Below are 54946 nucleotides of genomic sequence, written 5' to 3' on the forward strand. Positions count from 1 at the left end.
AATTGGTGCTGGTCATCAGGGGTGGAACTCCTACTCGGGCCCTCTCAGGCTAACCCGACAAAGCGGGATGTCTCACCCAAGGCTGGCAGAGAGGGGGCGGGGTGAGGAGGGTGAGGAGGGCGAGGTCGTCGCGTCCATCGGCGAGGCGGGCGTCGGCCAGGTTCCGGCACAGGTCTTCGAGGGGCAGGCCGGGGTCGGCGTACAGGTAGCGGGCGGTGCCGTCGGGGCCGACCAGGAGCGGCGGCGGGTGTCCGGCGTTGCTCCAGTGAAGTGTCCGTCGGCGAACGGGACGATCAGGCGCAGCCCCGGGTCGCGCGCTCCGGTGATCCGGCCGAACCGGAAGACGACCCCCTTCTCGTACTGGCGGACGATGCGGATCGACATCGCGAGCCCGATCAGGACCAGGATGACCAGCACCACCAGGACTGCGATCACGGCGGTCATGTCGGCTCCCTTCGATTGCGGACCTGCGTCGACAGCCAGGTCCGGGAACGCGTCGCCACGAGCAGAGCGACCGGGAGGCGCGGGACCGGTACTCGGTCCTACCGTGAGCCTGCCCCGCATCCGGTGCCGGCGACAGGGCCGAACGGGCCCGCTCCCGTCGTGACCGGCCCGCCCCACGTGCAGGACTTCCGGCTTGGCGGGTCACCGATGGCGTCCCCGAGGAGGTATCCGTCGCCCGAACGCCGACACCGGAGCGGGGAGGGCCGGTAAGCGCACGTACCCGGCCACCCTGCGCTTCGCCCGCAACCACACCCGGGGGTGACCGTCCGCAGGCAATGCGTCGCACCTGAGAGAGGAGTGCACAGCGTCCCCCACCCACTTCGGCCCTGGCGCCGGGCGGGGGCGAGCGTATTGTGGGAATCGGCCTGCAGGGCGAGCGAGGGAGTTCGACCGGATGGCCCTGAGCGATGGGCGGAGGCTCCGCGCGGGGCGTTTGTCGACGGTCGGGCTGAGAGGCTGGATGGTCTGTGAGACCGGAAGGCGACCTCCACCACCTGATCCGGACAATGCCGGCGAAGGGAGCCCACCTTGCAGGTTTTCGCCTGCCCGCACGGCACTGCGGCGAGGTGCGTTCGCCTTGGCCGGCGTGCACCCGGCCGAGACCGCTGAAGGCGGTCCGGTGCAGAGCGGCAGGCCCCCGGTTGCGGGGCGCTCGGCCGCCGGACCGGGGCCGTTCGACCCATGCGCCGACCTTCCTGTTCCCTGGCTGGGATACCGTGCACCGTCATCGACGGGCGATACAGGGGTTGGCCATGGGACGACCGGCCGGGAGCGCCGAGCCGCAGCTGCGCCGTCAGCTGGGGGTGCTCGACGCCGTGGTCATCGGGCTGGGGTCGGTGATCGGTGCGGGGATCTTCGCCGCACCGGCCCCCGCCGCCGGCGTGGCCGGGTCCGGTCTGCTGCTCGGGCTGGTCCTCGCGGCGGTGGTGGCGTACTGCAATGCCGCGTCGTCGGCCGGCTGGCCGCGCGCTATCCGCAGTCCGGCGGGACGTACGTCCACGGGCGGGAGCGGCTGGGCGCGTTCTGGGGCTACCTGGCCGGGTGGGGTTTCGTGGTCGGGAAGACCGCGTCCTGCGCGGCGATGGCGCTGACGGTGGGCGGCTACGTCTGGCCGGGCCAGGCGCACGTGGTGGCGGTGGCCGCCGTCGTGGCGCTCACGGCCGTGAACTACGCCGGTGTGCAGAAGTCCGCGTGGCTCACCCGGCTGATCGTCGCGGTGGTGCTCGCGGCCGTGGTGGTGGCCGCGCTGACCTCGGGCGGCGCGGACGCGGCCCGGCTGGGCATCGGTGCGGATGCCACACCGGGCGGCGTGCTCCAGGCGGCGGGCCTGCTGTTCTTCGCCTTCGCCGGCTACGCCCGGATCGCCACCCTGGGGGAGGAGGTCCGCGACCCGGCCCGCACCATCCCGAGGGCCATCCCGATCGCGCTGGGCATCACGCTCGTCGTCTACGCCGTGGTTGCCGTTGCCGTCCTGATGGTGCTCGGGCCCGAGCGGCTGGCAGCCGCCCCCGCGCCGCTGTCCGAGGCGGTGCGGGCGGCGGGCACCGACCGGCTGGTGCCGGTGGTGCGGGCCGGGGCGGCAGTGGCCGCGCTCGGCTCGCTGCTCGCGCTGATCCTCGGGGTGTCCCGGACGGCGCTCGCGATGGCCCGCGACCGTCATCTGCCGCACGTCCTGGCGGCGGTTCATCCTCGGTTCCAGGTGCCGCACCGCGCCGAGCTGGCGGTCGGCGCGGCCGTCGCGGTGGTGGCGGCGACCGCGGACGTGCGTGGGGCGATCGGGTTCCCGTCCTTCGGGGTGCTGGCGTACTACGCCGTCGCGAACGCCTCGGCGTGGACGCTGACCGAGGCTGAGGGCCGCCCGCCACGGATGGTTCCGGTACTCGGCCTGGTCGGCTGCCTGGTGCTGGCGCGTTCGCGCTGCCGCTGTTCTCGGTGATCTCAGGCGCGGCCGTCCTGGCGGCCGGTGCCGTCGCCTACACGGTTCGCCGACGCTGGTCCTCGTGAGCGGAGCCGGCCGAACCGAATCCGCCCCCGCCGGGGGTCCGGATCTCCAGGGCGTCGCCGGCCGTGACGTCCGCGGTGCCGCAGCCGGGCAGGTCGTCAGCGGTGCCGTCGGCGTGCAGGACCCGGTTGGCGCCGAGGGCGCCGGGGGAGCCGCCGGCCAGGCCGTACGGGGGGACGCGCCGGTGGCCGGAGAGCAGGCTGACGGTCATCGATTCGCGGAAGCGCAGCCGGCGCAGCGCGCCGTTGCCGCCGTGCCAGCGGCCGTCGCCACCGCTGCCGGGGCGGACGGCGAACTCCTCGACCAGGACGGGCAGGCGCCACTCCAGGACCTCGGGGTCGGTGAGGCGGGAGTTGGTCATGTGGGTCTGGACGACGTCGGCGCCGTGGAAGCCGGGGCCGGCGCCGGAACCGGAGGCGATCGTCTCGTAGTACTGGTGGTGCTCGTTGCCGAAGCTGAGGTTGTTCATCGTGCCGGAGCCCTCGGCCTGGACGCCGAGGGCGGCGTAGAGCGCTCCGGTGATGGCCTGGGAGGTCTCGACGTTGCCGGCGGCGACGGCGGCGGGGTACACGGGGGCGAGCATCGAGCCGGGCGGGACGACGATCCGCAGTGGGCGCAGGCAGCCGTCGTTGAGCGGGATGTCGTCGTCGACGAGGGTGCGGAAGACGTACAGGACGGCGGCGGTGACGACGGCGGACGGCGCGTTGAGGTTGCTCTTCTGCTGGGGCGCGGTGCCAGTGAAGTCGATGGTGGCGGTGCGGTGTTCGTGGTCGACCCGGACCTGGACGGCGATGACGGCGCCGGAGTCGGTCTCGTAGCGGTAGGCGCCGTCGGCGAGGCCGTCGATGGCCCGGCGCACCGCCTGTTCGGCGTTGTCCTGGACGTGCCGCATGTAGGCCTGGACGACGTCGAGGCCGAACTGGTCGATCATCGCGTTGACTTCCTCGACGCCCTTGCGGTTGGCGGCGACCTGGGCCCGTAGGTCGGCGAGGTTGGTGGCCGGGTCGCGGGACGGGTAGGGCGCCTCGGTGAGCAGCCGCAGGGTCTCGGCCTCGCGGAGGCGCCCGTCCGTCACCAGCGGCCAGTTGTCGAACAGCACGCCCTCCTCGTGGATCTCGCGGCTGGCGGCGGGCATCGAGCCGGGGGTGATGCCGCCGATCTCGGCGTGGTGGCCGCGGGAGGCGACGAAGAACAGCGGCTCTCGGCCGGTCGGGTCGAAGACCGGGGTCACCACGGTGACGTCGGGCAGGTGGGTGCCGCCGTGGTACGGGTCGTTGACGGCGTAGGTGTCGCCGGGGCGCACGGCGGGGCCGCGGCGGCGGATCACCTCCTTGACGGTGGTGCCCATCGAGCCGAGGTGGACGGGGATGTGCGGGGCGTTGGCGACGAGGTTGCCGTCCGCGTCGAAGAGGGCGCAGGAGAAGTCGAGCCGCTCCTTGATGTTGACGGACTGGGCGGTGGACTCCAGCCGGGCGCCCATCTGTTGGGCGATCGCCATGAAGAGGTTGTTGAAGACCTCCAGCAGGACGGGGTCGGCAGCGGTCGGGGCGGCCGGCTCGGCGCGGGCCCGGATCTGCTCGACCAGCAGGTGACCGGCCGGTGTCACGGTGGCCCGCCAGCCGTCGTCCACCACGGTGGTCGCATTGGCCTCGGCGATGACGGCCGGGCCGGTGAGGGTGCCGCCCGGTCGCATGGACTGACGTTCCAGCAGGGGGACTTGGCGCCAGGCGCCGTCGGCGTACAGCGGCACGTCGACGGGTTCGGAGGGTTGGGCGGGGGAGCGGGTGTCGAGTTCCGGCTGCTCGGAGAGCCCGGTGCCCTCGACGGCGAGGGCCTCGATGACCAGCGGCCGGTCCATCAGGAAGGAGTAGGTGGCGCGGTGCCGTTCCTCGAACTCGGCCGCCATGTCGGCGGGTTCGCCCAGCGGGACGCCGAGGGTGGTGTCGGTGCCCTGGTAGCGCAGCCGAGCCCGGAAGGCCAGCCGGATCTGCTCCGGCGGGGTGCCTTGGTCGAGCAGTTCGGCGGTGGCGGCCTCCGCCAGTCCGTCGGCCAGGGCGCGTACGTCCGCCATCTCCTCGGCCGCCAGCGGGCGTTCGACGGCGTGCTCGCGCAGGACGGTGGTGTCGGCCAGGCCGATGCCGAGGGCGGAGAGCACGCCGGCCATCGGCGGGACCAGCACGGTGCGGATGCCCAGTGCCTCGGCGACCGCGCAGGCGTGCTGGCCGCCGGCGCCGCCGAAGGTGGTCAGCGCGTAGCGGGTGACGTCATGGCCCTGCTGGACGGAGATCCGCTTGATCGCGTTGGCGATGTTGCCCACCGCGATCCGCAGGAAGCCCTCGGCGGCCTTCTCCGGTGATCTGTCCCCTACGTCGGCCGCCAGTTCCGTGAACCGGCGTCGCGTCAGTTCGGCGTCGAGCGGCTGGTCGCCGTCGGGGCCGAAGACGCGGGGGAAGTGCCCGGCCTGGATCCGGCCGAGCAGCAGGTTGGCGTCGGTGACGGTCAGCGGGCCGCCGCGCCGGTAGCAGGCGGGGCCGGGGTCGGCGCCCGCCGAATCCGGCCCGACCCGCAGCCGTCCGCCGTCGAAGCGCAGCACCGAGCCGCCGCCGGCCGCGACGGTGTGGATCGCCAGCATGGGCGCGCGCAGCCGCACCCCGGCGACCTGGGTCGTCACCACCCGCTCGTACTCGCCCGCGAAGTGCGAGACGTCCGTGGAGGTGCCTCCCATGTCGAATCCGATCACCCGCTCGCAGCCGGCCAGTCGGGACATCCGCACCATGCCGACGATGCCGCCCGCCGGGCCGGAGAGGATCGCGTCCTTGCCGCGGAAGTGCCCGGCCTCGGCCAGGCCGCCGTTGGACTGCATGAACATCAGCCGGACGCCGGCCAGTTCGTCGGCCACCTGTCGGACGTAGCGGCGCAGCCCGGGGGAGAGGTAGGCGTCGACCACGGCGGTGTCGCCGCGCGGGACCAGCTTCATCAGCGGGCTCGCCTCGCTGGACAACGACACCTGGGTGAAGCCGAGTTGCTCGGCGATCCGGCCGATTGACCGCTCGTGAGCGGGGTGCAGGTAGCTGTGCAGGCAGACCACGGCCACGGAACGGATGCCGTCGCGCAGGCACCCGCGCAGGTCCTCGGTGAGCCGGTCGAGATCGGGAGGGCGCAGCACCGTGCCGTCGGCGGCGATCCGCTCGTCCACCTCGACCACCCGGGCGTACAGCGGCTCGGGCAGCGCGATCTCGCGGGCGAAGATCTGCGGCCGGTTCTGGTAGCCGATCCGCAGCGCGTCCGCGAAGCCGCGGGTGATGACCAGCGCGGTCGGCTCGCCGGTTCGCTCCAGCAGGGCGTTGGTGGCCACGGTGGTGCCCATCCGGACGGCTTCGATGCCGGCTCCGGACGGCAGCAGGGCCCGGATCCCGGCCACGGCGGGGTCGCGGTAGCGGGCGGGGTCGTGTGAGAGCAGCTTGTGGGTCAACAGCCGGCCGTCCGGGGCCAGCGCGACGACATCGGTGAAGGTCCCGCCCCGGTCCACCCAGAACTGCCAGCCCTTGGATGCCGCCATGACCGGCTCCCTCCGCCGTGCCGAGTGGCGCCCCGTGCACGAGTATCCGTCCGGGTGAACCGGGCGGGCAATCGGAACACACTGGGCATGCGGGCCGACCAGAGAGGCAGCGATGACGACCACGACGGTAGGAGTGCTCCGGGAGACCGTACCGGGCGAGTGCCGGGTGGCTCTCGTCCCCGACCTGGTGCCGGCCGTCGGCCGGCTCGGGCTGACCGCGGTGGTCGAGCCCGGTGCCGGAGCCCTCGCCGGGTACCACGACGCCGACTACCGTGCCGCGGGAGCGACCGTCGTCGGGCGGACCGACCTGCTGCGTCGCGCGGACGTCCTGCTCGGCGTCCACCCGCCGACCGTCGACCCGGTGCACGGCCTGCGCCCCGGCCAGGTGCTGGTCGCGATGCTGCGCCCGCACCGGATCCCCTACCGGGTCCGGCAGTGGGCGGATCGGGGGGTCACCGCGATCGGCCTCGACCTGGTGCCACCCGCGCTGCCCGCCGGTTATCCGCTGGACGCCGAGGCCTCCCAGGCGAGGGTGACCGGCTACCAGGCGGTGCTGCTCGCGGCCGCCCGGCTGGGCCGTTGCCTGCCGCCCTGGGGCTCGGCGGACGGGCTGTTCGACCCGGTCCGGCTCCTCGTGGTCGGTGCCGGACACGCGGGCCTGCAGGCGATCGACACGGCCCGTCGTCTGGGCGCGCAGGTCCACGCGGTCGAACTGCGCCGCCGCGAGCGTGCGGCGGTCGCCGCCCTGGGGGCCGACCTGCTGGACCTGCCCTTGCTCCACCCGGTGGCGGACGATCGGGAGCTCCGGGAGACGCTCGACCTCAAGCGCTCCGCCTGGACGGCGGGGCTCGCCGAGGCCGTCACGCGCCACGACCTCGTGGTGACCGCCCTCGGGCTCCCCGGTCGCGTCCCCCCGGTGCTGCTCAGTACGGCCGCAGCGGCTGCGATGAGGCCCGGTTCGGTGCTGGTGGACCTGGCGGTCTGCCCAGAGGGCGGCAACATCGAGGGCGTCCTGCCGGACACCACCACGCTGGTCGGCGACGGGGTGGTGGTGATCGGTGCCGGGGAGTTGGCCGCGCAGGTGCCCGTCACCGCCTCGTGCGCGTACGCCCACAACGCGCTGGCGTTGCTCGCTCGCCTCCTGCGGGCCGCCGCGCCGGCGGACGACCCCGTCCTGGGGCCGATGCTGGTGACCCACCAGGGCATGGTGCTGCACGAACCCACCAGGCGGTTGCTGCTGGAGGCGACCGCCGTGGCGGGCCTGCCGTAGCCTCGGAAGCCCCGGGCCTCAGAGCCCGGCGTGCGAGAACAGCACCGCGTGGCGGGCGATCGACCCCGCGTGGGCCGCGCACTGCTGGTAGCAGCAGGACAGCAGCACGAGGTCGGCGATGTCGACCAGGTCCGCCGACTCCTCGTGGATCAGCAGTTCGTACAGCAGCCGCTGCCGTTGTCCGACCTCGTGCAGCTCCCCGAGGATGTCCGCGACGCCCTCGGGCGCACCGGATTCCAGGACGTCGGCCGCCCGTGCGGCCAGGTCCAGGGCGGCGTCGGCGATCCCGCGCAGCGGGGCCTGGAGCCGCTCGTCGACCGGCTCCCGTTCCTGACGCGCCCAGGCCGCCTCCAGCAGCCGCTGGGCGAGCTGCCCCAGGGCCTCCACCTCGGTGCCCACATGGACACCCGTGACGACCCCGGCCCGCCCGCCGAGCGTTCCGGCAGCGTCCTCCTCGATCCGGTCCCGCAGCTCGGCCAGTGCCTTCTCCGCCGCCGGGACCCCGTCGTCGGCCGGATCCGTCAGCGCGGCGGTCGCGCCGCACAAGGCGGCGTGCGCGAGCCGCACCAGTCCGGCCAACTCGGCGATCAGGGTGCGGTACTCCCGGTTCCGCTCTCCGCCATCAGACATCCGTTCGCTCCTGTCCTCCGCGGAGCGCCCGAGCGGCCTGTCCGGCCCGCTCCGCCTCCCCCTCGACCAGTGTTGCTCCGCCCGGTGCGGGGCGTACCCGGCGTCGGGCGGTGGCGCGGCTTCCAGGCGTACTTCGGTACTGCCGTCCGGGGCCGCGGCCATCGCGAAGGAGAGCCGGTCCGGCCTCTGCCCGACGACCGCACGGGGCCGGACCCCTGGGGTTCGGTCCGGCCCCGCACGCTTGCGTCCGGGGCGCCGCCGGGGCAGTCAGATCAGGCGGGCGCCCCAGGCGCGGGCGCGGTCGAGTTCGCCGCTGCGCAGCGGGCCGTCGACGCCCTCGACGATGAAGCCTTGGGGCTCGGCGACCACGTCGTAGTGGTGGCGGGAGAGCCGCTGGGCGATGCCCTCGGCGGCGCCGCCGCTACCGGGTGTGGCGCCGCGGGTGTCGAACGCGGCGGCGTAGGTGCCGGGTTCGGTCTTCGGGAGGTCGTGGAACCAGGAGCGCAGGCCCGGCCCCTCGGCGGTCTCCCGGGCTTCGGCGGCGGCGTCCTCGTGGCCTTCCTTGTGGCCCTCGGCGGTGGCCGCCATCCGGCGGCTGAGCCCGGAGGACATGCCGCGCATGTGGGTCGGGCCGCCGACCACCAGCAGGTCCGCGGTGCGGGTCACGTCCGCGCCGGCCTCGGTCACCGGGAGGCAGTCGACGGCTGCCGAGGGGTCGGCCTGGTGGACACCTTCGGCGATGGCCTCGGCGATCTCGCGGGTGTTTCCGTACATGCTCTCGTACACGATCACGGTGTGCATGGTCTCCACCTTTCCTCACCATCAGGTTCGCGCCGCGCGGACGGTCCGGACGCGGGCCGTTCGGCCCGGATCGGGTCGCCGGACGGTCCGTGTCAGTCGTGCGGGACGACGGCGATCGGGCAGTGGGCGTGGTGGAGCAGTCCGTGCGGGACGGAGCCGAGCCGCATGCCGGTGAAGCCGCCGTGCCCCCGGCGGCCGACGACCACGGCGAGCGCGTGCTCGGAGGCCCGGGCCAGTTCCTCGACCGGGTGGCCGTGCACCAGTTCGTGGGTCACTGCGACGTCGGGATGGAGCTCCTGCCGCCCGGCGGTGCTCTCGAACAGCAGACTCCGCAGGGTCTGCTCGGTGGCGTGCTCGTCGAGGTTGCCGATCGGCGGACGCTGCCACACCCAGAGGACGCGCAGGGCGGCACGTCGTTCGGAGGCGAGGTCGAAGGCGAAGTCGACGGCGGCCGCCGAGGACAGGCTGCCGTCCACGCCGACCACGACGTAGGGCGGCTCCTGGGTGACGTGCTCGGGGTCGCGGACGACGATCACCGGGCAGTGGGCCTGGGCGCTCACCGGGACGGCCACCGAGTAGGCGCTGAGCGCCTCCGCCGTCCGCCCCAGCCGACGGGAGCCCAGCACGACGAGCGCGGCGTGCGCGGACTCCCGGCACAGCGCCGGTGCCGGAACGTCCTCCGAGACGGCGGTGGTCACCGTCAGCCCGGGGTGCCGCTCCCGGGCCACGGCGGAGGCCCGGTCGAGCGCCTGGTCGGCCCGCTCGCGCAGGGCCTTGTGGTACCGGCCCTCGTCGAGGACCCGGTACTCGCGGTACAGCGACGGGATGGCGTGCACCAGGCGTAGCGGCAGGCCCCGGCGGTCGGCCTCGTCGGCGGCCCAGGTGGCGGTCATCCGGCCGGTGTCGAGCGCGTCGACGCCGAGGACGACGGGACGGCGCGTGCCGTCGGAACTGACGGATGTCATGGCTCCTCCTCGGGCCCGTCGAACGGACCCTTGCTCCCACGCTAGGCAGCTCCGACGCCCGGCACGAGAGCCGACCGGCCCCAGCCGCCGGAGCCCGGCAGCCCCACCCGCGAGCCGGAACCGACGCCTTGCCGCGCAGGAGGCTGGTGGTCCCCGCGAACCTCCTCCTTCCCCTGGCCCTCCCCGCCCCGCCGAACTCGCGGCCGGAGACGGCCACGGCGGCGGCCCTTCAGTCGGCGAAGAGGTGGGGGTCGGGCGGTGCGGGCACGGCGGCGTCCTCGTCCTCGCGCTCGTGAGGGGAGTGGTGGAAGTGGTGGATCCGGGCGTCCGGGCCGGGACAGTACTCGGTGACCCGCTCGCTGTCGGACCAGCGCACGTCGTACGGCGGGCTGCCGTCCGGGTGGTGCAGGCCGACGATCTCGCCGTCCCTCCTGGTGGCGCCCGGCCGGGTGCCCTGGACGATGATGCGGTCTCCGACGGCGGCTTCCATGCCGTCCTCCTGGGGTCGATACGAGGACGGGTCCAGCCGTCCGTACCTCCATGGCACCACCGGAGGCCGGGTACGGAAGGGGCCGGAAGGGCCCGGGCCGGTGGCCCACCCGGCCCTGGAACCGCCGTTCCGGGCCGGCGAACACTGGCGGTACGACCAGCAGAGCCATCCCGGCACGGAGGAGGCGCGTCATGTCCGTCGCAGCCACCACGCACAGGCCACCGGCCTCGCGGACCTCCCTGCGGCAGCACGCCCGCCGGGCCGCCGGCCGGGACCGCAACCCGCTCTGCCGCCCGCTGGACCGGGCGTACAGCCGCCTGGTGGCCGGGTTCGCGCTGACGGTCCTGGCCGCGCTCGTCGTGGCGTCGGTCGCGGCGCTGGTCGTGTTCCGTGCGGAGGCGCATACTGCGGCCCAGGTCGCCCGGCACCGGCACGTCGTCAGCGCCGTCACCACGGGTCCGGCGCTGTCGGACGGCCTGCGGGCGGGCGGCGCGCGGGCGTATGCCCCGGCCCGCTGGACGTACCCGGCCGGGCCCGATGCCGGGACCATCCCGGTCCCGGACGGCACGCTCGTCGGGACGGCCGTCGTGATCGGGCTCGACGACGCCGGGCACCCGGTCGGCGCGCCCAAGGGAGCCACGCAGATCCTCTCGGATGCCGCCCTGCTGGGCCTGGGCACGGTCTCCGTGCTCGGGCTCGCCGCGGAGGGCGGCTTCGCGCTGCGCCGCCACACGCTGGACCGGCGGGCGGAGCAGAGCTGGGAGTCCGACTGGGAGCAGGTGGAACCGCGCTGGTCCGGGCGGCGATGAGCGGGCCGGCTGTCGGCCTCACAGACGGAAACGGCGGGTCTCGCCCGGTCGGATCGTCGCCTGCGTGCCGCGCAGCCGGATCACGACCGGGTCCTGCCGGTCCTCACGCAGGCTCACCGTGACCGCGCCCCGGTCGACGGCGATCGCGACGCCCCAGTGGCCGCGGTAGCGCAAGTCCAGCTCCAGCCGGCCGAGGGCGGACGGCAGGTGCGGGTCGAGCCAGAGGGCGTCCTCGCGGACCTCCAGCCCTGTGTAGCAGCGCTGCAGCAGGTCGACCGCGCCCGCCATGGCGCCCAGGTGAACACCCTCCGCCGTGGTGCCGCGCTGGCTGTCCTGCAGGTCGGCCACCAGGGCGTCGCGGAAGTACCGCCAGGAGGCGCGGCGGTCGGAGCGGGTGAGCACCCAGGCGTGCACCACGGAGCTGAGCGTCGAGCCGTGGACGGTGCGCCGCAGGTAGTAGTCGGTGGTGCGGCGGAGCAGTTCGTGGTGCGCGGGGTAGCCCAGGCGCCGCAACAGGTCGCGCACCTCGCGGGCGGAGAACAGGTACCAGAGCATCAGCGCGTCGGCCTGCTTGGACGCCTTGTAGCGGTTCACCGTGTCGTCCTCGGCCTCCAGGATCCGGTCGAGCCGGCGCAGGTCCGGGTAGCGGCGCCGGTAGGCGGCCCAGTTGAGCTCGGCGAGCTGCTCGTAGCCGTCGAACTGGCTCAACACGCCGTCGTGGAAGGGCACGTGGAGGTGGCGGCCGACCTCCTGCCAGCGGTCCAGCTCCGGATCGTCGAGGGCGAGGCGCTCGCGCAGCTCGTCGCGGCGGTAGGCGGGCAGGACGTCCAGGGCGTCCTGGGCGCGGGCCAGCACCCAGGACGCCAGCACGTTGGTGTAGGCGTTGTCGTCCAGACCGGGCCGGTCCGCCCCTGGATAGGCGTCGTGGTACTCGTCGGGGCCGAGCACCCCGCGGATCGACCAGCGTCCGCGGCTCTGGTCGTGGGTGGCGGCGGAGGACCAGAAGCGGGCGATCTCCAGCAGCGTCTCGGCTCCGGCCGAGGCGAGGAAGTCGCGGTCCCCGGTGGCCTGGTAGTACTGCCAGACGTTGTAGGCGACCGCCGAGCCGACGTGCCGCTGGAGGTGGCTGTGGTCGGGCAGCCAGCGGCCGGACAGCGGGTTGAGGTGCAGCTGCTGGGACTCTTCCCGGCCGTCGCTGGCGCTCTGCCACGGGTACATCGCCCCGCGCAGCCCGACCTCGTGGGCCTGCCGGCGGGCGGCGTCGAGGCGGCGGTGGCGGTAGCGGAGCACGGCGCGGGCGAGTTCGGGGAAGCGGAGGTTGAGCAGCCGGAGGACGAACAGCTCGTCCCAGAAGACGTGGCCCCGGTACGCCTCGCCGTGCAGGCCGCGGGCCGGGATGCCGACGTCAAGGTCGATCGAGTGCTCGGAGTAGGTCTGGAGCAGGTGGAACAGGTTCAGGTGCAGCGGGCCGGCGCCGTCGAAGTCCGCCTCGATCCGGCAGCGGCGCCACAACTCCGCCCAGCGCAGCGCGTGTTCGGCCAGTAGTTCCTCGAAGACCCCGGCCTCGGCGGCGAGCAGCCGGGAGGCGCGCAGCGGGGTCTCGATCGCCCGATCGCGGGAGGTGTGCAGCGCCACGGTCTTCTCGACCGTGACCGGTCGGCCACGGTCGGCCCGCACGGTGAGGACGTGGGCCGCCCAGCTGTCACGGGACTCGGTCGACACCGTGGCCCCGTTCGCCCTGGTGCGGGCGGAAAGCGCGATGCGCAACGGCGAGTCGGCCGCCGAGGCCTCCAGCCAGAGCAGTCCGTTCGCGTCCACGCCCTGGCTGGACGAGGCGAAGTGGCGCTCCGTCAATCCGCGGTAGCGGGCGACGCCGGTGTTGGCGACGTCACCGTCCAGCGCCGAGCGGACCTCCAGTCCACCCGACCAGTTCTCCGGAGTGATGGCGCTCTCCAGGGCGAGCAGATGAGGGCGGGCCTGGCTGGCGAGGCGGCGCTGCACCAGCCGGGTCCGCCGTCCCCGGTCGTCGACGACCAGGGCGGTGCGGGTCAGAACGCCCCGGAGCAGGTCCAGCTCCACGGTCTGTTCGGCAGGCGGGCCGGAGAACCAGACACCGCCCGACGGGCGGAATGTCAGCGGAAGCCAGTTCGGCCAGTTGACGAGGTCCTCGTTGGTCACGACCCGCCCCGCGACCGTCGAGTCCGCGCGGTCGTAGCAGCCCGCCAGGTACGTCCCCGGATAGTGGACACCGTCGGCGACGGATTCGGGCGCGGCACCCCGACTGACCACGTAGCCGTTGCCGACCGCGCACAACGCCTCCCGCAGCCCCTCCTCGGCGGGGTCGAAGCCCTGGTAGCGGAGGGTCCACGGGTCCGGCATGTCGGGTTGTCCCGCTGCTGCGTCCGCTGCCACCTCGCGACCTCCGCGCCGACGGGTCTGCCTCCAGTGTGCGCAGCGCGCCGCCGAGCCGCTCGCCGCTCTGCTCGGACAGCGGCATGTGCGGGTGGTGAGCGGACCGGCACCGGCGAGGAACGCCTGACTGGGGGGCCAGCGCGGTGAGTGCCCGGTGGACGGCGCGGGCGAGGATTCGGCAGGACCGACGGGCCATCCGGCGACCCTCCGTGGGCGACGGCGCCGTTCGGCGGCGCGGGCGGGGCCGGTCGGCCCTGCCGGGGCCAGGGGCGGACGTGGAGGCTGGAGGGGTAGAACGGCGACGGCCGAGGAGATGCGCCATGTCCACCGTCCACCCGCTGCGCAGCACCGCCGAGGCACTGCTGGCCGACGGCACCACCGTCCGGATCCGTCCGCTCGGCCCGCAGGACCACCAGGCGGTGCTCGACCTGCACACCGCCGGGATGTCCGAGGAGAGCCGCCGGATGCGGTTCTTCGGCGTCAGCCGCAACGCGCCGCGGCAGGCCGCCGACCGGTTGTGCGGGCCGCCGCGCCCCGGCTTGCTGGTACTGGGGGCCTGGGCGGGGGAGGAGCTGGTGGGCGAGGCGGACTGTGAGCTGCTGGACGATTCGCCGCAGACGGCGGAGCTGGCGCTCGCGGTGGCCGACCGTTGGCACCGTCGCGGCGTCGCGACCCTGCTGCTGGAGCACCTCGTGCACGCCGCCCGGGCCGTGGGCGTCCGCTGTTTCGAGGCCGACACCCTGGCCGGCAACCGCGGGGTGCACAAGGTGTTCGCGGACCTCGGCCTGCCGGTGCATCGCCGGCTCGCGCAAGGGGAGGTCAGGGTGCGGGTGCCGCTGGACGAGACGGACGAGCGCTACCGTGCGGCGGTCGACGAACGAGGCCGCCGGGCCGACGTGGCGAGCCTGGCCGCGCTGCTGCGCCCGGCCTCGGTCGCGGTGGTCGGGGTGTCCCGTCGGGAGGGGTCCGTCGGGCGGACCGTCCTCGCGAGGATCCGGCAGGGCGGCTTCGCCGGGCCGGTCTGGGCGGTCAACCCGCACGCCGCCGAGGTCGACGGCGAGCCCACGTACCCGTCCGTCGGCGCGCTACCGGCCGTGCCGGATCTCGCGGTGCTTGCCGTCCCGGCTGCCGCGGTGGGGGAGGTTGCCGAGGAGTGCGGCCGGGCAGGCGTCCGGGCGCTGGTGGTGCTCACCTCCGGGCTCGGCCCGGACGGCGCCCGGCGGCTGATGCGCGCCTGCCGCCGGTACAGCGTGCGGCTGGTCGGCCCGAACAGCCTCGGCATCGCGCAGGCCGATCCCGCCGTCCGGCTGGACGCCGAGTTCGGCGGGGCGTTCCCGAGGCCCGGAACCGCCGGGGTGGCCGTGCAGAGCGGCGGCGTCGGGATCGCCCTGCTGGAGCGGCTGGCCTGGTTGGGGGTCGGGGTGTCGAGCTTCGTCTCGCTCGGCGACAAGTACGACGTGAGCGGCAACGACCTGCTCCAGTGGTGGGAGGTGGACGGCCGCACCGACCTGGCCCTGCTCCACCTGGAGTCCTTCGGCAGCCCGCGGGCCTTCGCCCGCACGGCCCGCCGCGTCACCCGGAAGCTGCCGGTGCTGACCGTGGATGCCGGCCGCTCGGACGCCGGGCGCCGGGGAGCCGCCTCGCACACTGCGGCGGCTGCCACCCCGACCGTCACCCGGCAGACGCTGTTCCGGCAGGCCGGCATCACGGCCACCCGCAGCATCGAGGAACTCGTCGAGGCCGCCGCCCTGTTGCACGCCCAGCCGCTGCCCGCCCCGCGCGGCGCGGTCGCCGTGGTCTCCAACGCGGGCGGCATCGGGATCCTGGCTGCGGACGCCTGCGTCGACGTCGGGCTGACTCTGCCCGAACTCCCGCAGGAGCTGAGCGAGTTGCTGCCGCCCGGTGCTTCCGTTCGCAACCCGGTGGACACCACGGCGGCGATCGGTCCGACCGAACTGGCCTGCTTCCTCAGGGCGTTGGAGCACGAGGCGGCTGTGGACGCGATCCTGGTGTGCCTGGTGCCGACGGCGCTGGGCACCACCCCCGGCCGCGACCCGGTGCGTGCCCTGCTGGAGGGCCCGGCCCGGCGCCGCGTCCCGATCGCCGCCGTCCTGCTCGACCAGCAGGTGCCCGTCCGGTACCGCGGCTGCGCGGACAGCGGAGCACTGCCGGTGTACTCGGACACCGCAGCGGCGGCCCGCGCCCTCGCCCATGCTCGGGACCGCGCTCAGTGGCTCGCCGAACCGGCCTCCGCCGAGGTGGACCCGCCCGACTGTGACCAGCGCACCGCGCGCAGTCTGGTCGACGGCTACCTCACAGCCCACCGCGAGGGCGGCTGGCTCGATCCGCTGACCACCGCCGACCTGCTGGAGAGCTACGGCCTGCCGCTCGTCACCTCGGTCTGGGCGCGCGACGAACACCTCGCCGTGCTCACCGCCGCCGGGCTGCGACGCCTGGGGTACGAGGGCAAGGTCGCGCTGAAGGCGTACTGGCCGGGCCAGGTGCACAAGAGCGCCGCGGGCGCCGTCCGTACGGGCCTCGCCGACGACGGTGAAGTCCGCGCCGCCTACCGGGAGTTCGCCCGCAGATTCGGGGCGGACCTGGCCGGGGCGGTGGTTCAGCCGATGGCGGTGCCAGGGGTCGAGCTGCTGGCCGGCGTCGTCCAGGACCGCGTCTTCGGGCCGCTGGTCATCCTGGGCATGGGAGGCACCGCCACCGAAGTCCTCGCCGACCGGGTGGCCCGGCTCGCTCCGCTGAGCGAACGTGACCTCGCCACCATGGTCGCCGAACTGCGCGGCGCGCCCCTGCTGTCAGGGCATGCCGGATCACCTCCGGTCGACCTCTCGGCCGTGCGGTCCGTGCTCGCCCGGCTGTCCCGGCTGGCCGACGACTTCCCGGAAGTCGTCGAGGTCGACCTCAACCCCGTCATCGCCCGCCCCGACGGAGCCGTCTGCGTGGACGCCCGGGTCCGGCTCGAACCCCGGCCTTCCTTCGACCCCTACCTGCGGCGGCTCCGGCGGCCCACGGTCGTCGAGGGGGAGTGAACACCGTGAAGCACAGCATCCTCGACGGCACACCGAGCGACACCTTCCCGTCTCCCGATCCCGCCCGGCCGCCCGGCCGGACCCGCGTCGGCGACTGCATGAGCCGACCCGGCGTCGCCGTCACCCCGGGCACCGACTTCGCCACCGTCGCCGCCGTGCTGAGCGCCTCGCGGCGCGGCATCGTGCCGGTGGTGACGGCGGACAGCACGGTCACCGGCGTGGTCGCCGCGTCCGACCTGCTCGCCGCCTACGCCGACGAGGACCTCCAGGACGAGCTCCGTGCCCGCGACCTCATGGCTGCCCCCGCGATCACCGTCACGGACGACACGAGCGCCGTCGCGGCGGTGGCCCTGCTGGCCGGGCACTCCCTGCACCACCTGCCCGTCGTGGACGGTGACGGCCGGCTGGTCGGCCTGCTGTCCTCGCACGACCTGCTTGACGCCCTGCGCCGCGACGACGAGGCGATCCGGGCCGAGGCCCTCGACCTCGCCCTCACCCCGGGCAGCGGCGTCGTCGGGAACTCGCTGCACATCCGCTGCGAGCGGGGCCGCGTCTCGGTGGCCGGACGCACCCGCACCCGCAGCGATGCCGCAGCGCTCTGCCTCCAGATCGCCCGGATCGACGGCATCAACGGCCTCGCCGACCACCTCACGTGGGACACGGACGACAGCCGGCCGTCGGCCGGTTGCTGACCTCACCCCGACTCATACCGCGTGGATCAGCCGCAGGTCCACCTGCTGCGGTAGCTGCGCCACCACGAGGAGAGTGCGACCGATGTCGCGCTCGCCCAACTCACGCCCCGGGAACGGGAGATCCTCGCCCTGGTGGGGGAGGGGAAGACGAACCGACAGATCGGTCAGGAGCTCTACCTCGCCGAGAAGACGGTGAAGAACCACGTCTCGCGCCTGCTCGCCAAGCTCGGCGTCGAGCGCCGCCTCCAGGCCGCTGTCCTCGCCGCCCACGCCGAGCCCGAACAGCACCACCAGCGCCCGCACTGAGCCACAGTGCCCGGGTGGACCCCCGGAGGGAGCCGAACGGCCCAAGCGCCGCGCCGGGCCCCGGCTGCAAGGTGGAGGTGATCGACCGCCCACCACGGCTGAGGAGACGGCGATGATGTACTGGAACGATCACGGCATGAACGGCTGGGGAATCGGCCTGATGACCGTGAGCATGCTGCTCCTCCTCGCGCTCGTGGCCTTCGGCGTGATCGCCCTGGTCCGGTACGTGGGGCGGACCGCCCCGCACGGCCCGGCGGCGTCGACGCCCACCGCGCCACCGCCACAGCGGCCCACGCCGGAACAGCTGCTCGCCGAACGCCTCGCCCGTGGCGAGATCGACCCCGACGAGTACCGCAGCCGCCTGGAAACCCTGCGCGGCGGCGACCCGCCCGGCTCAGGCTGACACCGCACCCCTGGAGGCGGTCATGCCCACCCTCGCCCTCGACGCCGCCGCACTGGAGAAGCTCGTCTCCGCGGCGGTCGCCGCACCCTCGATCCACAACAGCCAGCCCTGGCGCTTCCGGTTCGAGCCCGACACCTCGACCCTGGAGGTCCGGGCCGACCGGAGCCGGGCCGTCCCGGCGGCCGACCCGCAGGGCCGGGCCCTGCACATCTCCGTCGGCGCGGCCGTCCTCAACCTGCGGGTCGCCGCCCGTCATCTCGGCTGGGCGCCCGACGTGCGCCTGCTGCCCGACCCGGCCGAGCCGGACCTGCTCGCCGCCGTCCGGCTCGACATCGTGGCCACAGCGCCGGTCCCGGTTACCGAGAAGCTGTACGAGGCGATCTGGCACCGCCATTCCATCCGCACACCGTTCACCGGCGAGCCCGTGCCGCCGGCCGTCCTCGACGAACTGGCCACGGCCGCGCGGGCTGAGGATGCGGCGCTTCATCTGCCCGACCACGCGGAGACCGCCCGACTGCTGCACCTCACCGCCGAGGCCGAACGGCGCAACACCACCGCCCCGGCCCAGCGGGACGAGAGCCGCAGCTGGATCCGCACGGGCGAGGTGCCGCCCTACGGCATCCCGGTCGCCGCGCTCGGCCCCCAGGACCGGGGCGGCCACCTGCCGATGCGCGACTTCTCCGCCATCCACGCCGCCGAGCACCGGGCGCCCGCCTCCTTCGAAGCCGAGCCCCGCATCGCCGTCCTCACCACCGAGCACGACACGCCGACGGACTGGCTGCGCGCCGGCCTCGCCCTGGAACACGTCCTGCTCGCCGCCACCGTCCACGGCGTCCGCGCCTCCCTGCTGCACCAGGCCATGGAGTGGCCCTACCTGCGCTGGGAGACCCGCGACCCGCACCACCGCCCCGGCTACGTCCAGATGCTGATCCGCCTCGGCTACGGGCCCGAAGGCGCCCCCACGCCCCGCCTGGCCGCCGATGACGTGCTGGACCCGTTGTGACGGCGAGCCAGGTGCGGGCCCTCGCGCATGGCGCGAAGGCCTGCCCGGTCCTCGGGCGAGAGGTTGATGACGATCGCGTGCCCCCGCCGGCTCCCGTAGTCGTGGCCGGACACACCCGCACACCCCGCCGGTGTCCCGTGTGGCAGCTCGGGACGGGCCCTAATCATCGGGCAGCGGTACCCGCCAGACCAGTTCGGTGCCGCCCTCGGCGCGGGTGCGGACGGTGAAGGTGCCACCGAGGGCGTCGGCGCGGTCGGCCAGGTTGGCGAGCCCGCTGCGCCGCCCGCCGTCGGACAGGCCGATCCCGTTGTCGGTCACGGTGAGGGTGAGGTCCGTACCGGCGGCGACCGATGCCTCGACGGCGTCGGACTTCGCATGGCGGGCCACGTTGGACAGGGCTTCCTCCAGGACCGCAACGGCGGCGTCCGCGATCTCGGCGGGCACGGTGGCGTCGAGCAGGCCGGTCATCCGCAGGGCCGGGGTGAAGCCGAGGGCGCGCGTAGCGTGTTCGACGATATCGACGAGCCGCGTGCGAAGGCCGACTGCAGCTGGGCCGGACTCGCGCAGGCGCAGGCCGAAGATGGTGGCGCGGATCGTCTTCGCCGTCTCGTCCAGGTCGTCGATGGCCCGCAGGACGCGGTTGGTGGCCTCCGGATGGTCGATGAAGCGGGTGGCACCCTGGAGCGTCATCCCGGTGGCGAAGAGCCGTTGGATCGCCAGGTCGTGGAGGTCGCGGGCGATCCGGTCGCGTTCCCGCAGCAGCGCGACCTGCTCGGAGTCCCGGCGGCGCTCGGCGAGTTCCATCGCCACCGCCGCCTGGCCGGCGAAACCCAGCAGCGGCACGGACTCGCTCTCCTCGAACAGCGGGGCGCCGGCTGCCCGGGCAAGCATCAGCACACCGCGTACGCCCTGTTCGGCGGTGCCGATGGGGACGGCGACGGCCGGGCCGAGGCCCTCCCAGCGTGGCGGACCGGCGGTGATCCTACGGTCCTTCTGGACGTCCGGGCTCACCACGATCCCGTCGGTGCGGACGGCCGCGCCCATGAACGAGCCCTCGACTGGCAGCACCAGACCCCGGTGGTCCTCCTCGCCCATACCGACGGCGATCCGGACCTCCAGTCCGCCGGTGTCCGGCAGCGGTACGGCGACGACGGCGAGGTCCGCCTCGGCGAGTTCTGTGGCGCGGGCGATCAGCAGGTCCAGCACCTCCTGCTCCGCGCTGCCCCTGAGCAGGCTGTTGGTGACCTCGGCGCTCGCCTCCAGCCAGCGCTGCCGCTGCCGGGCCCGGGCGTACAGCCGGGCGTTGTCGATCGCGACCCCGGCCGCGACGGCGAGGGTGGCGAGCACCGCCTCGTCGTCGGCGTCGAACGCGCCGCCGCCGCGCTTCTCGGTCAGGTAGAGGTTGCCGAACACCTTGCCCCGGATCCGGATCGGCACTCCCAGGAAGCTGCTCATCGGCGGGTGGTTGGTGGGAAAGCCGTAGGACGCCGGGTGGTCGGAGATCCGCGCCAGCCGCAACGGTTCGGGGTGGCGGATCAGCTCGCCCAGCACACCGTGCCCGGACGGCAGCGCGCCGATCAGCTTGACCTGCTCGTCCGTGACGCCGACCGGGATGAACTGCGACAGCCGCTGGTCCTCGCCGATCACGCCGAGCGCGCCGTACTCGGCGTCCACCAGGGTGACCGCCGCCTCCACGATGTGCCGCAGGGCCTCGGACAGCTCCAGGTCGCGGCCGACCGCCAGCACCGCCTCCAGCAGGCTGTGCACCCGGTCACGGGTACCCCGGGCTGTGTCCAGCCGGGCCTGGAGCTCGTCCAGAAGGTCGTCCAGGCGCAGCTTCGCCACGGGGGCGGAACTCTCCGACGCGCTGCCCAAGGCATCCTCCACGGCTCACCCGACGCCACTGACCAGCGTAGGTGCGCCCGGCTTGCCGCGCCGGACACGAAGGGGGCCCATCGGTCCAGCGCCAGGACCCCACCGGGCCCCTGGCGGCGGTCACGGATGCGCGGAAACCTGGAAGGGCGAGTGGAACCGGCCCGGCTCCGCCGCCCGAGAGGAGTAGTCAGGGCATGAAGGCACTCACCTACCACGGAAGCGGCCGTCGTACCTGGGGCGACGTCCCTGATCCCGTCGTCCGCGACCCCGAGGACGCCGTCGTCCGGGTGGACGCGGTGACCATCTGCGGCACCGACCTGCACATCCTCAAGGGCGATGTCCCCGAGGTCACCGAGGGCCGCGTCCTCGGCCACGAGGCCGTCGGCACCGTCAGCGAGACCGGCCCCGGGGTCCGTACCGTGCAGGCCGGTGACCGGGTCCTGGTCTCCTGCATCTCCGCCTGCGGCCGCTGCGCCTACTGCCGTGCCGCGAGCTACGGCCAGTGCACCGGCGGTGGCGGCTGGATCCTCGGCCACCTGATCGACGGCTGCCAGGCCGAGTACGTCCGCACCCCCTTCGCCGACACCTCGCTGCACCCGCTGCCCGACGGCGTCCGGGACGAGGACGCCCTGCTGCTCGCCGACATCCTGCCCACCTCCTACGAGGTCGGCGTCCGCAACGGCCGGGTCGGCCCGGGCGACACCGTCGCGATCGTCGGCGCCGGGCCCATCGGACTCGCTGCGGTCCTCACTGCCCGGCTCTACAGCCCGGCCCGCATCATCGCCGTCGACCTCGCGCAGAGTCGTCTCGACGCGGCCGAGCGCTTCGGCGCCGACACTGTGCTCACCGTCACCGAGGCCACCCCGGAGGCCGTCCGGGAACTGAGCCGGGGCGGTCTCGGCGTCGACGTCGCGATCGAGGCGGTCGGCGTCCCCGACACGTTCGAACTGTGCACCCGCCTGGTGCGCCCCGGCGGCCGGGTTGCCAACATCGGCGTCCACGGCAAGCCAGCGGTGCTCCACCTGGAGGACCTCTGGATCCGCGACGTCACCATCACGACCGGCCTCGTCGACACGCACAGCACCCCCATGCTGCTCGACATGCTGGCCGTCGGCCGACTGGACGTCGCCGGGCTGGTCACCCACCGCTTCGGCCTCGACGAGATGCAGGACGCGTACGACGTCTTCGCTGACGCTGCCGACACCGGGGCCCTGAAGGTCGCGCTCTTCCGGACGTGACCGCTGTCGCACGGAGGAGCTGACACCATGACCGACCGGCCCGACCCCGCCGACCTCGCCCGCCGGATCATCCGGCGCCGCGACCAACTCGGCCTGAGCGAAGAGAGGTTGGCTTACCAGGCCGCCATGGCGCCGACCTACCTGCGGCATCTGCTGGAGGCCGGGCCGGAGTTCGACCCGCCCGGGTTCGTCCGGATCGCCGCCGTGCTCGGGATGACCTGGCCGGAGCTCATGGAGGGCCATCGCCCCGACGCCCCGCCCGGACAGACGGAGCCCGCTTCGCGCCCCCTGTTGCTGCATCTCACCGAGCCCCAGTGCTGGGAGCTGATCGGCACCCACGGCATCGGCCGGATTGTCCTGCCCGTCCAGCCGGGACCGGCCGTCTTTCCGGTCAACTACGCGGTGGATGCCGCGACGATCGTCTACCGCACGGCCCCCGCAGGCGCCGCCGCCCCGCCCGACGGCTCCCCGGTCTCCTTCCAGGTGGACCACATCGACGACCGCCGGAGTCGGGGTTGGAGCGTCCTCGTCGTCGGCCACGCCCAGCACGTCGACGATCCCGAGGAGCAATTGCGGCTGTCGGCCCTGCCAGGCGCAACGCCGTGGGCCGGCGGCTCCCGGCCGCTGTGGGTGCGCATCGGGGCGGACCAGATCACCGGCCGCCGAATCGGCACCGGGTGAACGTTTCTCCAGGACACGGGGCCGCGTGGCTCGCCGTGCCGGCCGACGACCAGTCGCTGCTCCGGTGACCTGGCGATCGGGTCGGCCTCAAACGCCCGCGGCGGTGATAACGGCATCGGTGGCGAAGCCGAGCAGCAGGCCCAGCAGGATCATCCTGGTGGTGAGTTCCTTCATCGCGGCGCGTCGGGCTACCGCGAGCAACTCGATGACCACGTAGAGGACGGAGCCGGCGGCCAGCCCCAGGAACGCGATGTTGACGGTTGCGTCGGCCACCTGTCGGCCGACGAGGGTGCCCACGAAGGTGGGGCCGCCCCCGATGAGGCCGAGCAGCGCGAGGGTGCCCCAGGACGGGCGTTCACCGGCGGCGGCCAGTGGGGCGACGATCCCGAAGCCCTCGGTCGCGTTGTGCAGACCGAAGCCGATGACGAGCAGGAGGGCGAGGGAGAGTTCGCCCTTGGCGGCGGAGTTGCCGATGGCCAGGCCCTCCGCGAAGTTGTGCAGACCGATGCCGACGGCGATCACCAGGGCCAGATCGGCGGCCCGGGAGCGGCTGGGGGTAGCGGGTTGTCCGGTCGCTGCCGACGCGCCCGGTCCGCTGGACGTCGGTGCGTTCGGTGCCCGGCGGCGGGTGATCCATCGGTCGTAGCGCACGAGGCCCAGCAGCCCGACGGCCAGGCCGGTCGCGAGCAGCGGGCCATCGGTGGCGACGGTGCTCCATCGGTGCGCGGTCAGGGCCGCGTCGATCGGCTTCCAGGCGGCGGTGAGGATGTCCCAGAGCAGGAAGAGCAGGATGCCGACGGCCAGAGCGTTCGGTGCGGCTCGCGGCCGTGGAGCGGGGTTGCGCACGCGCCCGATCGGTAGGCCGAGGTAGATGGTGAGGCCGGCGAGGGCGCCGAGCAGGGCGATCTGCGGACCTGACATGGGAGGCTCCGGGGAGCACGGGTTCCGGGCGGGGCATGCCCTATGAGGTAAGCCTAACCTAACTATCTGACCCTGGTGGTCTCCCGGAGCGTCCGGACGCCAGGGGCGGACGCCGCCGGGCCGGGGAGGGCGAGCCTCCGAGCAGCGCGATGTCGTCCGCGATCCGCCCGGCGAGGGATTCCACGACGGCTGCGACGGGTGCCGACAGGCCGGTGCCCAGACTCGCGTCGGCGCCCTCCACGGCGTACACGACGAGGTGTCCGGGGAGCCTGTCGAGCGCTCGGGCGAGCTCGACGGCCTCGCCGAGGCCGAGCCCGTGGGAGCTCGTCGCGCCGCCCGCCGGTGTCAGCCGTTCACTCTCCAGTGCCAGGCGGTGGACCCGTCCGGGGCGTCCGGGGTGGGCATGGGCGGCATCCACCACGATGGCGAGTTCGGCGCCATCCCACAGCGTGATGAGCCGGGCCGGGTCGCCGTCGCACACCCGCAGCACGGTCCCGCCCGGTAGGGGCTGCCGCTCGGCCCGCTCTGCCAGCCGCGCCACGACGGCCCAGCCCACACCGTCATCGTGCCGGTACTCGTTCCCGACACCGATGACGGCGATCCTCGTGGCGACGTTCATGCGGTTCGCCTTCCCGTTCGTCGTGGCCGCCAGTCGCACCGAGGCCGTCCCGGGACCGTACGGGGAGTGGACGCCGCCACCTGGACCACGCCGAGACGCCTGGTCACGGGTCCGCGCAGATACTGGCCGGGACAGCTCCTGGCCGGGCTGCGTGATCGGTGCGCGGAGGTTGACGTGGCGGACGGCGCGGTGGTGATCGAGAAGGACGGGCTGAGCGTGCTCATCGCCGTCCTCGCCGGGCGTGGTCGTACGGTCGTCGGGCCGACGGTCCGCGACGGGGCGATCGTCCTGGCCGAACTCTCCGGCGGCGAGGACCTGCCCTACGGCTGGGGAGTCGAACTGGAGGCCGGGACGTACCGGCTACGGGCCCGCGAGGACGGCGCCGGGTTCGCCCACAGCGCGGGCCCGCAGTCATGGAAGACGTTCCTGCACCCGCCACGAGAGCGGCAGTGGACGGCCGACCGGGGCGCCGACGGGGAGCTGGTGGTGACGGAGGACCGGACGCCGCCGCCCTCCTATGCGTTCCTCGGCGTCCGCCCCTGCGACCTGCGGGCCATTGCGATCCAGGACCGGGTGCTGACCGGCGGGACGCACGCCGACCCGGCGTACCGGGGGCGCCGCGAACGGGCGTTCCTGGTGGCGGTGGAGTGCACCGAACCGGGCGCGACCTGCTTCTGCGTGTCCATGGGCGCCGGGCCGGCCGTCGGACCCGGCTACGACCTGGCGCTCACCGAGGTGCTCGACGCCGACGGCCACCGCTTCCTGCTGCGGGCCGGGAGCCAGGAGGGGGAGTCGGTCCTGGCCGAACTGCCGAGCCGCACCGCCGATGCCGCGACCCGGTCGGCCGCCCGCGAGCGGGTCGCCGGGGCGGCCGACCGGATGGGCCGCAGCATGCCGCCGGTGGACCTGCGGGCGCTGATGCGCGAGACCCTCACGGCCGAGCGCTGGGACGACGTCGCGGCCCGCTGCCTGACCTGCGGCAACTGCACGATGGTCTGCCCGACCTGCTTCTGCACCACCGCCGAGGACGTCACCGACCTGACCGGCGACCACGCCGAGCGGTGGCGGCGCTGGGAGTCCTGCTTCGATCTGGACTTCTCCCACCTCCAGGCGGGCCCGGTCCGGGAGACCCCGCGCAGCCGCTACCGGCAGTGGGCCACCCACAAACTCGGCACCTGGTACGACCAGTTCGGCAGCTCGGGCTGCGTCGGCTGCGGGCGTTGCATCGTGTGGTGCCCGGTCGGCATCGACATCACGGAGGAGGCCCACGCGCTGCACCTCGAGCGGGAGGGCGCGGCTCGGCCGACGGAGGAGGAGGGTCCGTCGTGACCGTCGCCCGCCACGGATTCCTCGGTGCCCTGCCGCCCGGTCACCGCGACCGTCTGCTGGGCTTCTCCTGTGAGGTCGCCTTCCCCGGCGGCACCCGAATCTTCGAGGAGGACGGCGTCGCCGACCGGTTCTGGATCATCAGTTCCGGGAGCGTCGCGCTCGACGTCCACGTCCCGGGCCGGCGCGAAGCCGTCGTGGAGACCCTCGGCGAGGGCGATCTGCTCGGCTGGTCCTGGCTGTTCGAACCGTACCGCTGGCACCTCGGCGCGCAGACCCGCGGCACCGTGCTGGCGTCCGAGTTCGACGCCGAGCGCATCCGCGCCGCGTGCGAGGAGGACCCCGCGTTCGGCCTGGCGGTGACGAACGGCGTCGCCCAGGTGATCGCCCGGCGGCTGAAGGCCACCCGTACCCGCCTGCTGGACCTCTACGGGCTCCCCGGTGACGGTGGGGCGCGATGACGGCTCCCGTCCCTTACCGGGTGGTCGGCCGCGAGGCCGACACACCCGACACCGCCACGGTCGTCCTGGAGCCGCCCGGCCCGTCCCTCCCACCGTTCGCCCCGGGGCAGTTCGCCATGGTGTACGCCTTCGGTGTCGGGGACATCCCGCTGTCGGTCAGCGGTTTCGACGGGCACCGGCTGACCCACACCGTCCGCGCGGTCGGCGCGATCTCCGGCGCGTTGCACGGGCTGCGGCCCGGCGCGACGGTCGGGGTACGCGGCCCGTTCGGCACCGGCTGGGAGCTGCCCACCGCCGCAGGGCTCGACCTGGTGGTGGTGGCCGGAGGCATCGGTCTGGCGCCGCTACGCCCGCTGGTGCGCGCAGCGCTTGCCACACCCGAGCAGTACGGGCGGTTGAACGTCCTGATCGGAGCGCGGACGCCCGGTGACCTGCTCTACGCCGAGGAGGTGCGCGGCTGGCGGACGGCCGCGAGGACGATGACCACCGTCGACCGCCCCGACACACAGTGGCGGGGCGAGGTCGGTGTCGTCACGACCCTGCTCGACCGGGCGGCCTTCGACCCGCCGGCGGCAACGGCGTTCATCTGCGGGCCCGAGCCGATGATCAGGGCTACCGCCCGCGACCTGGTGCAGCGAGGCGTCGCCCCCGACCGGATCAGGGTCTCCCTGGAACGCACCATGCACTGCGGGACCGGCCACTGCGGGCACTGCCAGCTCGGCCCCCTCCTGCTCTGCCGTGACGGCCCGGTCGTCACCTGGACCCGCGCCCAACCCCTCCTCACGGTCAGGGAATTGTGACGATGCCGAGCACTGCCGACCGGCGCCCGACGCTCGCCGTGTGGAAGTTCGCCTCCTGCGACGGCTGCCAACTCACCCTGCTGGACTGCGAGGACGAACTCCTCGCCATCGCCGAGCAGGTCGAGATCTCGCACTTCCCGGAGGCCTCCAGCGCGAGCACTCCGGGCCCGTACGACCTGTCGCTCGTCGAGGGCTCGGTCACCACCCCGCAGGACGCCGAGCGGATCCAGCACATCCGCGCGGTCTCGCGCCGCCTGGTGACCATCGGCGCCTGCGCCACCGCGGGCGGCGTCCAGGCCCTGCGCAACTACGCCGACGTCGCCGAGTTCCAGGCCGTCGTCTACGCCCGACCCGACTACATCGACACGCTCGCCACCTCCACACCGATCAGCGCCCACGTCCCCGTCGATTTCGAACTGCGCGGCTGCCCCATCGACCGGCACCAGCTCATCGAGGTCATCACCGCCCACCTGGCCGGCCGCAAACCGGACGTCCCCGCGCACAGCGTCTGCTTCGAGTGCAAGCAACGCGGCACGGTCTGCGTGACGGTCGCCCACGGCACCCCCTGCCTCGGCCCGGTCACCCACGCCGGCTGCGGTGCGCTCTGCCCCGCCTACGACCGGGGCTGCTACGGCTGCTTCGGCCCCTCGAACTCCACGAACCTCCCCTCCTTCATCCCCCTCCTGCGCCGCGACGGCATGGACACCCTCGACGTGGTGCGGGTCCTGCGCACCTTCAACGCGGCAGCTCCAGAGTTCGAGGCGGCCTCCCGGAAGGAGCTGGACCGGTGACCCACCGCTGCTCCAGGGTGCTCCACGTCGGATCGCTCGCCCGTGTCGAGGGCGAGACCGCACTGCACCTGGGCCTGGACGGCGGCGAAGTCACCGAGGCCCGGCTGGCGATCTACGAACCCCCGCGGTTCTTCGAGGCGTTCCTGCGCGGACGCTCCTACACGGAACCGCCCGACATCACCTCGCGGGTCTGCGGGATCTGCCCGGTCGCCTACCAGATGAGCGCCTGCCGGGCCGTCGAGGACGCCTGCGGCGTCATCGTGGACGGGCAACTCGCCGCGCTCCGCCGACTGCTCTACTGCGGCGAGTGGATCGAGAGCCAGACGCTGCACATCCACCTCCTGCACGCACCCGACTTCCTCGGCTGCGACAGCGCCGTCGACCTGGCCCGCACCCACCGGACCGACGTCGAACGCGGCCTTCGACTCAAACAGGCCGGAAACGCGATCATGGAACTACTCGGCGGCCGGGCGATCCACCCCGTCAACGTCCGCGTCGGCGGCTTCCACCGCACCCCGACCACCGCCGAACTACGGCCCCTGGCCGAGCGGTTGCGCCGAGCCCGGGACGACGCACAGCAGACGGTCCGCTGGGTGGCGGGCTTCGACTTCCCCGACGCCGGCTGCGACCACGACCTGCTCGCCTTGGCCGAGCCCGGCAGCTACGCCATCGAGTTGGGCACCCCGACCGTGATGCCCGCCCCGCAGACCGCCGGGCTGCCCGACGGGTCCGACCGCGCACTGCCCACCCGTGCCTTCGACGTCCACGCGTTCGGAGACCACGTCGTCGAGAGCCAGGTGCCGCACTCCACCGCCCTCCACTCCTTGCTGGACGGCCGCCGCCACCTCACCGGCTCGCTCGCCCGCTACGCGATCAGCGGCCGCTGGCTCTCCCCGATCGCCCTCCAGGCCGCCCAGGACGCCGGACTCGGCGACCCGCGCCAGGGCACCGTCTGCCGAAACCCCTTCCGCAGCATCGTCGTCCGGGCGGTCGAGGTGCTCCACGCCGTCGACGAGGCGCTGCGCATCATCGACGCCTACCGACCCCCACCGCGCCCCCACGTCGGGGTGTCACCGCGAGCCGCCACCGGTCACGGAGCCACCGAGGCACCGCGAGGGCTGCTCTACCACCGCTACGCCATCGACGGCGACGGAACCGTCACCGATGCCGTCCTCGTCCCGCCGACCGCGCAGAACCAGGGCGCGATCGAGGCGGACCTGCGCCGCATCGTGCAGGACCGCCTGGGAGCCGGCGATGCCACCGACGCCGAACTGACCGCCCTGTGCGAGCGGGCGATCCGCAACCACGACCCGTGCATCTCGTGCTCGGCCCACTTCCTCGACCTCACCGTGGAGCGCACCTCGGCCGGTACCTGAGCCGGTCCCGAGCGGGGCGCGCTCAGACGGTGCCGCGAACGACGACCACGGGGCAGGGGGAGTGTTCCACGCAGTACCGGCTCACGGAGCCCAGCATCGTGCCCTTGAAGCCGCCGAGACCCCTGCTGCCGACGACCAGGAGCCGAGCTCCGCGAGCTGCCTGCAGCAGCACCTCGGCAGGGTGGCCGTATTCGACGCGCTGCCGGATCGGTACCGGGGATTCCATGGTGTCCTCCTCGCGCTCCACGGTGTTCGAGAGGGTGAGACGGGCCGCCTCCTCCACCTCGGAGCCCGGGATCGGCAGGCCCCAACCGCTCCACGGCAGGTAGTCCCAGGCGGTCACGGCTTCAACCGCGGAGCCGTCCAGCCGAGCGAGTTCCACTGCCCAGCGCAGTGCCGTGGTCGAGGACGGCGAGCCGTCGACGCCGACGACGATGGTGCGGGCGCCTCGGCGTGCGGATTCCATGACGAACCTCCTGGTCGCTGTGCGGTTGGCGGGATCAGGGCTGTTTCAACTGTCCGCCCTGTCACGACGTGACGCTCTTCCGCAGCCGATCTCCCCATCTCCGCGGTGAAGGCCGCTCGGGTCGGCGACTGGACGGGGCGGGACACCGGGCCTCTGCTCGGTGTTCGTTCGGCGGCGGGTTCAGCGGCGGTTGCCGAGGGCGAAGAGCAGGATGACGAAGCCGGCGAACAGGTGGGTGCCGAGGACGTAGATCCCGGCCCGGACCGGCCCTCCCGGGCCCGGGCATTCGGAGAGACCATGAGGGTGTCCGAGAACGCGCCGCGCCGCGCCCGCCTCCCCCGGCACCGGCCGGGGGAGGGCCGCCATCCGGTGCGTCGCTCCGGAGGTGATCGCCGTGGTTGGTGCCGATCCGTCGGCCGTCCGGGTGGAGGCCCGGCCGGACCTTGCGCTCTCGCGCCGACTCCGGCCGGTCACGTGGCCGGCCGACCGGGTGGTGCGGTGACCCGGACGGTCAGCCGTCCTGCCGATCTGACCGCGGAGCAGGCGGCCCGGTCGCTGGTGCTGCACGGGCCGAACGTGGTCGGGGCGGCGCCGCGACCGCCACTGTGGTCGAGGATCGCTGCACAGTTGCGCGACCCGCTGATCATGGTGCTGCTCGCCGCGGTCGTGCTGACGGTGGCGACCGGTGACCACGCCGATGCGATCGTCATCGGCCTCGTCGTCGTGGTGAACACCGCCGTGGGCGTCACCCAGGAGGTTCGGGCGGACAACGCGGTGGCAGCGCTCTCGGCGCTGTCCGCGCCTGCGGCGCGGGTGCTGCGTGACGGCCAGGAGCGCGAGGTGGCGGCCGCCGCCGTGGTGCCGGGGGATGTCCTGCTGCTCGGCGAGGGGGACATCGTTCCCGCGGACGCCGAGCTGTTCGAGGCGTCCGCGCTGCTGGTGGACGAGGCGATGCTGACCGGCGAGTCCGTCCCCGTGGAGAAGGACGTGGCCGGTGCCGCCGGACTCAGCGCCGGCACGGTGGTGGTGCGCGGCCGGGCGGTCGCGACCGTCACCGCCACCGGCGCGGACAGCGCCCTCGGCCGGATCGCCGCCGCGCTTCACCCGCGCCCTCGGGCCACACCGCTGCAGCAGCGGCTCGCCGGGCTCGGCCGGGTGCTGGCCCTGGTCACCGTCGCCCTGTGCCTGGTCGTCTTCGTCCTCGGGCTGGCCCGGGGCCTGGCGCCCGAGGCGATGGCAGTCACCGCGATCAGCCTGGCGGTGGCGGCCGTGCCGGAGTCGCTGCCCGCCGTGGTGACGCTCGCGCTCGCGATCGGCGCCCGTCGGATGGCCGCCCGTCATGCCGTGGTCCGCCGGCTCCCGGCCGTCGAGACCCTCGGTTCGGTGACCGTGCTCGCGACCGACAAGACCGGCACGCTCACCGAGGGGCGGATGGTGGTCGAGCGGCTCTGGGCACCCGGCTGGGAGGCCACCGTGACCGGCACCGGCTACCGGCCGCAGGGCGAGATCCGGGTGGACCCACCGGACGGTTTCGGCCAGGCCCGGGCGCTGCTGCGGGCGGCGGCACTGTGCAACGACGCCGGGCTGCGGCCGCCCAAGCCGGGTGAGAACGGGCAGTGGACGGCTCTCGGGGACCCGACCGAGGCCGCTCTGCTGGTGGCCGCCGCCAAGGCGGGCCTCGACCCGGCCGAGCTCGCCGAGCGGTTCCCACGGGTGGACGAGCTGCCGTTCGACAGTCTCCGCAAGCGGATGACCACTGTGCACCGGACATCCGACGGGCGCCTGGAGGCCTGCCTGAAGGGCGCTCCCGAGGCCGTTCTCGACCCGGCCGTACTCGACGAGGACGCGAGCACCCTGGCACGGGCGTCGGCGCGGGCGGCGCAGTTCGCCGCTGACGGCTACCGGGTCCTCGCGGTGGCCGGCGGACCCCGGAGCGCCCAGGCCGGGCCCGTCGAGTCCGGCCTGCGGCTGCTCGGCCTGGCGGCGCTCAGTGACCCGCCCAAGCCCGAAGCCACCGCCACCCTGGCCGCCTGCCGCCGGGCCGGGATCACCCCGGTCCTGATCACAGGTGACCACCCGGCCACGGCCCGCGCGATCGCCGAGCGGGTCGGCCTGCTGGAACGCGGCGCGGGCACGGTGGCCACCGGCCGGGACCTGGCCGAGCGAACCGTCCCGGATCTCACCGCCGTGCGCGTCTTCGCCCGCACGGACCCCCAGCAGAAGCTCGACATCGTCGAGGCCTGGCGTGCGGCCGGCGCGGTCACCGCGATGACCGGCGACGGCGTCAACGACGGCCCCGCCCTCCAGCAGGCGGACATCGGCGTGGCGATGGGTCGGCGCGGGACCGAGGTGGCCCGCCAGGCCGCCGACCTCGTCCTGGCCGACGACGAACTCGCCACCCTCGTCGCGGCCGTGGAGGAGGGCCGCCGGGTCTACGACAACATCCGCCGCTTCCTCCTGTACGCCATGTCCGGCGGTGCGGCGGAGATCCTGGTCATGCTCCTGGGTCCGCTGTTCGGTCTCGCGCTGCCGTTGCGCGCCGGCCAGATCCTGTGGATCAACCTGCTCACCCACGGCCTGACCGGTGTCGCGGTCGGCGCGGAACCGGTCTCCGTCCGGGCGATGCGGCGGCCGCCCAGGGCCCCGCACGAGCACGTGCTCGGCGCCGGCCTCTGGCAGGGCGTCCTCGCGCTGGGCGCGATGGTCACCGCCGTGAGCCTGGCAGCCGCCCGCTGGGCCGAGGCTTCCGGGCGGCCCTGGCAGAGCGTGCTGTTCCTCGCCCTGCTGGCGGCCCAGCTCGGCGTGGTGCTCGGGCTGCGTGAGCGGTTGTTCACCCGGGCGAATCCGTTCCTCCCGGCGGCCGTACTGACGTCGGCGGGGCTGGCGGCGGGCGCGTTGTATCTGCCGCTGCTCCAGGACGTCCTGAAGACCGTACCGCTGTCCTGGACGGACGTCGGGCTGGCGGGGGCAGCCGGGCTGGCGGCCTTCGGGGCGGCACGGCTGGGTGCGCGCGGGCTGATCCTCCCGTCACAGCGGCCGGGCTGAGCAGGGCCCCGGCCCGGTTCCGGTACGTGGAGGGTCCGCCTCACGGCATGCGGCGGCCGTGCTCGGCGGCGACCCGGCGGGCATGGGTGACGATCTCGTCGGCCGCGTGCTCGCTGACCCCGAGGGCGCGGGTGAGCCGGTGGGCACTCCAGCCGTGCCGGGCCAGGAGGACGGCGAGCGGATGGTGCCCGGACGCCTCGGCGACGGGAGGCACTGGCGCGGGCACGACGGCGACCGGCGCCACGTGTTCCGCCGTACGGCGGCGCACCAGGGCTCTGCGTATCTCGTCCGCGCCCCAGACGACGAACGGGAACGGGGCCACGACGGCCAGTTGGGCCGGGGTGAGCGCTGCCGTCCCGAAGATGTGGTGCAGGGGCGGCAGGTAGACGATGGCGGCGGCGAAGGCGAGGGAGAAGCCGATGCCGCCGAGCAGCCGCGGGTTGCTGAGGACGCCGATGGAGCGCAGTGAGGCATGCTCGGTGCGGGCGGCGAAGGCGGTGCCGATCTGGCAGGTGACGATGCCGAGCCAGGTCACCGTGGTGGCCTGCTGGTAGGTCAGGTGCAACGCGGTGCCGGGGCCGGTCGGGTCACCGGGGTGCCAGCCTCCCAGCGTCAGGGTGAGCAGGAACCCGAACATCACCAGGCCGGCCGAGATCAGTCCGAGGAAGCCCCAGGCCCTGGCCAGCATCGAGGGCTGGATCACCCGCTGGCCGCGCGGTCGCGGGGGGCGGTTCATCAGCCCGGGCTCGGCGCGTTCGCGGCCGAGGGCGAGGGCCGGGAGGGTGTCGGTGCCGAGGTCGATGGCCAGGATCTGCATCACCGTGAGCGGCAACGGGATGGCACCGCCGGCGAGCGCGAACACAAGGAAGGGGACGACCTCGGGGACGGCGTGGGTGAAGATGTAGACGATGAACTTGCGGATGTTGTCGTACGTCCGCCGCCCGGCCTCGACGGCCGCCACGATGGTGGCGAAGTTGTCGTCCGTCAGCACCATCGTCGCCGACTCGCGGGCCACGTCCGTGCCGGAGCGGCCCATGGCGACGCCGATGTCGGCGCGCCGCAGGGCGGGGGCGTCGTTGACGCCGTCTCCGGTCATGGCCACGGTGTGGCCTTCGGCGCGCAGCGCGTCCGCGATCCGGAGCTTGGCCTCGGGCGAGGTGCGGGCGAAGATCACCTCCTCGCCCCGGGCGAGCAGTGTGTCCAGTTCCGGCTCGCTCATTGCCGCCAGCTCCGTGCCGGTGACGATGCGGGAACCGCGGTGGCCGATGCCGACCTGCGCGGCGATGGCAGCCGCGGTAAGACCGTTGTCACCGGTGACGACGTGCACGGTGATGCCGGCCCGGTGGGCGAGCGTGATCGCGTCGGCGACCTCGGGCCGGGCCGGGTCGGCCATGGCGATCAGGCCGACCAGGCACAGGTCACGCTCGGCCTCCTCACGGCGGGCGGGCGGCGGTGCGCCGGCCGGCAGCCGACGCACGGCCACGGCGAGCACTCGCAGGCCCCGGGCGGCCAGGACACCGACGGCGTGGGCCACCTCGGTCCGGTCGTCCGGTGTGAGGGCCCGCTCCGCGCCGTGGTCGAGGAAGTACGCGGCGTGGAGGAGCACCTCCTCCGGCGCGCCCTTGGTGCGCAGGACGACCGTGCCGTCCTCGGCGTCGGCGGTGGTCATCAGCTTGATGCGGGGGTCGAAGCGGTACATGGCCCGACGGTCGCGATCACGCCGCTCGGGCGGACACGGCACGCCGAGCCGGTCGGCCAGGTCGAGCAACGCGAGCTCGGTCGGGTCGCCGTGGCCCGAGTCCGGATGAGCCGTCGTGCAGGCGGCCGCCGCCTCGGCGACCAGCCGCACCTGCGGCGGGACGTCCGGCAGGGCGTCGACTGCGCTCTCGCCGCCCGGCGTCCAGACGGCCGTCACCAGCATCCGGTTCTCGGTCAGCGTGCCCGTCTTGTCGGTGCACACGACCGTCGTGGAACCCAGCGTCTCGACGGCGGACAGTCGCTTGACCACCGCGCCGCGCCGGGCCAGGTCGCGCACTCCGGAGGCCAACGCGAGGGTGATGGTCGGCAGCAGGCCCTCCGGAACATTCGCCACCAGCAGGCCGATCGCGAAGCTCACCGCGGCGGCGAGTGAGAGGCCCGCGGCGAGACCGATCGGCAGGAAGGCCAGCCCGACACCGACCGCGACCACCGCGATCAGCCGGGCGGCCCGCTTGACCTGGTGCTCCAGCGGGCTCTCCTCACGGTGGGTGCGCTGGCTGAGCGCCGCGATCCGGCCGAGCTCGGTGTGCATGCCGGTGGCGGTGACCACCGCCCGGGCCTGGCCACCCGTGCACGTCGTCCCGGAGAACAGCAGGTCGCGGGCGTCCAGCAGCGAGCCCTCGACATCCGCCAGTTCCGCCGAGCGGAACACCGGCACCGACTCACCGGTCAGCGCCGACAGGTCGACCTCGACGCCTCCCGCGAGCAGCCGGGCGTCGGCGGAGATCCGCTCGCCCTCCTCGACCACCAGTACATCCCCCGGGACCAGCGAGCGGGCGGCCACGTCCCGCCGGGCGCCGTCGCGCACCACGGTCGTCTGCTCCGGCAGGAACGCGGCCAGAGCCTCCACCGCCCGCTCGGCCTGCTGCTCCTGGGCGAAGGCGAGCGCGGCGTTGAGCAGGATCACCGCGACGATCGCCACCGCCAGCGCCGGGGCCCCACTGACCGCCGCGAGCGCGGCCGCGAGGGCCAGCAACAGGGCGAGCGGGTGGGTGAACTGCTGCGCGAGCTCGCGGGGCCAGCGCCGCCCGCCGCGCCGGGCAAGGGTGTTGGGGCCGTACACGGCCTGGCGCCGGAGCACCTCGCGCTCCGCCAGACCCGCCGGTGACGTGCGCAGATCCCGGAACAGCAGTGCGATCGGCTCGCGCGGGTCGGGGGCGTCCGAGCGGTCGGACGACCGGAGCTCGGCGGTCGGTGCCATGTTCCCTCCCCGGTGGTCGTGGGGCGGCCCGGTGACCCCGGGCCCTGTACGAACCGTAGGCAGCGGTCCGGGCCCCGCGGCAGGGCCGACCGGCCCCGGGAACGGGGCGAGCGGCCCTGGCCGGGGTGCCGACGACGGCTCACGCTGAAGCTGTCGGCCTCGCCACGCGAACCGACGGCGCAGGCACACGCAGGAGGAGCGCCATGAAGAAGCAGAGGGTCCTGGTGGCCTACGGCAGCAAGCACGGCGCCACGGCCGGCATCGCCCAGGAGATCGGCCGGACCTTGGACCAGGACGGGTTCGACGCCGTCGTCGTCCCCGCCGCAGAGGTACAGGACGTGTCGGACTTCGACGCCGTCGTTCTCGGCAGCTCGCTCTACGAGGGCCACTGGCACCGCGCTGCCTCGCGCCGCCACCCACAGGCACACCGGCACCGCTGCCACCAGCAGGACGAGGGCAGCTGCGGCCCAGGCGTTCATGACGCCCTCGCCGCACCGTCGGTGACGACGCGCTCCACGGGGCCCGGCGTTGTGCCGAGCGCGTGTACCAGCACCTCGTCCGGCTCGCCGATCTCCAGGACGCACGTGTCTTCTCGCACCGTACCGCCCACAGCTGCCCCTCTCGTCCCCAGCCGACTGGTCTTGAGTCATCGTCATTCTTCGGAGCCGCACCAGCCGACAGCCGCCCGGCCGACCGGCACGAGACCTGCCACCCGCACGGAGCAGTGGCGCCGTGCGGGTGGCAGGTCGACCAGCCTCGCGGTCAGTCAGTCCGGTGGTTCGTGCGGGCGGGGCTCGTGGGGCAGCGACGGCTCGGGGTGGTTCCCAGGCTCGGGTTCGGATCCACCGGGGCGGCCCGGCAGGGGCGGGTCGGCGGGAGGCTCGGGTGCCCCGGGAGGCTTGGGCGGATCAGGCGGCACCGGCGGCCGGCCCGGGTCCGGCGGTGCGGGCGGAGCCGGCGGAGCGGGCGTGGGGGTGATGTCCGGGTCAGGCGGGACGGGGACGGAAGCCATCCTGCTCCTCCTTGGTCAGTGGCCGAGGGCGTCGAAGAACTGCGGCTGCCCGCCGGACTGCTTCCGCCGCGGCGGCGATCCCTTGGGAGGCTTGCTGCTGGATGCTGCGGGGGTGGGCCCGGTCGTCGAAGCGCCCGTGTGCGCCGAAGTCCTGCCAGGAGTCCACCGGTTCGAAGAGGTTGCCCGGACCGTCGATGCGCCGGCGCTCGCCGGTCTGCTGCGAGTCGAAGCCGGTCCGGGCCAGGTAGCGGTCCAGCAGCCCGGGGGCGATCGCGTTCGCCACCAGGGTGGCCACCGTGCTGGCGCCGACCCAGTACTCGCGCCGCCGGGGATGGTCGGCGGCGAACACGACGGCGCGGGCGGCGACTTCGAGCTCGGGTCCGGCGACACCCTCCTGCTGTACACCGACGGCCTCATCGAGCGGCGGGACTGCTCCGTGGAGGACTCGCTCGCCAACCTCCTCAGCCTTACGCAGAGCAACCGCGCTTCCGACGGCCCGGACGACCTGGAACACAGGCTCGACCACCTGCTGCGGTACACCGACGCGGACACCGACGACGACACCTGCCTCATCGGCGTGCGGGTCGGCTGACCCGCCACACCGTGGCCCAGCCGCCGCGCCACACCGAGGCAGTCCGGTCACGCTCGACCTCCGTGTACCGGGCGATCGAGCAGCCGAGTCGTCGTGGACCAGGGCGGGACCGGGTGTGCGCGTCTTTGGGCTCGGCTGATGGTCCTCTGGTGTTCCGGCGCGGCGTCGGTAACATGAGGAATCCTCACATTACCGCCAGGAGGCTGCCATGCCGGATCGCTTCGACCTGCCGGCGGGGTTCCGCTGGGGTGCCGCCACCGCCGCCTACCAGATCGAGGGGGCGGTGGACGAGGACGGCCGCGGCCCGTCCGTCTGGGACACCTTCACCGCGCGCCCGGGCGCCGTCCGCGACGGGCACACCGGCGAGGTCGCGTGCGACCACTACCACCGGTACCCCGAGGACATCGCCCTGATGAGGGGCCTCGGGCTGGACGGCTACCGCTTCTCCATCGCCTGGCCCCGCGTCCTGCCCACCGGCGCCGGCAAGGTCAATGAGGCCGGACTCGCCTTCTACGACCGCCTGGTCGACGCCCTGCTCGAGGCCGACATCGCCCCGCTGCCCACCCTCTTCCACTGGGACCTTCCCCAGGCGCTCGAGGACACCGGCGGCTGGCTCAACCGCGACACCGCCTACCGCTTCGCCGAGTATGCGGCCGTCGTCACCGACCGCCTGGGCGACCGCGTTCCCACCTGGATCACGCTCAACGAGCCCTTTGTCCACACGGTCTTCGGCTACGCGCTGGGCACCCACGCCCCCGGCCGCACCCTGATGTTCGAGGCGCTCCCGGCCGCTCACCACCAGCTCCTCGCCCACGGCCTGGCCGCGTCCCTGCTCCACGATCGCGGCCTGGAGGTGATGCTCTCCAACAACCTCACCCCGGTGGAGACGGCCTCCGACTCCGCCGAAGACGCGGCCGCCGCCAAGGCCTACGACGCCCTGCACAACCGCCTGTTCACCGACCCCGTCCTCCTCGGCCACTACCCTGACCTCTCCGCCCTCGGCGTGCCCGAGGACATCTTCGGCGCCGTCCGCCCCGGCGACCTGGACCTCGTCCACGCCCCCGGTCTCGACGGCCTCGGCCTCAACTTCTACAACCCCACCCGCGTCGCCGCCCCCACCGAACCCGGGCTGCCCTTCAACCTCGTCGACATTCCCGACGCTCCCCACACCGCCTTCGGCTGGCCCGTCGTCCCCGTCGCCCTCACCCGACTCCTCCTCGGCCTCCGCGATACCTACGGCAAGGCCCTCCCGCCCGTCACCATCACCGAGAACGGCTGCTCCGTCACCGAGGAGACCGTCCCCGACCAGCCCCGCATCGACTTCATGTCCGCCCACCTCGACGCCCTCGCCCAGGCCGCCGCCGAAGGAGTCGACGTCCGCGGCTACTACACCTGGTCCCTCCTCGACAACTTCGAATGGGCGGAGGGGCTGTTCCGTCAGAGGTTCGGTCTGGTCCACGTCGACTTCGCGACGCAGCGGCGCACGCCGAAGGCCTCGTACGCCTGGTACCGAGACCTGATCGCTGCCCACCGGGCGCGGAGTGCAATGTAGAGCTCGGTAACTTCTTTGCGATATCGGCGAGTTGGGAAAGCTCGTGACTGGTGGTTACGGTCCTCCTGTCATGACAGCCTGTTCGACGGGCCGAAGCCCGCCTCATGCGGTCACCTGCTCCAGCGCGACTCCGGGTGCTCGCACTCCTTGAAGAAGCTGCCCATGCCGCGGGTGAGGCCTGTGGTCGCCATGTGGTCGGAACCTCCGGGGGGCCGTTCGTCGCCTACTCGGCGCGGTTCCTGATCGAGGCGCGGAAGCCGGGAGCCCCGGCGTAAAGGGCGCAGTAGCGTTACGTCGATATGACAAGTACGCTGCGTGTCGCTGGTTGAACACCATGCGGGCCTGGCCGCCGCTCCGTGGGGGGAGTCACGTCCAGGCCCGGCCGCCGGCCAGGTCCCGGTTGGGCTCGTGGGGGAGCTTCAGCCGGGCCCGCCGGTGGGTGAGGGTGTTATGCCCGGTCGAACAGTGGTTCAGTCATGACATGCCGTCAGTATTTCGGCGGCGCCTGGGGTGTTGTCGCTCCGCCCGCGGGGGCGGGGTCGGCCGCGGGCCTCAGCGCTGCGCCGCCGGGCCGGAGTTGGCGGCGTCCCGGCCCGCCGGTTCGGCCTGCTCCGTCGCTTTGGTCCGGTCCGAAGGTTCGGTCGGCGCCGAGGTCGTGAGCGTTCGTTCGGTGAGCGCGAGGGTCGGCCTCAGCACCAGCACGGCGGCGCAGGCCGCGGTAACCGCCGCCATCACGATCAGCAGCGTCCGGTAGTCGAACCGGTCGATGAGGACCGCGCCGGCGGCGAGCGACAGTGACTGCGGGACCAGCACCAGCATCGTGCACGTGGCGTTGACACGGCCCTGGAGCCGGGACGGCGTGTGGAGCTGCGCCGCGGACGACAGCACCACCATGGTCCAGGTGAGCGCGACCCCGTCCGCGACCTCGCCCGCGACGACGAACGCCAGGTGCGGCACGCAGTAGGCGAGCGCCGCCAGCGTGAACGCGAAGGTCCCGAGGCCGGCGGTGCGCGCCATGCCGACCCGCCGGATCAGTGCGGAGACCGTGAGGCCGCCGATCACCGCGCCGACGCCCTGGACGGCGTTGAGCGTGCCGAGCGCCGAGGGCGGCCGGCCCAGCCCCTCGTCCACGACCGCGAACATGACGGTGTGGCTCAGGCCGATGACGCAGAACGCGCAGGCCGCGGCGTAGCCGATCTGGGCCAGCACCGGTGTGGCGCTGATGTGCCGGATGCCCGCGAGGGCGCTGCGGAGGAAGGGCTCGTGGGACGGCTCCGGTCCGAGCGACTCCTCGAGGAGACAACACGTGGACTGGGAACGCCTGAGCGAGCGCCCCGGGCTGGATCCCTACCTCCAGGAGCCGGCGCTCTTCCTGGACGCCCACTTCGCCCGCACCTTCGGGCTGCTCTGGCCCGAGAACGACCCCCTCGTCCCCCGGGGCGCGGGCGGGCCGCCGGACACGGCACTGGCCGGGTACGTCGCCGCGGGCCTCACCGCCCTGCTGGGCTGGAAGGTCGAGCACGCCACCGGTGCCCGCCTGCCCAACGGCCACGTCCTGGTGATCCAGTCCGCCGGATCGAGCCGCTGGACGCTCCGGTCCCCGGGTGGCCCCGCCGCCGAAGTCCCCACCCTGAGCGGCGAGGCCCTGTACCTCCCGCCCGGCTACCGGGCCGGCGCCGTTCACAGTGACGACGCGAGGCACGTCATCCTCGTGGTCACCGATCCCGGGGAGGAGTCGCCGGCGCCGCCTCCTGCCGCGCCGGCGGCCTGAGCCCCGCAGGACCGAGTGCCGCGCGGTAGCGTTACGTGGATATGGCATGTACGCTGCGTGTCGCTGGTTGAACACCATGCGGGCCTGGCCGCCACTCCGTGGGGGGAGTCACGTCCAGGCCCGGTCGCCGGCCAAGGGCCCGGTTGCGCTTCGTGGGGGAGCTTCAGCCGGGCCCATCGGTGGGCTATCGATGGTATGCCCAGCCCGATGGTGTTTCAGTCATGACAAGCGGTCAGGGTCGGCCCGTCTTCGAATGTTTGAGCGCGGGGCCCGGTCGGCCGGTTCACGGAAGCCCGCCTCCGCGAGTACCCGGTTTCGGCCATGGCGTTCGGCGGGTGGCCTGGGAGGCTGTCTTGTGGCCGGCGGGCGGTGGCCGCTTCCATGGCCGGATGGGCCGACCTGATCTCGTTCTCCTGACCGATCACAGCTCGACCGAAGGCAGTCGGGAGGTGCTTGCCGCCGCCGCACGGGCGTTGACCGGGCGGGAGCCCGTGCACGTGGACGCCCGGCCGTTCATGGACGGTGGCGGCGGTCGGATCGAGGCCGACGGCGCGGACGGGTTCCGGCTGGTGACGGACGGTCGGGCGGTGGCCGCCGACGCGGTGGTCGTGTACGAGATCCCGCCGCACCGGCGCCGAGCGTTCGAGGACTGCCAGCGGCTGCTGCGCGGCCACGGTGCCCGCTCGCTCGGCACCGACGCCGAGGCGTGGCGGGCCGCCACCGAGAAGGACTCCACCGTCGCGAGCTTCGTCCGGGACGGCGTCCCGCACATGCCCAGCGTCGCGTTCTCCCGGCCGAGCCCGGAGGCCGCCGCCGAGGCCTTCGAGGAACTCGGCGGCGACGTCTGGGCCCGGCCCTGCGTCGGGATGGGCGGCGACGACGTCTTCCATGTCACCACCCATGCCCAACTCGCCGCCGCCGCACGGTACTACGCGCAGACGGGGGCGGAGTGGCTGATCGCCCGCGACGCCCGCAACTTCCTGCCGGACGGCCGGCGCCACCAGTTCCGGGTGGTGGTGCTGCACGGCCGCGTGGTCCGCGCGGTCGAGCACGTGCAGGCGGACCCGGACGCCCCGTGCAACGAGTGCCGTGGCGCCGTGTCCACCCTGCTGGACGACGGTGAACTGCCGGACAAGCTGGCCGAGTTGGCCATCAGCGCGACCGCGTCCCTGGGTCTCGACCTGGCGGGCGTGGACCTCGCCGCCGAGAGCGGCGGCGTGGTCTTCGAGGTCAACGTCCACCCCGCCTTCGGCCGGCGCGCCCTGGAGCAGGTGGCGCTGCCCTACGTCGCCGCGCACCTCGGCGAGTAGCGCCCGCCGCCGGGAGCGGCCCGGCACGGAGCCGGTTCAGCTCCGCAGGACGGCGCCCAGCACCGACGGGCGGAACAGCAGCGACGGCGGCTCCACCAGGGACATCACCTCGTGGAAGGCCGCGGTGACCACCGGGTCGCGGGTGGCGCCGGCCAGCACCTTGTCCAGGAAGCGGTGCTGGAGCTTCAGCAGGGCGCCGGAGGGCGCGCCCGTGGTGGTGGCGAAGCGGGCGTCCTCGGCACAGGACATCACCCACGGGTTCTTGGACACCGCCGCGATGGCGCGCCGCGCGTCCCGGGCCGCGGCGTGGCCGATGCCGCCCTGCCGTAGCGCGGTGCGGCGCAGCGCCTGGGCGCAGAACAGGGCGACGGTGACGCCCTGGCCGTACACCGGGTTGAAGGTGCTCGCGGCGTCGCCCACCACCACCAGGCCGTCCGGGCAGCTGCGGTCGTAGTGCCGCCGCACGCCCGGGCCGGGGACGAAGCCGCGCACCTCGCCCGCCGGTTCGGCGTCCCGCAGCGCTTCGCGGAGCAGCGGGTCGCGCAGCCCGGCCAGGTGCCGGGTGAACCCCTCCTCGCCGGGTTCGGGTTCGGCGCCGCGCATCCCGGCGAGGCTGACGATCCAGCGGTCGCCCTCGACCGGCAGCAGGACGCCCATCCGCGGCGCGTCCGGGGCCTTGGTCTGCAGGTAGACGGCCTGGCCGCCGAGGTCGACCCCGGCCGGGCGGTGGAAGAGCCGGGAGGTGTACGCGACGCCCGCGTCCACCCGCTCCTCGGGCGCCGGGCGGCAGCCCAGTTCGGTCAGCCACTTCGGCACCGAGGTCGAGCGGCCCGCCGCGTCCACCACCAACTCGGCCGGGAGGTCGCGGACTTCGCCGCGCTCTGGGCCCCGTTCGCGGATCTTCACCCCGGTCACCGTCCCGGCCGACCCGAGCAGGCCGACCACGTCGGTGCCCTCCAGGAGCTCGATCGAGGACTCGGTGCGGACCCGGTCCAGGACGAGCTGGTCCAGCACCGGCCGGGTGCAGGAGAGGAAGGCCATCCGCGCCGGGTACTCGGCCATCCACCCGGCGGAGCTGAGCCACTTGACCTCCGAGGTGGTCACCCGGATCGCGCCCGCGGCCATCAGCTCCTGCTTGATCCCGGGCATCATCTCCTCCAGCGCCCGGTGCCCGGCCTCCAGTATCAGGTGCGCGTGCCGGCCCTGCGGCACCCCGGCCCGGAACGCCGCCTCCGCCGGGTAGTGGTCCCGCTCCACCACGACGATCCGCTCGGCCTGGCCGCGCAGCGCCCAGGCTGCCGCCAGCCCGGCCAGCCCGCCGCCTACCACCACCGCCGTGCCCCGCCCGGGGGCCCTCTCCGAAGAACTCATGGCACGTAGCGTAGTGGTGCGTGCCGACCTCCGTAACCGCTTCACCTGGACGAACATCCTCGTAGCGGGCGCCTGTTGACACTCCCTGACACCCCCCGGGTCGCGGGCGCTAAGGAAGCGTCAAGAACGGTGCCCGGCGGTGTCAAGGAGGCGTCAGGGAGCGCTCTACCCGGGGTGGTGTGGCACTAGCGTCGCGCGGCGGAAGAGAGATCAGTAGCGAGAAGCGGCAGACAGAAACGGTTCTGCGTTCGGGTTCGCCGGTTATGTCCGGGGCACCGGCGGGCCGTGCCACGGGGGAAAGGGACGTGTGGTCATGACGACCTCCACAGAGCACAGGGACGGGGCGGCGGCCACCTCGAAGGAGGAAAGCCCGCCCGAGACGGCGGAACCCGTCCCGCCGGGCGCCCTCGCCCGCCTCGTCCGGGGCGCCCGTACCGTCGGCAGCCGGGCCCACTGGACCACCCCGCGCCTGGTGCGCGGCCTCACCGCGCTGAGCCTGGCCGCCCTGCTCGGCCTCGGGGTGACCGCCACCGTGGTGCTCGCCGGGGCCCGCGACGGGACCGACACCATCGGCCACCGGGCCGCCCCGCAGGCCACCCGCGCCGCCGACCTGTACTTCGCGCTGAGCGACATGGACGCCCAGGCCGCCAACCTGCTGCTGGTCGGCGCCGACCCCGAGTACACGACGCTGCGCACACAGACCCTGGACACCTACGAGCAGCGCCGCGCCCAGGCCGACGACGACCTCCAGCAGGCCGCCCAGGCGGCGACCGACGACCAGGCCGGGCAGCGCGCCGTCCAGCTGGTGCTCGGCCGGCTCGGCAGCTACGAGGCCCTGGTGGCCCGGGCGCAGCTGCTGGAGGAGCAGGCCGGGTCGCCGGCCGGTCAGCCCTCGCCGGCCGCGCTGGAGACCTACCGGCAGGCCACCGACCTGCTGCGCGGGCAGCTGCTGCCCGCCGCCGACCAGGTCACCGTCGCCAACGACGCCGCCGTCGAGCGCGTCTACCAGCAGCAGCGCGACGCGCTGGGCAGCGGCTGGTGGTGGCTGCTCGCCGTCGGCCTGCTTGCCCTCGTCGTGCTGCTCGGGCTCCAGCGCGCCCTCGTCGTGCGCTACCGCCGGGTGGTCAATCCGGCGCTGGCCGCCGTCACGCTGCTGACCGGCGCGGTGCTGGTGATCGGGCTGAACCTGGCGGGCCGGGCCGAGGACCACCTGGTGACCGCCAAGAGCAACGCCTACGACTCGGTGATCGCGCTCAGCCGGGCCCGCGCCGTCGCGTACGACATGAACGCCGACGAGAGCCGCTACCTGATCGACCCGACCCGTGCCGTCGCGTACGAGCAGGTCTTCCTCGAGCAGACCCAGGCGATCGCCCGGATCGAGGGCGCCACCCTGGCGGACTACAACGCCCGGCTGGCGGACGCGGCCGAGCGCCACCGCGCCGACCGCGCGGTGGTCCCCTTCGGCGGCTACCTCGGCAGCGAACTGCGCAACGTCACCTTCGCGGGGGAGCAGGACGCCGCCGAGCGCGTGCTGGACACCTTCCGGCAGTACCAGGCGACCGACCGCAGGATCCGCGACCTGCGCACCGCCGGGAAGCTCAAGGAGGCGGTCACGCTCAACACCGGCCTCTCGAAGGGGCAGTCCAACTACGACTTCGAGCAGCTGGGCAACGCGATCGGGGACACCATCGCGATCAACGCCGCCGCGATGGACCGGGCGGTCGCCGAGACCGACGGCGACCTGGACGGCACCACCGCGGCCCTCGCGGCGGGTGTGCTGGCGGTGGCGCTGGGCCTGACCGCGATCGGGGTGCGGCCCCGGCTGCGCGAGTACCGGTAGCCGGAGGCGCGGTCGGCTTCAGCGGAGCCGCTGGTCCTCGGTCTCAGCGGAGCCGCCGGTACTCGGCGTCCGGGTCGAGTTGGCGCCGGTACTCGACGTGCAGCCGGACGGTGCCGTCCGGTCCGGCCAGCCCGGCGAGCGGGCCCCGGCCGGCCGGCAGCGGGCGCGGCCGCGGCCACTGCTGGGCGAGGACGGCGAGCGCGGTGCCGTCGGCGCCGCGCACCACCCAGGTGGCGCGGCCGCCGCCGATCAGTGGCAGCCGGGGCCGGGGGAGCCCGAGGGCGGTGAGGGCCGCCGGGACGTCGAGGCCGTCGGGGAGGGCGGCCGTCGCGGTGTGCGGGGCGTCCACGTCGTCGCCGGCGGCGACGCTGTCCCGGGTGAGGAGGATGCGCATGACGCGAGGTTAGCTCGCGGCGGAGCTCACCCGGGTGCCGGATTGACAAGCCACCTTGCCGTACCGGCAAATGGCAGGCATGGTCGACGAAGACTTCGAGAGCGTCCTCACCACGGTGGGTCCCCGGTTGCGGGCCCTGCGCCGGGAGCGGGGCACCACGCTCGCCAAACTGGCCGCGGCGACGGGCATCTCACTCAGCACCCTGTCCCGGCTGGAGTCCGGGCAGCGCAAGCCGACCCTGGAGCTGCTGCTGCCGCTGGCCCGGGAGTACCGGGTGCCGCTGGACGAACTGGTCGGCGCACCGGCCACCGGCGACCCGCGGATCCATCCGCGCCCGGTGACCAGGAACGGCCAGACGATCATCCCGCTCACCCGTCACCTGGGCGGGATGCACGCGTTCAAGCACATCGTGCCGCCGGGCCGGAACACCGAGCCGGAGCCGGAGTTGAAGGTCCACGAGGGCTACGAGTGGCTGTACGTGCTGTCCGGCCGGCTGCGGCTGGTGCTCGGATCGCGCGACCTGGTGCTGACGGCCGGTGAGGCCGCCGAGTTCGACACCCGCACCCCGCACGCGTTCGGCAACGCGGGCCCGCAGCCGGTGGAGTTCCTGAGCCTGTTCGGCCCGCAGGGCGAGCGGATGCACGTCAGGGCGCGCCCGGGAACCTCTGTTCGGTAGGTTCGTTCCTGACAGGGGGTCTCCGTTGGGGCTCCCGTCAGGCCGTCGGGAGGGGCCGAGAACATGAGTGTGCAGCAGAGCGCGGAGTCCGGCGAGAGCGGCGGAGCCGGGGAGCGCGACGAGGCCGAGGCCGAGGACGGCCGGGCGGCCGGGGGCGGGGGCGGGGGCGTGCGCGCGAGCGCGGGGCCCGGTGCGGGGTCGGGCGCGGGGTCGGGCGCGGAGCCTGGCGCAGGGGAGGATCCGGACAAGGGAGCGAAGCGCCCGCGGAAGAAGCGCCCGTTCTGGCAGGAGCTGCCGATCCTGCTGGTGATCGCCCTGCTGCTCTCGCTCGGCATCAAGACCTTCTTCGTGCAGGCCTTCTCCATCCCGTCCGGGTCGATGGAGCAGACCCTGGCGATCGGTGACCGGGTGCTGGTGGACAAGCTCACCCCGTGGTTCGGCGCGGAGCCGGAGCGCGGGGAGGTGGTGGTCTTCCACGATCCGGGCGGCTGGCTGGAAAGCACGCCGACCACCTCCGGCGACTCCGTCATGGACTCCGCCCGGAAGGCGCTGAGCACCGTCGGCCTGATGCCCTCGGCGGACGAGAAGGACCTGATCAAGCGGGTGATCGGGGTCGGCGGGGACACCATCCAGTGCGAGGCGGGCGGCCCGGTGAAGGTGAACGGCTTCGCGCTGGACGAGCCGTACCTGTTCCCCGGTTCGACGCCCTGCGACGACGACCCGGTCGGCACCATCACCGTGCCCAAGGGCAAGCTCTGGGTGATGGGCGATCACCGCAACAACTCGCGGGACTCCCGCTGGCACCACAACGTGACCGGCGACGGCTTCGTGCCGGTGGGCAACGTGATCGGCCGGGCCTTCGTGGTGGCGTGGCCGCTGTCGAACTGGTCCACCCTGCCCGTGCCGGGCACCTTCGACAAGGTGCCGGCGGGGGCGGCCGGGGCGGCCGGCGCCCCGTTCGAGGCGCCGCCCGCGTCGGCGGCGCTCGCGCTGGCCGGGGTCGTGCCGGTGGCGCTGTGGCGGCGCCGGCGGCCGGTGCGCACGGGCCGCTGAGCTGATCCGCCCACCGGCTCGGCCCGATTCGGCTCGGCCCGTTGGGGATTGGGTCGACCGGCTTCGACGAACCCCTCCCGCCGTTCTCTACACGCCTGTAGAGTCCTGAGGTGTGCTGTGCTGCACCTCCGGCCGCGACGGCCGCCCCGCACCGGGCGGCCGCCGCGGCCGAGGCCGGGTCGGGAGGCGGAGCCGTGATGGAGAGTCAGTGCGGTCCCCGGGGAGCCGAAGAGCCGGCGGACCGGGAGAATCGGGTGGACCGGGTCGACCCGGCGGACCGCGACGTCCAGTGGGTCTACCAGCCGGTCGAGGTGGACCTCGGCGACGGCGTCTGGGCGCTCGGCCGGATCAGCGGCTGGTGGCAGGACACGGCCGGCGGGCGCTGGTGCCGGCTGCGGGTCGGTCGCAGCGGTCGGCCCGCGCGCTGGGAGAGGTTCGACCCGGCGCGGGTGCTGTTGTTACCGGTCGCGGGGCTCTGAACAGCCCGGCCGCAACTCCTTGGCGGAACCGTCGGGCGGCCCCTGTCGTCCCTGGGAGCGACCGCCGACATGCCACTTCAGCGACCGGGGACGACGTGACTTCGGAGATCTACTTCAGCAGCAACTACCGCGACCTGTGCGAGCAGCACGGCACCGGCGCGGGCTTCCAGTTCGAGTTCTCCTGCTACCGCTGCTCGGACACCTGGCGTTCGCCGTTCGAGGCGTTCCGGACCGGCCAGATGGCCGGGTGGATCGGCAAGGGCGTCAGCGCGGCCTGGAACCTCATCGGCGGCAACGCCAACACCATCAGCAACGCCGCCGACGGCCTGGCCGGTCAGACCTGGGGCGGCTCGCGGGACGCCGCCTTCCAACGGGCGATCGCCAACGCCCAGACGCACTTCAACCGGTGCGCCCGGTGCACCCACTACGTCTGCGGCCGCTGCTTCAACCCCGCCCAGGGCCTCTGCTTCAGCTGCGCCCCGGACACCGCGGCCGAGGCGATGGCGGCGCAGCACCGCGGCCTCAACGACGCGGTCAGCGACCGCGCGTACAAGGCGGGGCAGCAGTCGGGCGCCGCGTTCGACGTCGACGCGCCGCGCCAGCTGGTCTGCCCGCAGTGCCACACCGAGACGCACGGCACGCCGTTCTGCCCGGGGTGCGGCTTCCGGCTGGCGCAGGCCGTCCAGTGCGCGAGCTGCCACCAGGACGTTCCGGACGGTGCCGCCTTCTGCCCGTCCTGCGGGACGAGACGCTGACGCGGAGTCGGCGCGGAGGGCGAGACGGCGGGGCGACCCCGGGACGGCGGTCCGGGGCCGCCCCGCCGTCGTGTGCGGGGGAGCGGCCGCGGGCCGCCGCTCAGCCGTACGAGACGTTGGCGCAGGGGTCGTCGTCCGCCGAGCGGGCGGTGCCGCTGACGCTGGTGGGCAGCGGGGCCGGGGTGGTGGCGCCGGGGGCCGAGGTGGCGGCGGTCGCCGGGTTGGCGGCCGCGAAGTCGTGGCCGAGGACGACGTTGACGCCCCGGCCGCCGGGCTGGACGGTCGCGCCCGGGAACAGCTTGGCGACCGCCTCGGCGGAGCCGCGCTCGCCCGCGCCGTACTCGACGACCGTGGTGCTGCGGGCCTTCCCGGTCGCGTTGCCGACGGTGGTGACGGTGTATCCGGCGCCCTTGACGGCCTCCGCGGCCTTGCCGCCGAGCCCGGCTTGGCCGGTGCTGTTGAGCACGGAGACCTTGATGTCGGCGGCCCTGGCGGCATCCGTGGTCGGGGTCTCGGACGGGGTGGGTGTCGCCTCGGCGGCGGATCCGGAGCCGGCGGGCGCGCTCGCGTCCTGGCCGTCGATGGTGCGGTCGGCCTTGAGGGCGGCCCAGAGCTGGTCGACGTCCGGGTGGACCAGGGCGACCCGCGGTCCCTCGTAACGCCAGGGCGTGGTCAGGAACTTGACGTCGTGCAGGTCCACGTTCTTGAGGGACATGGCGAAGTCGAGCAGTTTGGCGGCCGAGCCGAGGTCGGGGTCGACGGTCAGCGACTTGGTGGCCGCGTCGGCGAGCGGCAGCAGGGTGGTCGGGTCCATGCCGCGGGACTTGATCTCCTTGATGAGGGAGGAGAGGAAGGCCTGCTGGCGCTTGGTGCGGCCGATGTCGGAGCCGTCGCCGATGCCGTGGCGGACCCGGACGTAGTCGAGCGCGGTCTGGCCTTCGACCTTCTGCTTGCCCTTGGCGAAGATCAGCTTGCCCTTGTGGCCCAGATTGGGGTTGAGGTCCCCCTCGTGGATGTCGTTCGGGAGGCAGACCTCGACGCCGCCGACCGCCTTGGTCATCGAGGCGAAGCCGTTGAAGTCCACCACGATGGTGTGGTCGACGCGCAGGTTGGTCAGCTTCTCGACGGCGTTCTGGGTGCAGGCCGGGTTGCCCTGCTCGGTGTTGCCCACGGAGAAGGCGCTGTTGAACATCACATTGGTCTGCTCCTTGGTCCACTTGCCGCCGGGCAGCTTGCACGGCGGGAGGTTGACCAGGGAGTCGCGCGGGATGGAGATGCCGACGGCGTGCTTGTGGTCGGCGTAGACGTGCAGCAGGATCGCGGTGTCCGAGCGGGCGCCGCCGTCCCCGCCGCCGCCCAGGTCGCTGTTGCCGTTGCCACGGCTGTCCGAGCCGATCAGCAGGACGTTCACCGGGGTCCGGCCCTGGGCGTCCGGGGCCGCGGCCTCCGGGCGGTCCTTGCTGACGGCGTCGCGGTCGAAGGTGGAGATGTTGCTGTCCAGGCGGTAGTAGAGGGCGCCACCGGCGAGGAGCACGAGCGCGGTGCAGCCGGCGGTCGTCCAGAGCACCTTCTCCTTGGTGCTGCGCTTGGGCTTCTTCTTCGCCCGGCTCGCCGGACGGCCGTCCGCGGTGTCCGCTGTGTCCTTTTCGCCCCGATCCGGAGTGGCCTTTCGGCTCGCCGCCCGGCGTCCGCCCGCCCGGTTCGGCGAAATCTCGGCGTCGGGGGAACCCTTGCGGCCAGACACGTCGTCATCCTCCACAGTTGCCACGGAGCCCCCGTCGGAGCGGTGGGCTTGCGTGGCCCGGGGCCGGAGCCGATCCGGGCGAGGGCCCGTCGCCAAACTTTTACACCGCTGTAGAACTTCAGTGGAGCATACTAGGCGCAGATGAGAAAACCAGCTGGTCAGACCATGAGAATTGGCTGACCGGGCTCATCCACACCACCCCGAACCCGCACGAGGAGCACGATGACTCACCGGATCGCACGTTCGATAGCCGGCGCCCTGGTGGCACTGCTGGCCGCCGCAGGCCTCACCGCCGCGGCGTCGAGCGCGACGGCCGTGGCCGCACCCCGAACCGTCGCCGCTGCCGCGTCCGGCCCCGGCGCACCGGCCTACGCGGGCCGGGCCACCGCCGCACCGGCCGCCTCGTCGATCGCCTCGTCCGTCGCCCCGTCGAGCAGCGATGCCTCGCACCTCGCGGCCAAGGACACCAAGAAGAAGAAGGGCTTCCTCGCCAAGCTGGGCAAGTTCTTCCTGGTCGTGATCATCCTGATCATCCTCTTCTTCGTGCTCCTGATCGTCGGGATCATCTACGCCGCGAAGCGGATCTTCAGCCGCCGCAAGTAGGCACAGTTCGCCGACACTCCCGTCCGGGCCGGCTCGACACCGGCTCACCGACGTTGATGCGGAGCCGCCCCCGAGGGCGGCTCCGCGCACGACCTGCCCAGCCGTACGGCTAGTGTCCGGTCACGTCCTTCATGGCGTCCTTGGCCTTGCGGCCGGCCTGGGCGATGTCGCCCTTGACCTGGTCGCCTTTTCCTTTGGCGATGAGTCGTTCATTGCCGACCGTCTTGCCAGCGGCTTCCTCGACCTTGCCCTTGGTCGTGGTCGCGGTGTGCTTGGCCTTCTTGCCGACACTCATGGTGTCCTCATTCCTCGAGGAGACGGGATCCATTGACGCGTATGCCCCGGGTCGGCGATTTCAGACCCGTGGCCTGCGGAAATGTGAAGCCCGAGCCGGTCCGCGAGCCGGCGGCGCCGCGGTCGGTCGCGGTCGGTCGGGGTCAGTCGGGGGCGAGGAGGGGGCCGAGCGGGCCGAGGTCGATGTTGAGGTCGTCCGGGGTGAGACCGAAGTGCTCGCGCAGCTCGTCGACGCGTTGTTCCAGGGCCATCAGGGTCAGGCCCAGGGACTCGACCTGGTCGTCGTCGAGGTCTCCCTGGTCGATGCGACGCAGGGCCTGGCGCTCCATGAGCTGGTGGACCAGCTCGACCAGGGCCAGGACCAGGCAGGTGAGGTCGCGGGCGACGGTCTCGGGTTCCAGCGGGACGCGGCGGGCGGCCTGGGGTTGTGTGTCGGGCGCGCTCACGTCGGCTCCTGGTCGGTGGCTTGGGTCGCGGCGCGGACCGAGGCGATCATGGCGCGCAGGCTGATCCGCACGAGGTCCACATCGGCGATGGACAGGGTGATCTCGCCCGCGATGACGACCCCGCCGGCCAGCAGACGGTCCAGCAGGTCGACCAGGGCAACGTTCCGCTCGGGCACGGTGGGCGGCAGCCCGGGCCGGGCGGTGGGGGGTCGGGAGCCGGTGGTCATCGCTGCTCATCGCCGGGTTGGACGGCCGCGGTGAAGGAGTAGGGCGGCCAGGGGCCGGTCGTCTCCAGGCGCAGGCCGGGAAAGCGGGCGGACGCCGCGTCGACGGCCGCGTGGAAGGCGGCCGTGCGGGCCTGCTCGACGAGGTAGGCGCCGTTGAGGACCATGGGCTCGGTACGGCCGACCGTTTCGGGCCGCTGCAGGGGGTGGCGGGTTGCCTCGGCGGCGGCCTGCGCGAGCGCGGTGTGGACGTCCTGGGCGTCGTCCGCGGCCTGCTGCTGGTCCTGCTCCCGGCGGTGGTGCTGGGCCTGGCGGCGCAGGAGGTAGGCCGTGCCGGGGCGCGCCGCCGGATCCTGCCGGGTATCGCCGCTCTCGGCGGCGGCGTCGGGCGTCGGGCCGGCGAGCCTGGCGTAGGCCTTGACACCCCACTCGACGCGCCCGGTGACGCGCCCGAGTGAGGCGAGCAGTTCGTCGTGGTGCCGCTCGAGCATGGCGGCCGCCCGCCGGTCGTCCCGGTAGAGGGTGGCGAAGCGCAGGGGCAGCATCGGGGCCGTACGGGCGAGGGTGTCGACCACGCGGTGGTGCGCGCGGACGGCGTGCTCCAGCCAGGCGGCGTCCGCGAGGTGCGCGCGGAGCGGCTCCTCGTCGAAGTCTCCCCGGGGCACACTGCCGGCCAGCGCGGTCAGGTCCGGCGCGGCGATGGCGCGCAGCGTTTCGCCGGCCACACCGGTGAGACCGGGCGGGGGTGTGCATCCGGCGTCGGCGATGGCGTAGAGCCAGGTGTTGGTCGGCGGCTGGGTGCTCATGAGGGGTCGATCCGGGGCGTGCGCCGGGTGCGGGTGGTCTTGCGGGCGGGGCGGGGGGCGGCCACCTGCTCGGTAGCGGCGTCGGTGGCACTGGAGTCGTCGGTGGCACTGGAGGCGTCGGTGGCGGCGGACAGGCTGTGGGAGGCCTCGAGTTGGCCGAGGCGCTCGCGGAGGAGCCGGTTCTCGGTGGCGAGGTCGCGCCGGCCGGAGGAGAGACTCGGGTCGTGCTCCCACCAGTCGATGCCCATCTCGCGGGCCCGGTCGACCGAGGCGATGAGCAGGCGGATCTTGATCGTGAGGAGCTCGATGTCCAGCAGGTTGATCCGGATGTCCCCGGCGATGACGATGCCCTTGTCGAGCACCCGCTCGAGCAGGTCGGCCAGATTCGCGGACTGCGGAGCCGCGGAGGTCCTCGGCAGGTGCGACAGCGGGCCGGCGCCGCCGTAGCCGCTCAACTCACTCATGACAGCTCCTCGTTCGCCCGGCCCCGGTGATAGCGGCGTTCCCTGCGGTAGGAGACGAGCTCGCCCTCGGGATCCAGCACGACCTGGTAGACGGCCAGGATGTCGGTCGAATCGGGAATGCGGTGTGCCTCCAGCACCTCCACCCCCACCTGCCAACCGTCCTGGGTGCGGTCGAGCGAGGCGACGCCCTCCGGGCTGCGCCCGGTGAGGTCCTGGACGCAGATGGCCGCACGCACGGCGGCGCCTCGCGCGTCGAGCCGGTCGGCGGAAGGGGCACGGCGCCGGGGTGGTGCGGCGGGGTGCTCGGTCTCCTCCTGCGGCTCGGGGGAGCGGCGGCGGGGTGCGTGCCGCGTCGGATCGGACGTGGCGCGGCGCCGAGGGGCCGGGGCCTCGTCCTTCCGATCGGGCTTGGACGTGGGGCGGCGCCGAGGGGCCGGTGGTTCGTCCTCCCGATCGGGCGCGGACGTGGGGCGGCGCCGAGGGGCCGGGGCCTCGTCCTCCCGATCGGGCGCGGGCGCGGCCCGCCGCCGTGGCCGGGTGGGCTCGGAGTCCGCGGCGGGGCGGCGGCGCCGTGGAGGCTCCTCCGTGTCCCGGGGCGGGGCGGAAGGGCGACGGGGGCGTGGCTCGCGTTCGGGCATGGTCTACACCTCCAGGCCTCCGGCGGCGCCTTTGGCCTGCCACAGGCGCTGTACGAGTTCCTCCTCCTGCGCGGCGGCGTCCTCCTCACCGATCGTGCCGTTGGCGCGGGCTTCCTCCAGTTCGGCGAGCTGGGCGCGGATGGCCGTGGGGTCGGTCAGCTCCCGGCGGGCTTGCTCGTAGAGCTGTTCCGCCACCCAGACGACGCCGCGTACAGGGGCCAGGGGAAGGGTGAGCAGTCCGGTGATCAGACCCATGGCTAGGGCGCCTCCTCCGCGGGTGCGGCCTCGGCCACGGCGTCGGTGGCGAAGTCGTAGGGGGCGAGCGGGCCGAGCAGGCGTGTGGTGATGTACCCCGCCCAGTCGCGGGCGAGGTCTTCCGCGGCTGCTTCGAACGCGTCCCAGTCGGTCTTGGCGACGAGGAAGGACGCGCTGACCGCCTGGTCGCCGGACCCGTCGGCGGCGGGCGAGGCGTTGACGGCCGCCGCGAGCGGCGCGAGGCGTTCCAGTGCGATCGCGGTGTCGGCCTCCCGGTGGGCGGCGATCTCGTTCGCGATCATCTCGCCGAGACGCACCCGGTCGTAGTAGGCGGCCTCCTCCGGGAGGGCGGTGACCTCCTCCCGTAGCCGGGCGATGTCCTCTCGGTCGGTGAGTACCGTTCGCAGGATGCGGTCCTGCTGGTAGATCGCGCGCAGGGTGAACTGGGCGGTGTCGCGCAGGCCTTCCAGTGCGCGCAGGAATTCCTCCTCGTGGGGGGCGAGCAGGTCGTCGGCCACGGCCGACACGTCGCGGACCACCGCACCGAAGCGCAGCGGCAGCACCGCCGCGTGGGCTGCCACGGTGTCCAGGACACGCGCGTGGCCCCGCAGGTCGGCCGCGGTGCCCAGCGGTCGGTCGGTCACCACATCGCTGACCAGCGCCGCGATGCCCCGGTGTCGCACCAGGGTGACCGGCACGGGCGGGTCACCGATCCCCTCCAGTCCTGAGGGGTCGGCGCCCGCCGGCACGATGCCGTAGACGTAACAGGCCCGTTCGTCGGCGGGTGCACGGCCGTTCATCACTCGCGCTCCCTACGCTGGGTGCGCGAGCGGGTCCGGGGCCGTTCCTTGGGCTCGGGCTCCTCCTCGTCGTTCCCCGTGACCCGGTCGATCACTTCGCCGACCGTTTCCTTGACGCCTTCGAGCGCGCCTTTCGTCTTGCTCCGGGCCCCGCCCTGGCGCATGTTCTGCATCAGTTCGGGCAGCCCCTCGCTCTTGTCCTCCTTCAGGTCGAGGCGGTTGACCGCCTCGGCGAACCGCAGGTACGTGTCGACGCTGGCGACGACGATGCGCGCGTCGATGGTCAGCAGCTCGATCCCGACCAGGGAGACACGGATGTAGATGTCGATGACCAGTCCCTTGTCGAGGATCAGGTCGATGACGTCGACCAGACCGCTGGACGAGGGCCGGTCCAGGTAGTGGCTGGGACGGGGGGCGAC

50 protein-coding genes and 5 pseudogenes (1 of these 55 cut by a window edge) are annotated in these 54946 nt (G+C 73.6%); 27 read left to right on the forward strand and 28 right to left on the reverse strand.

The window, feature by feature from the left end:
- Positions 1-49: 49 nt before the first annotated feature.
- Both ACZ52R_RS09010 and ACZ52R_RS09015 read right to left on the reverse strand, forming a co-directional pair.
- A pseudogene (locus tag ACZ52R_RS09010) lies at positions 50-274 on the reverse strand (SpoIIE family protein phosphatase); the annotation flags it as partial.
- Positions 275-291: 17 nt separating this feature from the next.
- Positions 292-564, reverse strand: a pseudogene (locus ACZ52R_RS09015) (hypothetical protein); the annotation flags it as partial.
- Between the two features lie 692 nt (positions 565-1256).
- On the opposite strand from ACZ52R_RS09015, the pseudogene ACZ52R_RS09020 reads away from it, so the two are divergent.
- A pseudogene (locus ACZ52R_RS09020) lies at positions 1257-2508 on the forward strand (APC family permease).
- Here ACZ52R_RS09020 and ACZ52R_RS09025 read toward each other — a convergent pair.
- Complete coding sequence (locus tag ACZ52R_RS09025) at positions 2478-6065, reverse strand: hydantoinase B/oxoprolinase family protein (RefSeq protein WP_465753232.1); 3588 nt, start codon at positions 6063-6065, stop codon at positions 2478-2480. The pseudogene ACZ52R_RS09020 and the gene ACZ52R_RS09025 sit on opposite strands and share 31 nt — an antisense overlap.
- Positions 6066-6177: 112 nt before the next feature.
- Between ACZ52R_RS09025 and ACZ52R_RS09030 the strand changes: the two genes are divergently transcribed.
- Positions 6178-7335: a Rossmann-fold NAD(P)-binding domain-containing protein gene (locus ACZ52R_RS09030; RefSeq protein ID WP_465621758.1), complete on the forward strand. Its 1158-nt coding sequence runs from the start codon at positions 6178-6180 to the stop codon at positions 7333-7335.
- An 18-nt stretch (positions 7336-7353) separates the two neighbouring features.
- Here the strand turns inward: ACZ52R_RS09030 and ACZ52R_RS09035 are convergent, their stop codons facing one another.
- The 4 genes from ACZ52R_RS09035 to ACZ52R_RS09050 all read right to left on the reverse strand — a co-directional run bounded on the left by ACZ52R_RS09035 (position 7354) and on the right by ACZ52R_RS09050 (position 10221).
- Positions 7354-7965, reverse strand: coding sequence for a hypothetical protein (locus ACZ52R_RS09035; RefSeq protein WP_465621760.1), 612 nt, complete (start codon positions 7963-7965; stop codon positions 7354-7356).
- A 267-nt stretch (positions 7966-8232) separates the two neighbouring features.
- Positions 8233-8766, reverse strand: a complete 534-nt coding sequence (locus ACZ52R_RS09040; protein WP_465621762.1) for a flavodoxin family protein — start codon at positions 8764-8766, stop codon at positions 8233-8235.
- Positions 8767-8858: 92 nt separating this feature from the next.
- The gene (locus ACZ52R_RS09045) at positions 8859-9731 is read right to left on the reverse strand and encodes a universal stress protein (protein ID WP_465621763.1); all 873 of its coding nucleotides are present in this window, start codon (positions 9729-9731) and stop codon (positions 8859-8861) included.
- A gap of 229 nt (positions 9732-9960) precedes the next feature.
- Complete coding sequence (locus tag ACZ52R_RS09050; protein WP_465621765.1) at positions 9961-10221, reverse strand: DUF1918 domain-containing protein; 261 nt, start codon at positions 10219-10221, stop codon at positions 9961-9963.
- A gap of 191 nt (positions 10222-10412) precedes the next feature.
- Between ACZ52R_RS09050 and ACZ52R_RS09055 the strand changes: the two genes are divergently transcribed.
- The gene (locus tag ACZ52R_RS09055; protein WP_465663583.1) at positions 10413-11030 is read left to right on the forward strand and encodes an Rv1733c family protein; all 618 of its coding nucleotides are present in this window, start codon (positions 10413-10415) and stop codon (positions 11028-11030) included.
- Between the two features lie 18 nt (positions 11031-11048).
- Here ACZ52R_RS09055 and ACZ52R_RS09060 read toward each other — a convergent pair whose 3' ends face one another.
- Positions 11049-13409 (reverse strand): glycoside hydrolase family 65 protein, encoded by a 2361-nt coding sequence (locus ACZ52R_RS09060; RefSeq protein WP_465753233.1) that lies wholly within the window; start codon positions 13407-13409, stop codon positions 11049-11051.
- Positions 13410-13762: 353 nt separating this feature from the next.
- Between ACZ52R_RS09060 and ACZ52R_RS09065 the strand changes: the two genes are divergently transcribed.
- The 5 genes and pseudogenes from ACZ52R_RS09065 to ACZ52R_RS09085 all read left to right on the forward strand — a co-directional run bounded on the left by ACZ52R_RS09065 (position 13763) and on the right by ACZ52R_RS09085 (position 18890).
- A complete protein-coding gene (locus ACZ52R_RS09065) occupies positions 13763-16486 on the forward strand; it encodes a bifunctional acetate--CoA ligase family protein/GNAT family N-acetyltransferase (RefSeq protein ID WP_465621771.1) in 2724 nt (907 codons plus the stop codon).
- A 5-nt stretch (positions 16487-16491) separates the two neighbouring features.
- Entirely contained in the window at positions 16492-17178 is a 687-nt protein-coding gene (locus ACZ52R_RS09070) for a CBS domain-containing protein (protein WP_465621773.1), read from the forward strand.
- An 87-nt stretch (positions 17179-17265) separates the two neighbouring features.
- Positions 17266-17484, forward strand: a pseudogene (locus ACZ52R_RS09075) (response regulator transcription factor); the annotation flags it as partial.
- Positions 17485-17596: 112 nt separating this feature from the next.
- Positions 17597-17887 carry an SHOCT domain-containing protein gene (locus ACZ52R_RS09080; RefSeq protein ID WP_465621775.1) on the forward strand — a complete coding sequence of 97 codons (291 nt, stop codon included), beginning with the start codon at positions 17597-17599 and terminating at the stop codon, positions 17885-17887.
- A gap of 22 nt (positions 17888-17909) precedes the next feature.
- On the forward strand, positions 17910-18890 hold the full coding sequence (locus tag ACZ52R_RS09085) for an Acg family FMN-binding oxidoreductase (protein ID WP_465621777.1): 981 nt from the start codon (positions 17910-17912) through the stop codon (positions 18888-18890).
- Between the two features lie 159 nt (positions 18891-19049).
- Here ACZ52R_RS09085 and ACZ52R_RS09090 read toward each other — a convergent pair whose 3' ends face one another.
- Positions 19050-20765: a sensor histidine kinase gene (locus tag ACZ52R_RS09090; protein WP_465663585.1), complete on the reverse strand. Its 1716-nt coding sequence runs from the start codon at positions 20763-20765 to the stop codon at positions 19050-19052.
- 194 nt (positions 20766-20959) lie between these two features.
- Between ACZ52R_RS09090 and ACZ52R_RS09095 the strand changes: the two genes are divergently transcribed.
- Both ACZ52R_RS09095 and ACZ52R_RS09100 read left to right on the forward strand, forming a co-directional pair.
- Complete coding sequence (locus ACZ52R_RS09095) at positions 20960-22003, forward strand: zinc-dependent alcohol dehydrogenase family protein (protein WP_465663586.1); 1044 nt, start codon at positions 20960-20962, stop codon at positions 22001-22003.
- Positions 22004-22030: 27 nt separating this feature from the next.
- Positions 22031-22684, forward strand: coding sequence for a helix-turn-helix domain-containing protein (locus ACZ52R_RS09100; RefSeq protein WP_465621783.1), 654 nt, complete (start codon positions 22031-22033; stop codon positions 22682-22684).
- An 87-nt stretch (positions 22685-22771) separates the two neighbouring features.
- On the opposite strand, the gene ACZ52R_RS09105 is transcribed toward ACZ52R_RS09100, so the two are convergent.
- A complete protein-coding gene (locus ACZ52R_RS09105; RefSeq protein ID WP_465663587.1) occupies positions 22772-23605 on the reverse strand; it encodes a ZIP family metal transporter in 834 nt (277 codons plus the stop codon).
- A gap of 58 nt (positions 23606-23663) precedes the next feature.
- Entirely contained in the window at positions 23664-24224 is a 561-nt protein-coding gene (locus tag ACZ52R_RS09110) for a hydrogenase maturation protease (RefSeq protein ID WP_465621787.1), read from the reverse strand.
- Positions 24225-24398: 174 nt separating this feature from the next.
- Between ACZ52R_RS09110 and ACZ52R_RS09115 the strand changes: the two genes are divergently transcribed.
- Genes ACZ52R_RS09115 through ACZ52R_RS09135 form a run of 5 tightly spaced genes read left to right on the forward strand, consistent with a single transcriptional unit; the run spans position 24399 to position 28978 of the window.
- Positions 24399-25553 (forward strand): 4Fe-4S dicluster domain-containing protein, encoded by a 1155-nt coding sequence (locus ACZ52R_RS09115; RefSeq protein ID WP_465621788.1) that lies wholly within the window; start codon positions 24399-24401, stop codon positions 25551-25553.
- The gene (locus ACZ52R_RS09120) at positions 25550-26011 is read left to right on the forward strand and encodes a Crp/Fnr family transcriptional regulator (RefSeq protein ID WP_452185545.1); all 462 of its coding nucleotides are present in this window, start codon (positions 25550-25552) and stop codon (positions 26009-26011) included. The genes ACZ52R_RS09115 and ACZ52R_RS09120 overlap by 4 nt, the downstream gene beginning before the upstream one ends.
- The gene (locus ACZ52R_RS09125) at positions 26008-26811 is read left to right on the forward strand and encodes an FAD/NAD(P)-binding protein (RefSeq protein WP_465621790.1); all 804 of its coding nucleotides are present in this window, start codon (positions 26008-26010) and stop codon (positions 26809-26811) included. The genes ACZ52R_RS09120 and ACZ52R_RS09125 overlap by 4 nt, the downstream gene beginning before the upstream one ends.
- Positions 26812-26813: 2 nt before the next feature.
- Entirely contained in the window at positions 26814-27602 is a 789-nt protein-coding gene (locus ACZ52R_RS09130) for an NADH-quinone oxidoreductase subunit B family protein (RefSeq protein WP_465621791.1), read from the forward strand.
- Positions 27599-28978, forward strand: coding sequence for a Ni/Fe hydrogenase subunit alpha (locus tag ACZ52R_RS09135; protein WP_465621792.1), 1380 nt, complete (start codon positions 27599-27601; stop codon positions 28976-28978). Before ACZ52R_RS09130 ends, ACZ52R_RS09135 begins: the two co-directional genes overlap by 4 nt.
- Before the next feature lie 22 nt (positions 28979-29000).
- Here ACZ52R_RS09135 and ACZ52R_RS09140 read toward each other — a convergent pair whose 3' ends face one another.
- Together ACZ52R_RS09140 and ACZ52R_RS09145 are read right to left on the reverse strand one after the other, a co-directional pair.
- Positions 29001-29444, reverse strand: coding sequence for a universal stress protein (locus ACZ52R_RS09140; protein WP_465621793.1), 444 nt, complete (start codon positions 29442-29444; stop codon positions 29001-29003).
- 180 nt (positions 29445-29624) lie between these two features.
- On the reverse strand, positions 29625-29810 hold the full coding sequence (locus ACZ52R_RS09145) for a DUF6126 family protein (RefSeq protein ID WP_465753234.1): 186 nt from the start codon (positions 29808-29810) through the stop codon (positions 29625-29627).
- A gap of 132 nt (positions 29811-29942) precedes the next feature.
- On the opposite strand from ACZ52R_RS09145, the gene ACZ52R_RS09150 reads away from it, so the two are divergent.
- A complete protein-coding gene (locus ACZ52R_RS09150; RefSeq protein WP_465753235.1) occupies positions 29943-32489 on the forward strand; it encodes a cation-translocating P-type ATPase in 2547 nt (848 codons plus the stop codon).
- 40 nt (positions 32490-32529) lie between these two features.
- Here ACZ52R_RS09150 and ACZ52R_RS09155 read toward each other — a convergent pair whose 3' ends face one another.
- Entirely contained in the window at positions 32530-35448 is a 2919-nt protein-coding gene (locus ACZ52R_RS09155) for a cation-translocating P-type ATPase (RefSeq protein WP_465753236.1), read from the reverse strand.
- Between the two features lie 203 nt (positions 35449-35651).
- Here ACZ52R_RS09155 and ACZ52R_RS09160 point away from each other — a divergent pair.
- A pseudogene (locus ACZ52R_RS09160) lies at positions 35652-35840 on the forward strand (flavodoxin domain-containing protein); the annotation flags it as partial.
- 594 nt (positions 35841-36434) lie between these two features.
- On the opposite strand, the gene ACZ52R_RS09165 reads toward ACZ52R_RS09160, so the two are convergent.
- Complete coding sequence (locus ACZ52R_RS09165; RefSeq protein ID WP_465663650.1) at positions 36435-36809, reverse strand: hypothetical protein; 375 nt, start codon at positions 36807-36809, stop codon at positions 36435-36437.
- On the opposite strand from ACZ52R_RS09165, the gene ACZ52R_RS09170 reads away from it, so the two are divergent.
- Positions 36792-37052, forward strand: coding sequence for a SpoIIE family protein phosphatase (locus ACZ52R_RS09170; protein WP_465621809.1), 261 nt, complete (start codon positions 36792-36794; stop codon positions 37050-37052). The two genes, ACZ52R_RS09165 and ACZ52R_RS09170, sit on opposite strands and share 18 nt — an antisense overlap.
- 208 nt (positions 37053-37260) lie before the next feature.
- Positions 37261-38604: a GH1 family beta-glucosidase gene (locus ACZ52R_RS09175; protein ID WP_465753237.1), complete on the forward strand. Its 1344-nt coding sequence runs from the start codon at positions 37261-37263 to the stop codon at positions 38602-38604.
- A 552-nt stretch (positions 38605-39156) separates the two neighbouring features.
- Here the strand turns inward: ACZ52R_RS09175 and ACZ52R_RS09180 are convergent.
- Positions 39157-39813, reverse strand: a complete 657-nt coding sequence (locus ACZ52R_RS09180; RefSeq protein WP_465753238.1) for an MFS transporter — start codon at positions 39811-39813, stop codon at positions 39157-39159.
- A gap of 97 nt (positions 39814-39910) precedes the next feature.
- On the opposite strand from ACZ52R_RS09180, the gene ACZ52R_RS09185 reads away from it, so the two are divergent.
- Both ACZ52R_RS09185 and ACZ52R_RS09190 read left to right on the forward strand, forming a co-directional pair.
- The gene (locus ACZ52R_RS09185) at positions 39911-40375 is read left to right on the forward strand and encodes a hypothetical protein (protein WP_465621815.1); all 465 of its coding nucleotides are present in this window, start codon (positions 39911-39913) and stop codon (positions 40373-40375) included.
- Positions 40376-40764: 389 nt separating this feature from the next.
- On the forward strand, positions 40765-41685 hold the full coding sequence (locus ACZ52R_RS09190; RefSeq protein ID WP_465663592.1) for an ATP-grasp domain-containing protein: 921 nt from the start codon (positions 40765-40767) through the stop codon (positions 41683-41685).
- 36 nt (positions 41686-41721) lie between these two features.
- On the opposite strand, the gene ACZ52R_RS09195 is transcribed toward ACZ52R_RS09190, so the two are convergent.
- Positions 41722-43056: an NAD(P)/FAD-dependent oxidoreductase gene (locus ACZ52R_RS09195; protein ID WP_465663593.1), complete on the reverse strand. Its 1335-nt coding sequence runs from the start codon at positions 43054-43056 to the stop codon at positions 41722-41724.
- A 313-nt stretch (positions 43057-43369) separates the two neighbouring features.
- On the opposite strand from ACZ52R_RS09195, the gene ACZ52R_RS09200 reads away from it, so the two are divergent.
- Positions 43370-44896 carry a hypothetical protein gene (locus tag ACZ52R_RS09200; RefSeq protein WP_465753239.1) on the forward strand — a complete coding sequence of 509 codons (1527 nt, stop codon included), beginning with the start codon at positions 43370-43372 and terminating at the stop codon, positions 44894-44896.
- Positions 44897-44939: 43 nt separating this feature from the next.
- Here ACZ52R_RS09200 and ACZ52R_RS09205 read toward each other — a convergent pair whose 3' ends face one another.
- Entirely contained in the window at positions 44940-45290 is a 351-nt protein-coding gene (locus ACZ52R_RS09205) for a hypothetical protein (RefSeq protein WP_465621823.1), read from the reverse strand.
- A 79-nt stretch (positions 45291-45369) separates the two neighbouring features.
- On the opposite strand from ACZ52R_RS09205, the gene ACZ52R_RS09210 reads away from it, so the two are divergent.
- The 4 genes from ACZ52R_RS09210 to ACZ52R_RS09225 all read left to right on the forward strand — a co-directional run bounded on the left by ACZ52R_RS09210 (position 45370) and on the right by ACZ52R_RS09225 (position 48253).
- Complete coding sequence (locus ACZ52R_RS09210; protein ID WP_360500253.1) at positions 45370-45966, forward strand: helix-turn-helix domain-containing protein; 597 nt, start codon at positions 45370-45372, stop codon at positions 45964-45966.
- A 63-nt stretch (positions 45967-46029) separates the two neighbouring features.
- Positions 46030-47019 (forward strand): signal peptidase I, encoded by a 990-nt coding sequence (gene lepB / locus ACZ52R_RS09215; protein ID WP_465753240.1) that lies wholly within the window; start codon positions 46030-46032, stop codon positions 47017-47019.
- A gap of 254 nt (positions 47020-47273) precedes the next feature.
- Positions 47274-47498, forward strand: coding sequence for a hypothetical protein (locus ACZ52R_RS09220; RefSeq protein WP_360500259.1), 225 nt, complete (start codon positions 47274-47276; stop codon positions 47496-47498).
- A gap of 95 nt (positions 47499-47593) precedes the next feature.
- Positions 47594-48253, forward strand: a complete 660-nt coding sequence (locus ACZ52R_RS09225) for a double zinc ribbon domain-containing protein (RefSeq protein WP_360500261.1) — start codon at positions 47594-47596, stop codon at positions 48251-48253.
- A 100-nt stretch (positions 48254-48353) separates the two neighbouring features.
- Here the strand turns inward: ACZ52R_RS09225 and ACZ52R_RS09230 are convergent, their stop codons facing one another.
- A complete protein-coding gene (locus ACZ52R_RS09230) occupies positions 48354-49997 on the reverse strand; it encodes an LCP family protein (RefSeq protein WP_465663596.1) in 1644 nt (547 codons plus the stop codon).
- Between the two features lie 222 nt (positions 49998-50219).
- On the opposite strand from ACZ52R_RS09230, the gene ACZ52R_RS09235 reads away from it, so the two are divergent.
- On the forward strand, positions 50220-50600 hold the full coding sequence (locus tag ACZ52R_RS09235; protein WP_465621830.1) for a hypothetical protein: 381 nt from the start codon (positions 50220-50222) through the stop codon (positions 50598-50600).
- A 109-nt stretch (positions 50601-50709) separates the two neighbouring features.
- Here the strand turns inward: ACZ52R_RS09235 and ACZ52R_RS09240 are convergent, their stop codons facing one another.
- The 9 genes from ACZ52R_RS09240 to gvpJ all read right to left on the reverse strand — a co-directional run.
- Complete coding sequence (locus ACZ52R_RS09240) at positions 50710-50895, reverse strand: CsbD family protein (RefSeq protein WP_465621832.1); 186 nt, start codon at positions 50893-50895, stop codon at positions 50710-50712.
- 142 nt (positions 50896-51037) lie between these two features.
- Positions 51038-51340 (reverse strand): gas vesicle protein K, encoded by a 303-nt coding sequence (locus ACZ52R_RS09245; RefSeq protein WP_360500273.1) that lies wholly within the window; start codon positions 51338-51340, stop codon positions 51038-51040.
- Entirely contained in the window at positions 51337-51567 is a 231-nt protein-coding gene (locus tag ACZ52R_RS09250; protein ID WP_360500275.1) for a gas vesicle protein, read from the reverse strand. Before ACZ52R_RS09250 ends, ACZ52R_RS09245 begins: the two co-directional genes overlap by 4 nt.
- On the reverse strand, positions 51564-52370 hold the full coding sequence (locus ACZ52R_RS09255; RefSeq protein WP_465753241.1) for a GvpL/GvpF family gas vesicle protein: 807 nt from the start codon (positions 52368-52370) through the stop codon (positions 51564-51566). The genes ACZ52R_RS09250 and ACZ52R_RS09255 overlap by 4 nt, the downstream gene beginning before the upstream one ends.
- A complete protein-coding gene (locus ACZ52R_RS09260; RefSeq protein WP_465663599.1) occupies positions 52367-52834 on the reverse strand; it encodes a gas vesicle protein in 468 nt (155 codons plus the stop codon). The genes ACZ52R_RS09255 and ACZ52R_RS09260 overlap by 4 nt, the downstream gene beginning before the upstream one ends.
- Complete coding sequence (gvpO, locus tag ACZ52R_RS09265; protein WP_396289086.1) at positions 52831-53070, reverse strand: gas vesicle protein GvpO; 240 nt, start codon at positions 53068-53070, stop codon at positions 52831-52833. The genes ACZ52R_RS09260 and gvpO overlap by 4 nt, the downstream gene beginning before the upstream one ends.
- A gap of 405 nt (positions 53071-53475) precedes the next feature.
- The gene (locus ACZ52R_RS09270; RefSeq protein WP_360500283.1) at positions 53476-53727 is read right to left on the reverse strand and encodes a gas vesicle protein GvpG; all 252 of its coding nucleotides are present in this window, start codon (positions 53725-53727) and stop codon (positions 53476-53478) included.
- Between the two features lie 2 nt (positions 53728-53729).
- Entirely contained in the window at positions 53730-54527 is a 798-nt protein-coding gene (locus ACZ52R_RS09275) for a GvpL/GvpF family gas vesicle protein (protein WP_360500286.1), read from the reverse strand.
- Positions 54527-54946 carry the 3' portion of a gas vesicle protein GvpJ gene (gene gvpJ, locus ACZ52R_RS09280; RefSeq protein WP_360500288.1) on the reverse strand. Its footprint extends 6 nt past the window's final position, so the window shows 420 of its 426 coding nt (coding positions 7-426); its start codon lies beyond the right edge, outside the window — the gene reads right to left on this strand; the stop codon is at positions 54527-54529. Before gvpJ ends, ACZ52R_RS09275 begins: the two co-directional genes overlap by 1 nt.

It is taken from the genome of Kitasatospora sp. NPDC034023 (assembly GCF_055575795.1).

What these genes read in the sequence shown, in the direction of transcription:
- ACZ52R_RS09195 (WP_465663593.1), bottom strand. Translation starts at nt 43,056, where the DNA reads ATGAGTTCTTCGGAGAGGGCCCCCGGGCGGGGCACGGCGGTGGTGGTA.
- ACZ52R_RS09200 (WP_465753239.1), top strand. Translation starts at nt 43,370, where the DNA reads ATGACGACCTCCACAGAGCACAGGGACGGGGCGGCGGCCACCTCGAAG.
- ACZ52R_RS09140 (WP_465621793.1), bottom strand. Translation starts at nt 29,444, where the DNA reads ATGGAATCCGCACGCCGAGGCGCCCGCACCATCGTCGTCGGCGTCGAC.
- ACZ52R_RS09155 (WP_465753236.1), bottom strand. Translation starts at nt 35,448, where the DNA reads ATGGCACCGACCGCCGAGCTCCGGTCGTCCGACCGCTCGGACGCCCCC.
- ACZ52R_RS09100 (WP_465621783.1), top strand. Translation starts at nt 22,031, where the DNA reads ATGACCGACCGGCCCGACCCCGCCGACCTCGCCCGCCGGATCATCCGG.
- ACZ52R_RS09055 (WP_465663583.1), top strand. Translation starts at nt 10,413, where the DNA reads ATGTCCGTCGCAGCCACCACGCACAGGCCACCGGCCTCGCGGACCTCC.
- ACZ52R_RS09125 (WP_465621790.1), top strand. Translation starts at nt 26,008, where the DNA reads ATGACGGCTCCCGTCCCTTACCGGGTGGTCGGCCGCGAGGCCGACACA.
- ACZ52R_RS09105 (WP_465663587.1), bottom strand. Translation starts at nt 23,605, where the DNA reads ATGTCAGGTCCGCAGATCGCCCTGCTCGGCGCCCTCGCCGGCCTCACC.
- ACZ52R_RS09110 (WP_465621787.1), bottom strand. Translation starts at nt 24,224, where the DNA reads ATGAACGTCGCCACGAGGATCGCCGTCATCGGTGTCGGGAACGAGTAC.
- lepB (WP_465753240.1), top strand. Translation starts at nt 46,030, where the DNA reads ATGAGTGTGCAGCAGAGCGCGGAGTCCGGCGAGAGCGGCGGAGCCGGG.
- ACZ52R_RS09275 (WP_360500286.1), bottom strand. Translation starts at nt 54,527, where the DNA reads ATGAACGGCCGTGCACCCGCCGACGAACGGGCCTGTTACGTCTACGGC.
- ACZ52R_RS09250 (WP_360500275.1), bottom strand. Translation starts at nt 51,567, where the DNA reads ATGACCACCGGCTCCCGACCCCCCACCGCCCGGCCCGGGCTGCCGCCC.
- ACZ52R_RS09240 (WP_465621832.1), bottom strand. Translation starts at nt 50,895, where the DNA reads ATGAGTGTCGGCAAGAAGGCCAAGCACACCGCGACCACGACCAAGGGC.
- ACZ52R_RS09145 (WP_465753234.1), bottom strand. Translation starts at nt 29,810, where the DNA reads ATGGCGGCCCTCCCCCGGCCGGTGCCGGGGGAGGCGGGCGCGGCGCGG.
- ACZ52R_RS09130 (WP_465621791.1), top strand. Translation starts at nt 26,814, where the DNA reads ATGCCGAGCACTGCCGACCGGCGCCCGACGCTCGCCGTGTGGAAGTTC.
- ACZ52R_RS09190 (WP_465663592.1), top strand. Translation starts at nt 40,765, where the DNA reads ATGGGCCGACCTGATCTCGTTCTCCTGACCGATCACAGCTCGACCGAA.
- ACZ52R_RS09095 (WP_465663586.1), top strand. Translation starts at nt 20,960, where the DNA reads ATGAAGGCACTCACCTACCACGGAAGCGGCCGTCGTACCTGGGGCGAC.
- ACZ52R_RS09080 (WP_465621775.1), top strand. Translation starts at nt 17,597, where the DNA reads ATGATGTACTGGAACGATCACGGCATGAACGGCTGGGGAATCGGCCTG.
- ACZ52R_RS09060 (WP_465753233.1), bottom strand. Translation starts at nt 13,409, where the DNA reads ATGCCGGACCCGTGGACCCTCCGCTACCAGGGCTTCGACCCCGCCGAG.
- ACZ52R_RS09035 (WP_465621760.1), bottom strand. Translation starts at nt 7,965, where the DNA reads ATGTCTGATGGCGGAGAGCGGAACCGGGAGTACCGCACCCTGATCGCC.
- ACZ52R_RS09175 (WP_465753237.1), top strand. Translation starts at nt 37,261, where the DNA reads ATGCCGGATCGCTTCGACCTGCCGGCGGGGTTCCGCTGGGGTGCCGCC.
- ACZ52R_RS09050 (WP_465621765.1), bottom strand. Translation starts at nt 10,221, where the DNA reads ATGGAAGCCGCCGTCGGAGACCGCATCATCGTCCAGGGCACCCGGCCG.
- ACZ52R_RS09045 (WP_465621763.1), bottom strand. Translation starts at nt 9,731, where the DNA reads ATGACATCCGTCAGTTCCGACGGCACGCGCCGTCCCGTCGTCCTCGGC.
- ACZ52R_RS09065 (WP_465621771.1), top strand. Translation starts at nt 13,763, where the DNA reads ATGTCCACCGTCCACCCGCTGCGCAGCACCGCCGAGGCACTGCTGGCC.
- ACZ52R_RS09030 (WP_465621758.1), top strand. Translation starts at nt 6,178, where the DNA reads ATGACGACCACGACGGTAGGAGTGCTCCGGGAGACCGTACCGGGCGAG.
- ACZ52R_RS09210 (WP_360500253.1), top strand. Translation starts at nt 45,370, where the DNA reads ATGGTCGACGAAGACTTCGAGAGCGTCCTCACCACGGTGGGTCCCCGG.
- ACZ52R_RS09260 (WP_465663599.1), bottom strand. Translation starts at nt 52,834, where the DNA reads ATGAGTGAGTTGAGCGGCTACGGCGGCGCCGGCCCGCTGTCGCACCTG.
- ACZ52R_RS09255 (WP_465753241.1), bottom strand. Translation starts at nt 52,370, where the DNA reads ATGAGCACCCAGCCGCCGACCAACACCTGGCTCTACGCCATCGCCGAC.
- ACZ52R_RS09040 (WP_465621762.1), bottom strand. Translation starts at nt 8,766, where the DNA reads ATGCACACCGTGATCGTGTACGAGAGCATGTACGGAAACACCCGCGAG.
- ACZ52R_RS09085 (WP_465621777.1), top strand. Translation starts at nt 17,910, where the DNA reads ATGCCCACCCTCGCCCTCGACGCCGCCGCACTGGAGAAGCTCGTCTCC.
- ACZ52R_RS09205 (WP_465621823.1), bottom strand. Translation starts at nt 45,290, where the DNA reads ATGCGCATCCTCCTCACCCGGGACAGCGTCGCCGCCGGCGACGACGTG.
- ACZ52R_RS09270 (WP_360500283.1), bottom strand. Translation starts at nt 53,727, where the DNA reads ATGGGTCTGATCACCGGACTGCTCACCCTTCCCCTGGCCCCTGTACGC.
- ACZ52R_RS09170 (WP_465621809.1), top strand. Translation starts at nt 36,792, where the DNA reads ATGGTCGGCGGCGAACACGACGGCGCGGGCGGCGACTTCGAGCTCGGG.
- ACZ52R_RS09235 (WP_465621830.1), top strand. Translation starts at nt 50,220, where the DNA reads ATGACTCACCGGATCGCACGTTCGATAGCCGGCGCCCTGGTGGCACTG.
- ACZ52R_RS09025 (WP_465753232.1), bottom strand. Translation starts at nt 6,065, where the DNA reads ATGGCGGCATCCAAGGGCTGGCAGTTCTGGGTGGACCGGGGCGGGACC.